The sequence below is a fragment of the Clostridium sp. CM042 genome, assembly GCF_055080995.1.
Genome location: NZ_CM143646.1, coordinates 3,420,585 through 3,478,255 on the forward strand (window position 1 = coordinate 3,420,585; position 57,671 = coordinate 3,478,255).

Below are 57,671 nucleotides of genomic sequence, written 5' to 3' on the forward strand. Positions count from 1 at the left end.
GCGAATTAATGGAGAAATATAAAGACAATAAAAATTACACTGCCCCTGATAAGTGGATATTATCAAGAATGAACACTGTAGTACAAGAAGTTACAGAAAATATTGAGAAATATGAAATAGGGATAGCGCTTCAAAAGACTCACGACTTTATGTGGACAGAATTCTGTGATTGGTATATTGAACTTGTTAAACCAGTATTATATGCAGAAGATGGTGAGGCCAAAGGCATCGCATTAAATGTATTAAACAATGTATTAAAAACTGGGCTTAAATTACTTCATCCTGTTATGCCATTTATAACAGAAGAAATTTATACTCACTTAGATAATGAGTATGAATCTATAACGATTTCTAAGTGGCCAGAGTATGACGATGCCCTTAAAGATGAAAAAGCTGAAGAAAATATGAATTATATTATAGAAGCGATAAAAGACGTAAGAAATGCTAGATCAGATATGAATGTAGCACCTTCAAGAAAAGCTAAAGTATTTATATATGCAACCCAGGCGAAAGAAGCATTTGAGGAAGGTATGGTTTATTTTCAAAAACTTGCATCAGCTAGTGAGGTAAAGTTTCTAGCTACAAAAGCCGAAGCACCAGAAAATGTAGTTACAGTAGTAACTAAGGGCGCGCAGGTATATATGCCACTACTTGAGCTTGTAGACTTAGAAAAAGAATTAGAAAGATTAAATAAAGAAAAAGAAAAACTAAAAAAAGAAATAGATAGAGTCGAGAAAAAGCTTTGTAATGAAAAATTCACAGCTAAAGCTCCAACTGAAGTGGTTGATGAGGAAAAAGCTAAGGGCGAAAAATATAAAGAAATGTATGATTTAGTAATTAAAAGTATAGAAAACTTGAAATGATTTAATTGAAGCTTATGTAACTGCTGCTAAATAATATAGCTTAGCAAAACAAACGCAACATTGAATTATAAAAATCCCCTATAGAGTAGATAAAAGTCTATCCTATAGGGGATTTTTATGAAAACTAAAGGGGAAGGTTAACAGAGCTAATGGGGGACTAGATGTTAACCGTCTCCAATATTTTCTCACGTATTAGTGGCGGTATCTATACATAAAATAATCCCTAAAAAGAATTACTTAGAATATTTTATTTGAGTAATGATTAAAGTGTTACAAAGTTTTTTGAATTTTTATAATAAAAGGTTGTTAACTGTCCCTAAGTTGGTATAAAATTTAACTGTACCTAGTTATTTATTTTGAAAGGAAGGATAAGCATGAATTATGATGAAGCTATAGCTTATATAAAAAATACAGCAAAGTTTGGTAGCAAACTTGGGCTTGAGAGAACTGAAAAAATATTAGAGCTTTTAGGAAACCCACATAAAAAAATAAAGTGTATACATATTGCAGGAACTAATGGGAAAGGTTCAACTACTGCTATGGTGACTACGATTTTGGTCGAAGCTGGATATAAGGTAGGCTCATATATTTCGCCATTTATTGAAGAGTTTGAAGAACGAATGCAAATAAGTAATAAAAATATCTCTAAAGGAGATTTAAGTGATGTTGTAACAGAGGTTTCTAAAGCGGTAGAAAAGGTAGTGGAACTAGGGTATAGCAATCCAACAGAGTTTGAAATCATTACCTGCGCGGGTTTTTTATATTTTTATAAAAATAATGTAGATTTTGCAGTGGTTGAAGTAGGGATGGGTGGAAGGCTTGACTCGACAAATGTAATTACACCTATTTTAAGTATTATTGCGTCTATTAGTTTGGATCATACGCTAATACTCGGAGATACCATCGCTAAAATTGCTTGTGAAAAAGCAGGTATTATTAAAGAGGGGATTCCCGTAGTTATATTTCCACAACAAAAACAAAGCGAGGAAGTAATAGAAAGAATATGTAGAGAAAAAAAATGCAAATTAACAAAGGTATCACAGGATTCAGCTGTATATTTAGGCAAGGAAAATTTACAATATACCGCAATTACTTCAATGAAAGAAGCAATGTGTACTAGCAATAATGCTATAACTCAAAAAATGAAAGTGCAAACTTCAAACAATGATTATATTATTGATTTATCACTTTTAGGAAAACATCAATTACTAAACTGTTCTGTAGCGGTTCATGCTATAGAGGAGATTATAGAGCAAGGCGCAATGATTAATAGAGATGATATAATAACAGGGCTTGGGAATGTAGTGTGGCCAGCGAGGCTTGAGGTGATGCATAAAAAGCCTTTAGTAGTTATAGATGGTGCACATAATATAGACGGTATAGAAAAACTTACGCAGAGTATTGATATGTATTTTAGCTACAAAAAAATCATATTAATTTTAGGAATCCTTGCGGATAAGCAAGTGGAAGAGATGATAAAAACTATAGTTCCAAAGGTAAGTAGGGTTATTACTGTTACGCCTCATAGCGATAGGGCAGAACTCTGCGAAGAATTAAAAATCCAAGTAGAAAAATATACTATGAGTTGCGAGGCGATTGAAGAATATGAGGAGGCATATAAAAAAGCTTTGAGCTACTGCGATGAAGATGATTTACTGTTAGTGTCAGGTTCTTTATACATGGTGGGAGATATGAGAAAAATAATACGAAATGTTCACGGCTATTAATAGCATTAAAAAGAGAAAAAGTATATATTACGTATAATGCATTAATAGTAATATATACTTTTTTCTTTTTTATTTGGTTAAGCATTCACAACTAATTCTTCCAGCGCCAAAGCTAATTGGTCCGGGCAAGAAGTGCTTTTACCACCACAGCCAATACCTTTAAGTTTTTTTATAACTTCGGAAACTTCCATCCCTTTTACTAAGGTTGAAATTCCACTTAAATTGCCAGAGCATCCTCCTGTAAAAACAATCTCCGTTATTTTATCGTCAACAACTTCAAAAGTTATTTTTTTTGAACAAACGCCTTTTGGTTCATAACTATACATAATTTACCCCTCCGTGTTCTGTAATTTTAATAATCACATTAATTATTATATACTATTAAGTATCCTCATTTCAAGAATTTAATTTTAATGAAAACATTGTTAGCATATTAGCGCTATTTTCATATTATGGTTATGGGGAGGTGAGGGATTTGAGAAAGTTATATGCGTGTAGTACTTCAGCAGATTGCATATCAAAAGTTAACTTGGAGTTGTTTATAGAAGAAAAAAAAATATATTTGGATAAAAAAAATCTCAAAAGAATTGGTCCTCATGGTATATATGTCTATAAAAATAAAATCTTAACAGCTAATAGTTATGATAATAGTATTTCTGTGGTCGATATTGATAATTATGAAACGGAAAGTTATTTTATAGGTATGCATTGTAATGATTTGTCAGTTTATGATAATAGGGCTTATGTTATTTGTGGAGATTCTGATGATATAATAGTTTTTGATTTAGATAAAAAAAACATTGTAGAAGTAATTCCCTGTGGTAATTCACCACATAGTATTTATATTTGTAAAAGAAAGAACCTTATTATAGTAGCAAATATGAATAGTGACAGCATAACAATAATAGATTGTGCTCAGAGTGCAAATATTAAAAACATTAGGGTGGGGGCATATCCTACTAAAGCTCTAATTACCCCGGATGGAAATTATATTTTAGTTTGCGAGAGCAATATAGGTATGGACAATAAGGGAAGTATAAGCATTATTTCATTAAAAAACTATAACGTATTATACAAGATACCTGTTGGTAATTCGCCTGTGGACATGTATTGTAATGAAAGATACTGTTATGTATCAAATTTTGGAGATGGCACGGTGAGCATATTAGACATAAATAATTACAAAGAGATAAAAAAAATTAAAATTGGAGGTATGCCTAGGGGAATACTAGAAGATGAAAAATATTTGTATGTAGGTGATAATTATAACAATTTGCTTTTTAGAATTGATAAAATTACTGAAAATAAAAAAGCCATCTCTATTGGCGGGGAGCCTACAGGAATGGCGCTTTTATAAAAATCAGCTTCTATAAGAAGATTAGTAGCTTCTATAAGAAGATTAGTCATCTATGAGGAGATTAATTATTTTAGCATAAAGTTCAGAAGGCTTTTTTCTCCAGTTGCTGCATAAATTTCGTGCTTGCTTGTTTGACGCAACACTAAGTTTAATATCTATAAGCGTAAAATTATCTTCTGAAGCGGTTAGGTTAACTAAATAATTATTATTGTCTTCTATTGTGTAATCAGCACTAACCGTTAGTTCTTTTTTGATATTTTCAATATGAACTTTCAAATAGCTATCAATAAGTTGTATCTTGCTTTCAGAAATTCTTCCTTTGAATAAGGATAGAACATTGTCACCCTTTTGTGAAATGACTAATCTATCTTTACCTTTCTGATCAGTATGCTTAAGTAGGTTAGATGCAATAAGTTCCGTAATATATTGTTGCAAAGTAAAATAATTTATAAAATTATTCTCTAAAATAATTTGTGTTATTTGAATGTTAGAAATAGGGAGCTTTATTTTATAAAATATATAAAGCAAAAGAAGCTTATTTTCAGCTAAGTCTAAAGCATCTTCAAACATATCTGTTCCTCCTTGTAGTCTGCTTAATCCAAAACAATAATGAACTGTCTTGTTTCATGTAAAATTAACTATAAACATTATAACATAAAAAGCACCGAAATGATTCGGTGCTTTTAATTTTTAGTACTATATAATGGTTTATCTGAATTTTCAAAAGAAATAAACTTTATAAATTAAATTATACACATATATATTAACTTTTAGAATATAAATTTAAAGTATAAGTGCGCGAGGAGACAACAGGTGATATCTATTACTTTGGTACAAAGTGATTATAAGGAGGGTATAAGAGAACATGAATTACATAAAAAAAAATCTAATAATATTTTGTGCGATTTTCATTGGAGTTTTATCAACTATATGCGTTTATAACTTAAAAACTAAGGGGGTGTTTTTGGGTGAAGAACGTAAATTACCAATTTACTCCGTAGATACTAAAGAGAAAAAGATTGCAATCTCTTTTGATGCAAACTGGGGTGATGATAGAACAGATGATATATTAAAAATATTAGATAAGTACAATGCTAAAGCAACATTTTTTATAGTGGGAGCGTGGATAGATCAGTATCCGGATAAGGTAAAGACGATGCATCAAAAAGGCCATGAAATAGGAAATCATTCTAATAATCATCCTATAATGACTACAATATCTAAAGAGAGAATGAACAAAGAAATAACCACCACAGATGCTAAGATAATGGCTGTAACAGGGAAAGAAACAACTCTTTTTAGATGCCCATCTGGAGAATATAATAATTTAGTAATTGAAACCGTAGAATCAACAAATCATTATTGCATTCAATGGGATGCAGATAGTATTGATTGGAAAGAGCAGGGGGCAGAAATTGAGTATAATAGAATAATTAAAAAGACTAAGCCGGGCTCCATACTTTTATTTCACAATAATGCAAAATATACCCCTGAAAATTTGGATAAAATTTTAAAACATTTTAAGGCTCAAGGCTATGAATTTGTAAAAATATCAGACCTTATATACAAAAAAAATTATTATATAAATGAATCAGGAAAACAAATACAAAAATAAAAATTAAATGTATTGAAATTTAGAGTGTATTTGTATTATAATGGAAATGACAATTAGTTATAATTTTGGGAAAATAGATATAAACAAAATTCTCTTAATATTAGGTATATTACATTGAAAAACTGAATATTTATATTCTAAAGAAAGTTTATTAAAAAAACTAAGGGAAAGAGGGATTATGATGGATAATGTTATGTTAAATAACAAGATTTATTTAGAAGGAAAGGTAGTATCTGAATTAAAATTCAGTCATGAAATGTATGGAGAAGGCTTTTATGTATTTGATTTTGAGGTTTGGAGACTTAGCGAAACAACAGATATTTTAACTATAACAATTTCTGAAAGATTAATTGCAGGTATGAATATTACAATAGGAAATGAGTTTATAGTTGAAGGCCAACTTAGATCTTACAATAAATTTGTAGACGGATCTAACCGATTGATATTAACAGTATTTGCTAGAGATATTAAAATTTGTGAAGAACACAGTAAGAACCCAAATCAAATATTTTTAGATGGATATATTTGTAAGAATCCGGTGTACAGGACAACTCCATTTGGGAGAGAGATTGCAGACATGCTTTTAGCAGTTAACAGATTGTATAATAAATCTGATTATATACCTACAATTGCTTGGGGACGAAATTCTAGATTTTGTAAAAGTCTTGAAGTAGGAGATAATATAAGAATTTGGGGAAGACTTCAGAGTAGAGAATATCAAAAGAAATTGTCAGATGACGAGGTTATAAAGAAAGTGGCATATGAAGTCTCTATATCAAAAATGGAAAAGGTTGCTAAAGATGGTAAGGAAACAGTGGAAGCGGATATAATTGCTGAAGAGCAGGACTTTGAAGCTCTAGACGTTATATAGTTATATATAGCATAATTTTCTTCTTTTAATGGGGTTGAAAAGAGCATATATTACGTAAAATACATTCGAACAAGCTTTAGTAATTCAAACTAATTTTAATGATTGATACGTTAAGAACAGTATATGTTTGAGCTTTCGCGAGTTTGTACTGTTTAGTATCTTTCAATAAAATTAATTTAGAATTACTTAGCGAAGTAAGATGAATTTGTAGTAATATATGCTCTTTAAATTTTTCTTATTTTCTTAAATCATCAAGTAGTTTAGTTTTTTCTTTAGTGCCACTATCCACATTTTTTATTATTTTTGCTGGTGATCCAGCAACTACAACATTTTCAGGAACATCATTTACAACTACAGAGCCTGCTGCCACTATAGAGTTATTTCCAATTTTCACTCCTTCTAAAATTACAGCATTGGCTCCAATTAGTACATTGTCTCCAATTTCACAAGGACTTTTGCTTGGCGGTTCTAACACGCCTGCTATTACTGCACCTGCACCTAAATGAACTCTTTTACCAAGTTTACCTCTTGCGCCTACCACAGCATTCATATCTACCATAGTTTCATCGCCAATTTCAGCACCTATGTTAATTACGGCACCCATCATTATAACGGCATTTTTACCTATGGTGACCTTATCGCGTATAATTGCACCTGGTTCAATTCTTGCATCAATATTTTTTAAATCTATCAAAGGAATAGCAGAGTTTCGTCTGTCTTGTTCAAGTTTGGATTTTTTGATTTTGTCTTTATACTTTATTAGAAAATCTGATACCTCATTACTTTCTCCAAAAAGGATATAAAAGTTCCCGCTACCGAAATTCTCTATATTTCCAAATTCGCATTGTGATAAATCTCCATCAATATAGAGTTTAAGTGGAGTTGCCTTTTTAGCTTCTTTTATGTACCTTGCAATTTCATAAGGGTCGGTTAAATCATAGTTCATAGTTAATCTCCTTTCGTATTATAAGTATTAAGCCAAAATTTCATTTTTATGCATTTAATTTCGATTACACTATAAATATCATTAGAATATGAATGAAATTAAAAATGTAATTTTAACATAAAACTATATATTATAAATAATATAACAAAATCTACAGTAATTAAACAAAATATTACTATTATTCTAGAACAATTTAAAAAATACTGATTTTTATTCTATTATATAGTAAAATACTTATAATGCAAATGATTGAAAAGTACAAACACATGAAAACTAAGACACTTGAAAAGGATGATGTTATGAATAATTTATTTTCAAATAATGTAAGTAATGTAGAGATTTCTGGAATTAGAAAATTTTTTAATAAGGTTTCACAAGTTGAAGGGGCGATTTCACTGACTCTTGGTCAACCTGATTTTCCAGTGCCTAAAAATATTAAGAAGGCCATGATTCAAGCTATTAATGAAAATAAAACTGAATATACAACTAATGCAGGTATCGCGGAGCTTAGAAATGAGATTTCTAATTTTTTATACGGCACAGGCATCAACTATTCAGCTGATGAAATAACTGTGACTGTTGGTGGAAGTGAGGCACTGCTATGCACATTTGCAGCATTTTTAAATGTTGGAGACAAAGTGCTTATACCAACACCAGCTTATCCAGCTTATGAGAGCTGTGTAAAGATTTTTGGAGCAGAAGTAGTTAATTATGAGCTTAACAGTGATTTTACTATTAATTTTGAAACATTAAATAAACTTATTAATGAAGAAAACCCTAAGATTTTAGTGATGTCACATCCGTCTAACCCTACTGGAGCAGCATTATCATTAGTCGAGCGAGATAAACTTTTTCAAATTCTAAAAGAAAAAAATATTTACATAATAAGTGATGAAATTTATAGCTCATTATGTTATGAAAAATACTATTCATTAGCTCAAATTGATGAATTAAGGAATAAAGTAATTTTGGTGGGTGGGTTTTCTAAAATATTTTCAATGACAGGCCTTAGAGTTGGATATGTTTGTGCTAGTAAATATATCATGGATAATATAATGAAAGTACATCAGTATAATGTTTCTTGTGCAGCATCAATATCCCAATGGGGTGCATACGAGGGATTGCTTTCCAGCATGAATGATGTAAATAATATGAAAATGGAGTTTGAGAGGAGAAAAGATTATGTATATAAAAGGTTGAAGCAAATGGGAATGGATACAACTCTTCCTAAAGGTGCCTTTTATATATTCCCCTCTATAACAAAATTTTCTATGAGCAGCGAAGAGTTTTGCAACAGACTGTTGAATGAAGGTAAGGTCGCTGTTGTGCCTGGTTCGGCTTTTGGCACCGGAGGAGAAGGTTTCATAAGGATATCATATTCTTATAGTATGGAAGTGTTAAAAGAGGGTTTAGATAGAATGGAAAAGTGGATTAAATCATTACCATAGTGATTTTTCGCCAGAGTGATTTGAAATAAGAGTTTGAAACGCACCTAGGTGCAAACTCACTTCATACTATATATCATATCTATATTCAAATGAGGAAATATTGCGCGATCGTGAAACGAAATGGTCGCGCATGTAAACTCACAACTGTAAAAAAATTATTTTGGGCTTATCTTAGATCGGACTTAAGAATGTTCCGAAGCAACATCCTTAATCAATGCCTAAAATTAATACGGAAGTCAACCTTTATTAAAAACCAAGCAATGATTGATATCAAGCAACAACCAAGCAAGACAATCGATGACCTACCTATGTTTCGTATATAACTTGGGGGAACGTCTTCATTACTCAAACCTATCATTACATTTTTGCTACCTTTCTCTGTGGTAATCTGCATGCCCACAGTGCTACCTTTATCTTCTCCAAATTGAAAATCACTTGGGTATATATATTCTATATTTTCCATCTGACCATAACTATTAAGTGAACGAGACATTCCTACATATCTAATTTTCCCTTTAGATTTATTAAATACTGTATTAATATCTTTATTTATAGAATCTATGTTAACTTTACTATATGAACTCATTATATTATAAATTTCATTATTTCTTGTCTCAATCTGTTTCCAATAAATGTCATTGCTGAATTTAGAAACAGAACAAGATATTATGGTTATTAAGAGAAAGGCTACTGATATTATTAATGCTTTCTTTGCTTTATTGTTCACAAAATTAAATACACCAATTAATTCATTTTCAATTTGATTTTCTTCACCAAATCTATTAATTGCAATGGAAATACTTTCTTCTTCAGATTTTCCTTCAGATTTTAACTCTTCTATCAATTGCAATAAATGATTTTTCATCTCATATTTTAATGCTTCAATTTCTTCTTTATTGCCACCGACATGTTTGTAAACTGAATTAACATACTTATCAATCTGTTTCATAAATTATGCCCCCTTGTAAAATGTATCAATAATATTTTTAAAAAATATCCATTCAGTTTTCTTACTGTTTAAATAATTAATGCCTTCATATGTAATCTTGTAATATCTACGCCTTCCTCCACCACTTTTTGTATCATCCCAATATGGGGAAATTAACTCATTTTGTTCAAGCCTTTTTAATACTACATATAAAGTGCCTTCTTTAACCTCAAATGTTTCTTGACTTGTATTTCTTATCTTTTTTGCAATGTCATATCCATATAAATCTTCATCTACTAATAGGCTTAATATTATACTTTCAATGTATCCTTTTATCATCTCTTTATTTATTTCCAAATATTATCACCTCCATAAATATAGTAGCATAGATTACTATATAGTGTAAAGTAGTTTATGATATCATCTACCAAATAATCGAGTAACTGAAAGTAGGAAATAAAAAAGATTATGGTAGAGTTGCTTGGCTACTTAGTTTGTGGTGCTTTTACAAAAAATAAAAAGAGCATTTCTGCTCTTTATGTTTCACACTATCTAACGATAGTACATCAATAGTCATTTTTAACCCTCTCATTTGTATTATGCTACTTTTCTGACTATCCCATTATTACAATACATTTCTTCATAGAATCACTCCTTAAATATTCTGTATTTTTAAATAACAGTAACATACCTTACCTTAATAATATAGTGTATATGTTATTCACCATACATCTTAGGTACAGCTTAATGAAATGCGCAACAGCATGAACTTTCTACGGAAGTGTCCTTCTTATTTTAAGTCACGCAGGAGAAAGTTCATATGGATGCACTTATATTCTTTATTAAAGGCTAAATTGACATATTAACTACATCATCCATACTATATAGACCTTTCTCTTTTCCGTATATATATTCGCAGGCTTTAAGTGCACCTATTGCAAAAACATCTCTTGATATTGCGGTATGCTTAATTTCAATACATTCTCCTTTTCCTGCAAATATGACTTCATGATCACCTATAATATTTCCACCTCGAACAGCGTGAATCCCTATTTCATTAGGTTGTCTTTTACTTAAACCGTCACGTCCTTTGACAAAAGTGGTTTCTTCATTAATGGAATTCTTAATTGTATTTGCAAGAAGTAGAGCGGTGCCACTAGGGGCATCGACTTTTTGATTATGATGCTTTTCAATTATCTCAATGTCAAAATCCTTGTAAAGCATATTGCTTATATTTTTTAGCATATTATTAACAACATTTATACCTATAGACATATTTGCAGAGTGAAATACTGGGATTTCGGTGCTAAGGGAATTAATTTTAGATAATTGCTCAGGAGTGTAACCAGTAGTGCAGAACACAATAGGGATATTTTTCTCACTAGAATACTTACATAAAGAATCTAGTGCATTTGGCCTTGAAAAATCTAAAATTACATCTATATCATTTTCACATTCAAGTATACTGTCATAGCATGGATAGCTTAAATTAGAAGAATTTTTATCAATACCTGCAACAATTGAAATCGTTGTAGATGCTTTAGCCATTTCAGAAATAACTTTGCCCATCTTTCCATTGCAACCATTTAGAAGCATTCTAATCATTTGATTTCCTCCTTTAAAGGGATATTATACGCTTTTAATTCTTTTTTTAGAATCTGTAAATTATTTTCATCCATTTCACATAGTGGTAGTCTTAAAGGACCAACATCCATTCCCATAAGATTCATAGCTGTTTTTACAGGGATAGGATTAGTTTCTAAGAATACAGAGTTGTTAAGAGGAAGATACCCCAATTGAATTTTTAGAGCCTTTGCATGCTCACCCTTTAAATATAATTCGCACATGTTATGAATGTCTTTAGGAATTATATTTGCAAGAACAGATATAACTCCGATACCTCCTAAGGAAAGTATAGGTATAACTTGGTCGTCATTACCTGAATAGACATCTAATCTATCTCCGCAGAGTGATTTAATCTGTGCTATCTGACTTATATCGCCACTTGCTTCTTTAATTGCTACAATGTTTTGTACTTCGCATAAATTTAGAAGTGTGCGTGGAGTAATATTAAGACCTGTTCTCGAAGGAACGTTGTATATTATTATTGGTGAAGTTACACTATTTGCAATTGCCTTGAAATGCTCAACTAAGCCTTTCTGAGTAGTTTTATTATAGTAAGGCGTAATTACAAGTAATCCGTCTACTCCAATTTTTTCTGCCCATTTACTCATGCTTATTGCAGCGGCAGTGTTGTTACTTCCAGTGCCCGCGATTACTGGAATTCTCTTATTAACTAGACCAACTACAAATTTTATAGTCTCTTTTCTTTCTTGCTCTGTCATAGTGGAACCTTCACCCGTAGTACCACATACTACAATGGCATCTGTCTTACTTTTAATATGCCATTCTATTAATTCTTCGAGTTTTTTTAAATCTACGCCTCTTTCATTAAATGGAGTAACTATTGCAACACCAGAACCTTTAAAAATACTCATAAGATTACCTCCTAGTAGTTTATACTATATAGTTATTAATTTAGATTGCTTTTAGTGAAGCATTTCGTAATATTAGTGATAATAAATTGGAAAACACATAAATTATCACTAAAATATTTTTCTTCATTAGATTATATTATATAGCCCATATATGAAAATATATATACTTTTTTAAAAAAAACTGAAAATCAGCAAGGCATAATTTCTAGGTAAATATTTACAAAGTCGTAATTTAAATCATATCATAATTAAATCATCTCCTGCGGAGCTGCAATATTAATGACTTCAAAAGGAGATTTACCCCTTTGTAGACCTCTGGAGTAGATAACAATTCTCAATTGTTATCCCCCCGCTGAAGTTTTCTATTTGTTAGGGTATGTAACTCCCACTTATAGAAGTGGGATACTTTCCTTCTGAAATGTCATTAAATAACGGGTAATGTTTATTTTTTTATTATGAATAAAAAACCTCGAATTGTAAAAAATATAAGATATTACAATTATAATCGGGAGGTATATGATGGGTAAAACACCTTTGAAAAAAGTTATAAAAGCTAAATTAAGAACAAATAAAGAGTTAACTAAAAACGAAATGCTAAGAGAATCGTTAAAATATGAAATAGCAGAAGAATTAGGATTAACAGAAAAGATAGATGCTGATGGTTGGAGTGGACTAACAGCAGAAGAAACAGGAAGAATTGGAGGCTTAATGACAAAAAGAAAGAAAGCCATAAATCTTCCTAAAAACAAAGATTTTTAAAGATATTAAGCAAATTACTTTGGACAATATTTGGTGTATAGGTTAGAATATTATATACCATTCTTTGAAAAAGGAGAAATGTAATATGAACTGTTACAAAGAGTTTGCTTGTATATATGATGAATTAATCAATTCTGATATTGATTATAAAACATGGGCTTCCAAAATATTATGTATTTGCAAAGAGTATCACTTAGATATGGAGAGTTATTTAGATTTAGCCTGTGGTACGGGAAATCTTACTATAGAAATTGCAAAGGAGTTTAAGCATACGTGGGCAGTTGATTTATCTTGTGATATGTTAAGTCAAGCAGAGAAAAAGGTGAGGGAGGCTCGCGTAGGAGCAAAATTTGTATGTCAAGATATTTGTGAATTGAATCTAGACAATACTTTTAACCTTATAACTTGTTGCTTAGATTCTAGCAACTATATATTAAAAAAAGAAAATTTTAAAAAATATTTATTAGGTGCTTACGATTTATTAAAAGATGATGGTTTATTCATCTTTGATATTAACTCTTATTATAAACTTACCAATGTACTTGGTAATAATATTTATAATTACGATAGTGATGATGTAGTGTACATTTGGGAAAATTATTTAGAAAATGATATAGTGGAAATGAATTTAACTTTTTTTGTGAAAGAAGGACAAGTATATAGACGTTTTGATGAGCAACACTCTGAAAGGGCTTATAAAGAAGAATATGTGGAAAGTCTTATAAAAGAAATTGGGTTCAAAATAATTAAAAAGATGGATAACTATGAAGATAAAGTAGTAAGCAAAATCACAGAGCGAATATGTTATGTGCTTAAGAAGTAAAAAACAAGAATAGTTTACAGGAGGCTAGTATATGGATAAATTGGTTAGAGCTACTGCAAAGAAAGGCCAGGTTAGAATAGTTGCAGCAATAACTACGGATTTAGTAAATGATGGAGTTTCTATGCATTTATGTGCACCCACGGCAGCAGCTGCTTTTGGTAGGATGCTAACGGCTGGTACTCTTATGGGAAGCATGTTAAAGTCACATCAAGATAGTTTAACACTGCAAATTGATGGCGGAGGAGAAGCAAGAGGAGTGGTAGTAACTGCTCATGCTGATGTAAGTGTAAAAGGGTACATAGGAAATCCTAATGTAGATTTGCCTGCAAACAAACAGGGGAAACTTGATGTAAGTGGTGCCATTGGTACGGATGGTTATTTAAGAGTTTTAAGAGATTTGGGACTAAAGGAACCGTATTTAGGTCAAGTACCAATCTCCACAGGTGAAATTGGGGACGATTTAGCTTATTACTTTACTGTTTCAGAGCAAACGCCGTCTGCTGTTGGACTCGGAGTTTTAGTTGACACAGACATGAGTATTAAAGCTTCAGGAGGGTTTATAATCCAGATGATGCCTGGTGCAGATGAATTTTTAGCTGATATAATAACGTATAGACTTGAAGAAATTCCATCTATAACTGAATTAATAGCAAAAGGGATGAACATCGAAGAAATTTTAGAATTTATTTTTGAAGATATGGAACTTAAAATACATGAAGAGGTTAAGCCGACTTATAAATGTGATTGTTGCAGGGAAAGAGTTGAGAGGGCCTTAATAAGTATAGGCAAAAAGGATTTACAAGAATTATATAATGATGGTAAAACAGAAGAGCTTAAATGCCATTTTTGTAATGAAAATTATGAATTTAATCATGAAGAAATTGGGCAATTACTTAAAGAAGCTAATTCGTAGATAAAAATGCAGCTTTGGATAAAGAGAATATAGTATATGTGGTATTGCTTTTTATAGTGAGCAAGACACAAACTATATTCTATAGTAATATATGTTTCAAATTGTAGTAAAGTGGAGTAAATTCGATAAATAGGGAGCATAATTTAAATATACATGAATAATAACTATATTCATGGTTGACAGCCGTAAGAAAATCTTATAATATATTAAAGTACTCACAAAGTACACATGGACGAGGAAGTTAACAATAAAGTAAAAAAACAGTTAACACATAAAGTTGTTGACAAGTTTTATGAAATGATGTAAACTGTACTAGTCTGATAAAGACATGTGGGAGCATAGCTCAGCTGGGAGAGCATCTGCCTTACAAGCAGAGGGTCACAGGTTCGAACCCTGTTGTTCCCACCACATATGGCTCAATAGCTCAGTTGGTTAGAGTGCCGCCCTGTCACGGCGGAGGTCGAGGGTCCGAGTCCCTTTTGAGTCGCCATTTGAATTTAGTAAATTTGAAGAATTATTAAGGCTGGATAGCTCAGTCGGTAGAGCAGAGGACTGAAAATCCTCGTGTCCCTGGTTCGATTCCTGGTCTAGCCACCAATGGTGCGGAAGTGGCTCAGTGGTAGAGCGTCACCTTGCCAAGGTGAACGTCGCGAGTTCGAATCTCGTCTTCCGCTCCAACTATAATTATGAATAATGGCGCTATAGCCAAGCGGTAAGGTCAAGGTCTGCAAAACCTTTATTCCCCGGTTCAAATCCGGGTGGCGCCTCCAAAACAATAAAAAGTAGTCTAAATGCTGATATTCCAGCAGTTAGGCTACTTTTTTATTTCTGTATATTTTGGATTTTTTAGACCCTAAAAATACTACCTCTATCGATTAGTTTTCCATTTCTCAAAAATACGGGTTCTACCTTATGCTTATTTAAAAATTTTAATACTTCTTTCCCATACAAATAATGATCTAAGTGACCATAAAAAGCTAAGACATTGTCTTCGATAAGGCCTGTTGCACCACCTATAAAACCGTAGTTAAGCCCAGGAAGGATAATATCACCAGGTGGGATTAATAAAATATCTATTTTTTCAAGGCTTAAAGCCTTAGCAATAGAAACATCACTAGTTATGATTGCGTGATCATTTACTATGCAAGTAGAACATTTTGTATAACCTTGCTTAACATTTATTAATTTTCTGTTTTTTAATAGTGACAAAAGATTAGTGTCAGTAAAATTAACTGAGTGCACAAAAAGATTGCCTAGGCTTAATGAATTGAGACATATATTATAAGGGTATTTATCATTTAAAGGTGAATTTGATTTATAAACTTTATAATTTAGCAAAACTAAGCTCTGTATAAATTCATTATCCATATCTTTATGAACTATAATATCATTGCCTAAAATATGTATAAGCATATCAGGGTGACCACATACAGCCTCGTATAAAAGGTTACTAGGAGGGCAAATAAGCAAGTTATATCCTCTAGAAACTAAATATTCCTTTTCTTCATTATGAATTCTAAAATCAACAATAATATTTTTCATTACAATACTCCTATTTAATATTTATTTTCTTATGTTTATTTTATAACACAAAGCTATCACAAATTGCAATATGTCGATAATTGTTTAATCTATTTTGCATATACATTAATATTACACACATACTATCTTAGTGAGAAAGGAGTGTGCGAAATGCTTTTATTAACTATTGTATATAATAGGAGTATGGAATGCATTATTGATGAAATTAAAGATATTAAGAAGCGTTTTGAAGATAAAAAAGTAATTTCAGGCATAGCGGAAAATATAATAGAGGATACTCACATAGTAAAGTTTTTTTGCAGTGATGACAACTTAAGCGATAGTAGCATCAAAACATTTAATTTGCAGGTTGCAAACATGTTATATAAAATAGTTGTAATGGAATTTTGTAAAAAAGGACTCAAAAATTTTTTAGATGAATCTTATTTTTTTCTGCAATATGATGAAATAGAACAAGTTAAACCTAGGATACAAGAATACTTGATTAGTGAAGGGACTATATCTGGGCCTAATGGGGTATATTGTATGAATAGGAAAAATGGTATTCTTGATAAGATAACTAAATGTATAGAAGATAATAATCAAATTAATATAAGTGGATTTTTAACCTTCAGGACAAAAGAACTAAAGGGAGATTTAGAGTGCATAGTAGATAAAGTTGTGGAAGAGTATATGGTAGAGAAAGAATATAATGAGTTTATAAAATTGCTTAAATACTTTGTTGATGTTCAGGATAGTAAGGTAGATGAAATTAACATTCTAATTGAAAAAAACGGAAATTATCGTTTAACGGATGAAGGAGGTAATGATTTACTAGGAAATATGATGATGGAGTTACCGGATGTTAAATTTGATTCAAAAGAAAACCGAGAAGAACTTATAATTAGCACTATGATAACTAATGCTCCTAAAAAAGTAATTATACACTGTGTAGAACATTGTAAAAATAAAGAACTAATACAAACAATAAGTAAGGTTTTTGCAGATAGAGTTCATTATTGTGATAAATGTGTTAAATGTGAAGAGATAAAAAAAGAAACTCTTGTATGGTAGTAAGGCATATTGATTTGTTGTCTATTTGAAGAAGCTTATATATTTATATGTGAATAAAACAAATAAAAAAGTATTGACAAACAAATACTTAGATAGTATACTTTAAATTGTTGTGAATGAAAATATAAAAAATATTTTAATATAATAGAATTATCTTTTACAAGAAGAAACAGCCGTTTCTCACCTAACAGTAATGCTAGTTAGGTTAATTAGTAATTTAAATTTGTTACTATTAGGGACGGCATTTTGCCGTCCTTTTAATTGTTTAAATATCGTAAAATCATCTAAATGCACTTAGGAGGTGAAAATTATTAGTAAAAGCAAAGATTTCATGATGAATGAAGAAATAAGAGTTAGAGAAATAAGAGTTATTGGAGCTGATGGTTCTGCATTAGGTATTTTGAATACTAAAGATGCGTTGAATCTTGCGGAAGAGAAAGATTTAGATTTAGTTATGATGTCTCCTACTGCAAAACCACCAGTATGTAGAATAATGGATTTTGGTAAGTTTATCTATGAACAACAGAAAAAAGAAAAAGAAGCTAAAAAGAAACAAAAAGTTGTTAATCTTAAGGAAATACGATTAAGTGCAACAATAGAAGATCATGACATTGCAATTAAGGCTAGTAATGCTAAAAAGTTCTTGTTAGATGAAGATAAGGTAAAGATAACCGTAAGATTTAGAGGTAGAGAAATTGAAAACTCAAAAGTAGGACATAAGATATTAAAATCTTTTGTAGAAAAAATCGGTGATGTTTATATTGTTGAAAAACCAGCGAGACAAGAGGGAAGAAATATGATAATGATTTTAGCTCCCAAAAAAGCATAACCGAGAGGAGGAATTTTATTATGCCTAAAATGAAAACACATAGAGGCGCAGCAAAAAGATTTAAGAAAACAGGAACAGGTAAGTTAAAAAGAGCTAAAGCTTTTACAAGCCACATATTAACAAAGAAAAGTCCAAAAAGAAAAAGAAACCTTAGAAAAACAGCATACGTTTCAACAACTCAAATAAAAGCGATGAAGAAATTGTTACCATACTTATAATTGAATGGTGATTAGGAGGTATATTAAATGGCAAGAATTAAGAGGGCAGTTAACTCTCGTAAAAACCATAAAAAAGTATTAAAGCTTGCAAAAGGCTACTATGGTGGTAGAAGTAAGTTATTTAAAACAGCTAATGAAGCAGTAATGAGAGCACTTAGAAATGGTTATATTGGAAGAAAATTAAAGAAAAGAGATTTCAGAAAACTTTGGATAGCTAGAATCAATGCTGCTACAAGGTTAAATGACCTTTCATATTCAAGATTCATGAATGGAATGAAACTTTCAGGCATAGATATTAACAGAAAGATGCTTTCCGAAATTGCTATAAATGATCCAAAAGCTTTTGCTGAATTAGTAGAAGTTGCAAAAAAACAATTACAAGCATAAAAATTATTTATTCAAAAATGTAGCCATACGGCTGCATTTTTTATTGCATTTTTGACAAAGATATGTAAAGTGATATAATTAGTAAAACATCATAGTTGAAAATTTAGAGGTGAATAATTTGAAATTAGATATTGAAAATCTTAAAAAGAAAAGCATATATACTCCTGTTCGGATACTTGCATTAGGGTTTGCTATAGTCATAGTCATAGGGGCTATACTACTAAGTCTACCTATAGCTTCTCAAAGTGGTGAAATTACGCCTTTTATAGATTGTATATTTACCTCTACATCTGCTGTGTGTGTTACGGGACTTGTAGTACTAGACACGGGAACATATTGGACATATTTTGGGAAAACAGTGATAATGTTACTTATAGAAACAGGTGGACTTGGATTTATGTCTGTAGCTACTTTAGTTTTTTTAGTTTTAGGTAAAAGAATAACATTAAAGGAAAGACTAGTGATGCAGGAAGCTATGAATGTAAACTCATTACAAGGGTTAGTGAAAATGGTCAGATATGTATTGATATTTACAATTTATGTTCAGACAGCAGGTGCGGTGTTATTCTCAACGCAATTTATTCCTAAATTTGGAATCGCCAAAGGAATTTATTATAGTGTGTTTCATTCGGTGTCTGCGTTCTGCAATGCTGGGTTTGATTTGATGGGAAACTTTAATAGTGTTACTGCTTATGCTAATAATTCTGTAGTAATATTAACAATTGCAGCATTAATAATAATAGGTGGGTTAGGATTTTATGTTTGGGTAGAAATTTATAATTGCAAGGGAATAAAAAGATTGTCACTCCATTCTAGAATAGTTATTTATTCGACGATAGCCTTGGTTGTTTTAGGGGCAATATTTATGTATATTTTTGAGATGAATAATGCTGACACTATGCAAGGAATGTCTATTAAGGGTAAGTTTTTATCTTCAGTTTTTGCATCAGTTTCTCCAAGAACAGCTGGGTTTAATTCTATACCACTCGATAAAATGACCACAGCGGGAAAGTTTTTGACAATAATTTTAATGTTTATTGGAGGATCGCCTGGATCAACGGCTGGCGGAATAAAAACGGCTACTGCCATTGTGATTTTTATGACTATAGTGTCTGTGGTTTGTGGACGAGAAGACACTGAAATATTTCAAAAGCGCATAAGCAAAGAAGTTGTGTATAAAGCGTTTGCAGTATCTCTTATTTCACTAACCATTGTTATAGCAGTTACTATGATATTATCTATTACAGAGCATCCGAATATTCCTTTTGAGTACTTTTTGTATGAGGCTACTTCAGCATTTGCTACAGTTGGCTTAACATTAGGGTTAACTACAAAATTAACATTTGTAGGAAAGATAATAATATTACTTACCATGTATGCTGGGAGAGTTGGACCACTTACTATAATACTAGCATTAGCTAAAAATAAAAAAGGTAAATCGGGAAATATAAAATACCCAGAAGGCAAAATTTTAATTGGATAGGGGTGGGGTTAATGAGTAAAAAACAGTTTATTGTTATAGGTCTCGGAAGATTTGGAGAGTCCGTTGCTGAAACATTATATTCTTTGGGAAATGATGTATTAGCAGTTGATTTTGATGAAGATGTAGTTCAAAATATTTCGGATAATGTAACTCATGCAGTTCAAGCTGATGCGAATGATGAAAATAGCTTAAGGGCTCTTGGAATTCGTAATTTTGATTGTGCAGTTATTAGTATCGGTTCTAATATCCAATCTAGCATTTTGGCAACACTCTTAGTCAAAGAATTAGGAGTAAAATATGTGATAACAAAAGCGACTAATGCCCTGCATGCTAAAGTATTATATAAAATAGGTGCAGACAGAGTAGTTTTTCCAGAAAGAGATATGGGTGTACGCGTTGCTCATAATTTAGTATCATCAAATATATTAGATTATATTGAATTATCTCCTGATTATAGTATAGCTGAAGTTATTAGCCCCGAAGAATGGCATAATAAAACCTTGGGAGAATTAAATATAAGAGCTCAATATGGTATAAATGTAATGGCTATAAAAAGAAACAATGATATTGATGTTGCTCCGGCAGCTGATAATATTGTTGAACCAGGTGATATTATTGTTGCCATAGGTAATATTGAAGAATTAAATAAGTTGGAAAATCTAGTTAAATAAGGGGCATTCAGTTTGGAACATATTCAAGGCAAGGATAATTTATTGATTAAAGATACCAAAAAGTTAAAAGAAAAGAAATATAGAAAAGACAGTAATATGTTTTTAGTTGAAGGTTTCAGATTTGTAGAAGAAGCTTTGGATTCTGGTTTTGAAGTGGTGCATATTTTTATAAGTGCTAGAGGAGAGTTAAAATATGAAAACTCTTGTATGAAGAACAAGCTACAGAAGAATACTAAAGTTTATAGTGTTAGTGACAGTTTATTTAAAAGTATTTGCGATACGGATAATCCGCAAGGTATTATTGCTACAGTTAGAAATAAACCGGTAGAGATTAAATATGATCATGGCTTCTATATGTTAGCTGATAAAATTCAAGACCCAGGCAATATGGGAACTATAATTAGAACTGCTCATGCGGCGGGAGCACTAGGAGTTATAATTACAAAAGGAACTGTAGATATTTATAATGAAAAAACTTTAAGATCCACAATGGGTTCTATTTTTAAAATACCCGTTATTTACGATAGTGATTTATCAGTGGTGCAAAAGCTTAGAAGTGCTGGATTTAAGCTAGTTACTAGTTCATTGGATACTGATAAAAACTTCTATAATGTAGATCTTAGAGAAAAAGTTATTATATCAGTTGGAAATGAAGGGAATGGAATAAGTGCCGAAGTTTATGAGATATGTGATTTGAAAATTAAAATTCCTATGCCTGGTGGTGCAGAATCTTTAAATGCAGCTGTAGCTGCATCAATTATGATGTATGAAGTCGTAAGACAGAAAAATAATTTATGATTTTAAAATTCATAGTTGAATTTTTTTGTAGTTGTGGTTATAATATTTTATATACTTCCATAAATTAATAATAAACTGTGACGGAGAAAGTAAATATAAAAATACTTACAGGGATAAGAAGCCTTAGACTGAGAGCTTCATTAAGAAATTTTTATATCCAAGTTCACTCCGGAGTTCTAATGGTGAAAAAAAGTAGCTGTTGGCGGGTAGAATCGATAAATTTATCTAAGAGGACTATTTTTAGTCAATTAGGGTGGTAACGCGGATTTTCCGTCCCTTCATTAGGGACGGTTTTTTTTGTTTTATAAAGAATTATCAAAATATGAAAGGAGCATTCATTATGAAAGAAAAGTTAGAAACGATAAAAGCTGCAGTTTTAGAAGAATTAAAAGGAGCTGATATTAAAACAGAATTAGAAAATATCAGAGTTAAATATTTGGGAAAAAAAGGTGAATTGACACAAATATTAAGAGGCATGGGACAGTTATCAAATGAAGAAAGACCAATTGTTGGTAAATTAGCAAATAAAGTTAGAGAGGACATAGAGACGCTTATAGATAAAGCCTCAGATACATTAAAAAACAATGAAAAAGAAATGAAGCTGAAAAGTGAAGTTATAGATATATCTATGCCAGGGAAAAAACAAACAGTAGGTAAAAGACATCCGTTGGAGTTAACACTTGAAAAAGTTAATGAAATATTTTTATCTATGGGATTTGTTATTGAAGAGGGCCCTGAGGTAGAAAGGGATTATTATAACTTTGAGGCATTAAACATACCTGAAAATCATCCGGCAAGAGGTGAACAAGATACTTTTTACATAAATGATAGTATAGTTTTAAGAACCCAAACTTCACCAATACAAATAAGAACTATGGAACTTCAAAAACCGCCTATAAAAATGATAGCGCCAGGTAAAGTTTATAGATCGGATGCAGCAGATGCTACTCATTCACCAATATTTTATCAAATTGAGGGGCTTATAGTAGATAAGGGAATTACTTTTGCTGATTTAAAAGGGACGCTAGAATTGTTTACGCAAAAAATGTTCGGAGACGAAATGGAAACAAAGTTTAGACCACATCATTTTCCGTTTACAGAACCATCAGCTGAGATGGATGCCACTTGTTTTGTGTGCAATGGTAAAGGTTGCAAGGTTTGCGGCGGTAGCGGCTGGATAGAACTTTTAGGTTGTGGCATGGTTCATCCGGACGTTTTAAGAAATTGTGGGATTGATCCAGAAGTTTATAGCGGATTTGCTTTCGGATTTGGCCTTGATAGAATTACAATGTTAAAATACGGAATAGATGATATTAGGGCACTTTATGAAAGTGATATGAGATTTTTAAAACAATTCTAAAATACAAATAATAATGCAGCTTCGCAGAAGATGATTTAATACTATACAAATTCTAGGAGGATATAAAATGAAAGTTCCAGTTAAATGGCTTAAAGATTATGTAGATATAGATATTTCACCAAAGGTGCTTGGAGATAAGTTAACCATGTCTGGTTCAAAAGTAGAAGAGGTTATTATATCAGGTGCTGAAATTGAGAAGGTTGTTACAGGGAAAATAATAAAAATAGAAAAACATCCGGATGCTGAGAAATTAGTTATATGTCAAGTGAATATAGGATTAGACGAACCAATACAAATCGTTACAGCAGCTACTAATATGAAAGAACAGGATATAGTACCAGTAGCACTTCACGGATCAACGCTACATGGAGGATTAAAAATAAAAAAAGGTAAACTCCGTGGAATAGTTTCAAATGGTATGTTCTGCTCTGCGGAAGAACTTGGAATTGCAGTTGATGAACCAGTTGATGGACTAATGATACTTCCAAGCGATACGATCGTTGGAAAAGACATAAAAGAAGTATTAAATCTTCAAAGTGTACTAATAGATTTTGAAATAACTTCAAACAGAGCAGATTGCTTAAGCATTCTAGGAATAGCTAGAGAAACGGCTGCAACTTTAGGCACGCAGTATAGAAAACCAGCGCTGGATTATAAAGCTACCTGCAAGGATAATGTGGAAGACATTTATAAGGTTCATATTAATGATGAGCTTTGCAGAAGATATATGTTAAAGGGTATAAAAAATGTAAAAATTGAGCCTTCTCCACAATGGATGCAGGAAAGACTTATAGAAGCAGAAATTAGACCTATAAATAATATAGTGGATATCACAAACTTTGTTATGGTAGAGCTTGGTCAACCTATGCATGCATTTGATGCTAGGCAAATTACGACTAATGATATAGTGATAGAAAGAGCAAGTAACGGAGAAAAATTTATTACTTTGGATGAGATAGAAAGAGATCTAGATGAAAGCATTTTAACTATTAAAGATGGAGATAGAACTATAGCCATTGCAGGCATTATGGGAGGCTTAAATTCAGAAATTAAAGATGACAGCACAAGCATAATAATTGAGAGTGCAAACTTTAATGGCGTTAATATAAGACTCGCTTCTAAGAAATTATCTTTAAGAACTGATGCATCTTCTAAATTTGAAAAAGATTTAGATCCTAATATGGCTGAAATGGCAATGGATAGAGCTTGTCATTTAATAGAAGAATTAGGTGCGGGTGAAATAATGGACGGATGCACTGAGGTATATCCGAGTAAAATTAAATCTCATACTTTAGAAGTAGATGCAAATTGGATTAATAAATTTTTAGGAACTAATATATCTATGATAGATATGAAAATATACCTTGATAGATTAGAACTTGCTACAGAAATAATAGGTGATTTTTTAATTATAAAGGTACCTACGTTTAGGTCTGATATTAACATTAGAGAAGATGTCGCAGAGGAAATAGCTAGAATGTATGGGTATGATAATATACCATCAACTATGCCTAAGTGTGAAACCTCAAGGAGTGGAAAAAGTGAAAAGCAAAAATTAGAAGATAAAGTAGTGCTTTCTTTAATTGGCAGTGCACTTAATCAATCTATAAGTTATTCTTTTGTAAGTCCTAAAATATTCAATAAAATTTTAGTTCCTGGCGATAGTGAATTAAGAAAAGTAGTTACTATAAAAAATCCTTTAGGAGAAGATTATAGTATAATGAGAACTACAACTATAGCATCTATGATGGAATGTTTATCAAGGAATTATTCAAGGAATAATGAAGAAGCTAGGTTATTCGAAATAGGTAAGGTGTATATACCAAATGAAGATGTAGATAAGCTTCCAGAGGAAAGAAATATATTAACTATAGGAATGTACGGAAATGCTGATTATTTAGATTTAAAAGGTGTAGTAGAAAATGTGTTAGATATTTTGGGAATGAAAAATACATCATTTAAAAGAGAAAGTGAAAATCCAACTTATCACCCAGGAAAAACATCAAACCTATATGTAAAGAGAGAATTTATAGGTGTGGTTGGAGAAATTCATCCGAGTGTTTCGGAGAACTATGAAGTGCAGCCAAGATGTTATATAGCAGAATTAAACTTAGATATGTTATATAAATATGCTGACTTAAATAAGAAATATAAAGCACTTCCCAAATTTCCAGCTGTAACAAGGGATATTGCACTTATAGTTGATGAGAGGGTTTTAGTTCAAGACATTGATGATATAATTGTAAAGCAAGGTGGAAATATTCTAGAAAGTGTTAAATTATTTGACGTGTATAAGGGTAAACAAATAGCAGAAGGAAAGAAAAGTATAGCCTATGCTATAGTATATAGACGCTCGGACAAGACATTAACAGATGAAGAAGTAAACAAGGTGCATGAAAAAATATTAAGATCTTTAGAGCATAAATTAGGTGCTGAACTTAGATAATGTAAATAAATTGAAACTCCCTTAGAAATAAGGGGGTTTTATCATTTCATGCAATCTCAAGAAATAAGTGGACATTATATTAATTGTTTTATTTGTATGCATAATTTGAAAAAATTGGTTTTATTAACAGTTATATTGTGGTACAATAAGCTTAACTAATCTGTCTAAGAGGGTGTTTTAGATGAACGTTGTGACAATAAAGATAAATGGTGTTGAATATAATTTAAAAGGTGATGAAAGAGAAGAATATTTACATATGGTAGCTAGCTATGTTGATAAAAAGATAAAAAATATAATGGGTAATAATGAAAAGCTTAGCACTTCCTCAGCAGCGATTTTAACTGCTTTAAATTTAGGTGATGATATGTTTAAAAGTAAGTTACTTTGCAAGGAACTTTCGAGTAAGGGTGAATCTTTAGAAAAACATGATAAGGAAATGAATGATCAATTAGAAGGTTTAAAAAAACAGTTAAATCATATGGAAGACTATAACCAGGAATTACTTAATAGATGTAAAAATACGGAAAAAACTGAATATGTAAAAACCTTAGAGCAAGAAAATATAGAGATGCAACAACAATTAGATGTGATGCAAGAGACTAGTAAAAGTTATAGTGAAGAAAATAGAAGAACAAAAACAGAAAATAAAGAAATGAGATTTAAGCTTCAATCTTATAAGTACAAAATAATTGATTCACAAAATAAGTTGATAGAATACCAAATTAGTTTAGCTAAACAAAAGAAAATAAACAATCCACTTTTAACTTCACGTAAAAAATAAAAAATATTTAATAAATATGTTTAGATTGTCACCGAAAGGCGATTTTTTTAATGCCGAAGGATATATTGGATATATTCATGAAAGCCTCACAATTTTTAAAAAAAATTGTGAGGCTTTTTTTATATTAAATCATTACCTGCGGTACTGCAATATTAACGAATTCAGAAGGAGATTTATATTCCCACTGAAGTTTCCTCTTTGCTATAGTATGGAACTTCTACTTATATAAGTGGGAGACTTTCCTTCTGAAATGTTGTTAAAGATATCATAATAACTTTAATTTGATAAAGTGTAATATTAAAATACTTATAAATCATATAATTATATTGATAGCGAAATTAAAGCCTAATAGCTTAACAACATTTATTAGGTCGCTAAGATTATAGCACCAAGGGTAATAATTTAATGATATTCATTAAATTATATCAAAATCTTAAAGGTATTTATAAAATAAAAAAGGGGGGAAAGCAATGAAAAGAAGAATTGCTGGATGTTTAAGTTTAGCAATGTCAATGACTCTAGTATTATCGGGTTGTGGTAAAAGTGATGTTGGGGGAGCGGCGAAGGATTTAAAAGGATCAGAAGTTATAGCGGCTTCAAATCCAGAAAAAGTGACACAAACAGCAAAAAACAGAAAAGATACTTTAATTGTTGGATTTACAGCACCAGAAGGAAAATTTAATCCCATATATGAAAGTTCAGTAGATGATGGTTATGTTGCTCAATTAGTTTTTGAAGGGTTATTGACAAATGATGCGAAAGGAAATCCTGTAGAAAAAGTAGCTAAGAAATGGGAGATTTCAAAGGATAGCAAAACCTATACCTTCCATTTAAACAAAGGCATTAAATTTAGCAATGGAGAAGAATTAACTGCAAAGGACGTGGAATTTACTTATACAGCTATTTGTGACCCAAAGTATGACGGACCGAGAACAGACGCTGTAGATAAATTGGTTGGGTATAAGGAATACAATAAAGGTGATGCTAAAACTGTTAAAGGCATAAAGGTTATAGATGACAATACAATTTCATTTACATTAACAGATGTTAAAGCACCAGCGCTAAGTTCTGATTTTATTTATGGAATTATGTGTAAGAACTATTATACATTTGAAAAGGGTAATGTAGAGAAATTAAAAAAAACATTCTTAAAACCAATGGGTAGTGGTCCATATATTTTAAAATCATATAAAGCAGGTCAAGAAGCTGATTTTGAGAAAAACCCTGATTATTGGAAGGGTGAGGCTAAGATTAATAAGTTAATATTAAAAGTTACCAATGCTCAAACCAATATTCAATCACTATCCGCTGGCGAAGTAGATATTGATAGAATTGCAACTGCACCAGAAAATATCCAAATGCTTAAGAGTGCAGGATTCTTAGATATGCAACTTTTTCCGGATAATGGATATGGATTTATAGGTTTAAACCTTAAAAATGAAAAATTAAAAGATAAGAGAGTACGTCAAGCACTTACCTATGGGTTAGATAGAAAAGGATTTATAGATGCTAGATATAAAGGTTATGCTGATGTTTGTAATGCACCAGTATCGCAAGTCTCTTGGGCATATACTGATGATATAAAGAAGTATGAATATAATCCTGAAAAAGCAAATAAATTATTAGAAGAATCTGGTTGGATTAAAAAGGAAGATGGCTTTAGATATAAGGATGGTAAAAAGTTTCAAATCCATTGGATGACTTATCAAGGAAGTAAATACGTTGAAATGTTAATTCCAATAGTAAAAGAGAATTGGAAGGCTATAGGAATAGATGTTATTCCTGAATTAATGGAATTTAACACTTTGTGTACAAAGGTTTTTGATGAACAAAAATTTGAAATGTATAATATGTCTTGGACTTTAAGTATTGATCCAGATCCATCAGGATTATTCTCAGAAAAGCAAGCAGAGCTCGGTGGATACAATCCAGGAAATTGGGTAAATAAAGAAAGTGAAAAATTAATGGCAGATGCTCGTAATACTACGGATATAAAAGAAAGAAAGGTATTATATCAAAAGTGGTTAAAACTTTTCACGGAGGAAGCTCCATATGTTTTGTTAGATCAATGTAAAATGATGTGGGCTGTAAGTTCAAGAGTTAAAGGCATAAGTATCTCTCCATATATTAATTTTACTTATCAAATTGCAGATGCAGAATTAATTGAACCTAAAGCTAAATAGGTAAATGATGCTTTAATTATATTTTACTATGCTTGGGTATGCCAAGCATAGTTTATAAAGGAGGATTGTCATGAGGCAGTATATAACTAGAAGATTACTGCAAATGATACCAGTTTTAATAGGGGTATCTATAGTAATATTTTTAATATTACAGTTGGCACCAGGTGATGCATTAACAGGTAAAATGGATCCACATTTAACACCAGAAAGAAAACAAGAATTAAGACAGCAAATGGGACTAGATCTACCAGCATATAAGCAATATCTTAGGTGGGCTGGAGGAGTACTTCATAGGGATTTTGGCGAATCTACTAACTTTAAACAGCCAGTAGGAAAGGTTATGAACACATATATTTGGAATACATTTTACCTAGCTATACTCTCATTAATACTAAGTGTATTAATTTCAATTCCAATCGGAGTAGTTTCTGCAACTAAGCAGTACTCAAAATTTGATGGATTTTTCACCGTGTTTGCCCTGATAGGTATTTCTATGCCCTCCTTCTTTTTTGGTATGCTTCTTATAAAAGTTTTCGCTGTAGACCTTAAAATACTTCCGGTTTCTGGAATGAGCACGGCTGGAAGTACAGTAGCAGGTATTTCCTATGGGTTGGATGTAGCTCGTCATATGATACTACCGCTAATTGTACTTACTTTAAGTAGTGTAGCAGGTCTTATGAGATATACAAGATCAAGTATGCTAGAGGTAATAAGGCAAGATTATATAAGAACTGCTAGAGCTAAAGGACTTAAAGAAAAAGTGGTTATATATAAACATGCCCTTAGAAATGGAATGATTCCTGTTATTACTTTACTTGGATTTTGGCTTCCTGCATTATTTTCTGGAGCATTTATTACAGAAAGCATTTTTGGCTGGCCTGGCATCGGACCTATAGAAATTGCTGCAGTAAGTGGACGTGATTATCCATTGCTCATGGGAATAAATATCTTATTTGCAGTGTTAACTTTGTTTGGAAATTTAATTGCAGATGTTACTTATGCCGTAGTTGATCCGAGAATAAGGCTTAAATAGGAGGTGCTAAAATGCAAGCAGAAGTAAACCCAAAAATTAATGAAATCAAAAAAGAAGAAATTTTAAGCCCTTGGAAGATAATAAGAAAACGATTAAAAAAGAATAAACTAGCTATATTTGGAATGTATATACTCTTGTTTATGGTGCTTATGGCGTTAATTGGTCCATTAATATCACCTTATAAAATGGAAACTATAGATTTATACAATGTATCAGCTTCACCATCTTTTAAACATCTTTTGGGTACCGATGATGTGGGAAGGGATGTTTTAGTAAGAGTGATGTATGGAGGTAGAATATCTCTTTCAGTAGGAGTACTCGCTGTATTTGTTGAAGTACTAATTGGGAGTATGTTAGGAGGAATAGCAGGCTTTTATGGTGGAATAGTGGATAGTATAATAATGAGAATAGTTGATATATTCTTATGCTTTCCAGGTTTGCCACTACTTATAATGCTGGCAGCTGTAATGTCAGATTTAAAAGTTGCCCCACAGTATAGGATGTACGTAGTTATGTTTATTATAGGATTACTTGGATGGCCAGGTCTTTGTCGTATTGTTCGTGGTCAAATACTATCCCTTAGGGAACAGGAATTTATGCAGGCAGCAGAAGCTTTAGGACTTAAGGATAGGAGAAAAATATTTAGTCATCTACTACCCAATACTTATGCGTCTATTATAGTTTCAGCTACTTTAGGTATAGGTGGTGCAATTCTAACGGAATCAGCATTAAGTTTTTTAGGACTTGGAGTTACTCCTCCAACGCCGTCTTGGGGTCAAATGGTTCAGGCAGTTAACAATGCATATATATTACAATTCGAACCTTGGATTTGGGCGCCTCCTGGTATATGCATCTTCTTAACGGTAATGGGTATAAATTTATTTGGAGATGGACTTCGCGACGCTATCGATCCAAAACTAAAGGTTTAGGAGGTGTATTATGAGTAAGAATTTAGTAGAGATAAAAAATTTGAAAACGTATTTTTACACCGAAGATGGAATTGTGAAAGCTGTTGATGATGTTAGTTTTAATATTAGAGAAGGTGAAATAATAGGTGTAGTTGGAGAATCAGGTTGTGGTAAAAGCGTTACGGCAATGTCAATAATGAGATTAATTCCGTCACCACCCGGAAAAATAGTTGGTGGTGAAATTCTGTTTGAAGATAAAAATATTTTAGAACTTAAAGGCGATGAAATAAGAAAAATAAGGGGGAATGACATAGCAGTAATATTTCAAGAGCCTATGACTTCATTAAATCCTATATTCACTATAGGGTATCAAATAGAAGAAGTAATAATGCTCCACCAAAAGTTAAATAAAGCTAAGGCTAGGGAAAAAGCAGTAGAAATGTTAAAGCTAGTTGGAGTGCCAAGAGCAGAGGACATAGTGGAGTGCTATCCTCATGAGCTTAGTGGAGGTATGCGCCAAAGGGCAATGATTGCAATGGCCGTGTCTTGTAATCCAAAGCTCTTAATAGCAGATGAGCCAACTACTGCATTAGATGTAACAATTCAAGCGCAAATACTGGATATTATGAAAGATTTAAAGAAAAAACTTAATACTTCAATAATGTTAATCACCCATGATCTTGGAGTAATTGCTGAAATGGCAGAATATGTAGTAGTAATGTATGCTGGTAAGGTTATTGAAGAAGCACCCGTAATTGAGTTATTTAAAAATCCAATGCATCCATATACTGATGGATTAATGAAATCTAAACCTTCACTGGATAAAGATGTAGATAGATTATACTCAATACCCGGACAAGTTCCAAACCCAATTAATATGCCAGAAGAATGTTATTTTTGTGCAAGATGCCCGAAAGCTATGGATATTTGTAGAAAGAAGCAACCACCTACTTACGAGATAAGGCAAGGACATAAGGTAGCCTGCTTTTTATATGATGAGCAAAACAACTAATAACTGTTTTGTACTACGGATAATACAAGTAGTGCAAGGAATGTAAGGGGGGGAAGTAAGTGTGTGATGAAATAGTTAGAGTAGAGAATTTAAAAACATATTTTCCTATTAGGGGGGGAATACTTCAAAAGACTGTAGGTTATGTTAAAGCTGTAGATGGGGTGTCACTATATATAAATAAAGGAGAAACCTTGGGTTTGGTTGGGGAATCAGGATGTGGTAAAACTACAGTAGGTAGAACTATGTTAAGGCTTATAAACAAAACAGATGGCGATGTATATTTTCAAAATCAAGATATATTTGATTTATCAAAAAAAGACTTAAGAAAGATAAGACCTAAGATGCAAATAATCTTCCAAGACCCATATAGTTCTCTTAATCCAAGACTTACAGTAGGACAAATAGTTGGAGAAGCACTATTAGACCATGGTTTATTGCCTAAAAGTGAAATTGCTGGTAGAGTTCAAGAGGTGCTTGAGATTTGTGGGCTTGCACCTTATCACATAAGAAGATACCCACATGAATTTTCAGGTGGTCAAAGGCAGAGAATAGGAATAGCAAGAGCTCTTATATTAAATCCTGAATTTATAGTTGCGGATGAACCTGTATCAGCACTAGATGTGTCCATTCAATCTCAAATAGTTAATTTAATGTGTGATCTTCAAGAAAAAATGGGATTTTCATATTTATTTATTTCGCATGATTTAAGTGTAGTAAAACATATTAGTCATAGAATAGGGGTTATGTACCTAGGATCTTTGGTGGAATTAGCATCAAAAAATGAATTGTATAATAATCCTCTTCATCCATATACAAAGGCATTGTTATCCGCAGTGCCTCTACCAGATCCAACATTAAAGAGAGAAAGAATTATTCTTAAGGGAGACATACCAAGTCCGGCAAACCCACCCTCTGGCTGTAAATTTCATACCCGATGTCAATATGCTATGGAAAGGTGCAAAAATGAATGTCCACAGTATAAAGATGTAGGCGGAAAACATTTTGTAGCTTGTCATCTACTGTAAGGTAATGATTGGGAGCATATAAGGCTAGTATATTGAATTACCAAAGTAAGGGAGAGGGATATATGAGACAGGAAAGAATAAGGGATAGTGATATGCATTGTGATGAAGGCGTGGGCTGGAAGGATATTGTAGCCATTGTTATAGCACAATTTCAGATATTGATGCCAATAGTGATGGGAGCTGCATTAGTCATGAGTTTGTTGTTATTTATTGTAATGAAAGTATGGATTAGAAGTTAATAATAGTTAATTAATATATATAAAAAACTGTATAATTTCAGGGAATACACCCTAGAGATAATGAAAAATTTGTCGAAGATGAATTTACACTATCACTTGGGTGCTTATTTGGGTATAATTAAAGTATAATGTTAGAACATGAAAAGGATGGTATGTATATGAATTTATTAACAATAGAAGAGATGAGTAAAAGTTATAGTGAAAAAATACTCATTAATAAAGTGTCATTAGGTATAAGTGATGGCGATAAAATTGGATTAATAGGAGTAAATGGGACAGGGAAATCAACTTTTTTAAAAATAATAGCTGGCTTTGAAGTTCCTGATGAGGGAAGAATTTTAAAGGGAAACAAAGTGAATATAGAATATTTATCTCAAAATCCTAAATTTGACCCAGAAGCTACAGTGCTTGAGCAAATTTTTAAAAGTGACACGGATGTTATGCACGTTATAAGAGAATATGAAGTAGCTATGGAGAAAATGGAGGAAAATCCAGAAGATGAGTCCGTTCAAAATACTTTAATGAACCTTAACACTAAGATGGACGCATGTAACGGATGGGAAGTTCAAAATGAAGCTAAAATAATACTTACAAAGCTTGGAATAACAAATTTTAAGCAGCGAATAGGAAACCTTTCAGGTGGTCAAAGAAAAAGAGTGGCTTTGTGTAGTGCTCTAATTACGCCCTCAGATTTATTAATTTTGGATGAGCCTACAAATCATATGGACAATAAAATAATAGATTGGCTTGAGAAATTTTTAAATAGTAGAAAAGGTGCACTACTTATGATTACTCATGATAGGTATTTTTTAGATAGAATAACAAATAAAATTATTGAACTGGATAAGGGTAATCTATATAGTTATCAGGGGAATTATAGTGTGTTTTTGGAAAAGAAAGTTGAAAGAATGGCTTTAATGGAAACGATAGAGAAAAAAAGAGAGAGTTTATTTAAAAAGGAACTAGCTTGGATAAGACGTGGGGCTAAAGCTAGAAGTACTAAGCAAAAGGCAAGAATTGACCGTTTTGGTGAGCTTCGCGATGGAAAAGTTGATGTAACAAACGAAAAGTTAGAATTATCCTCAGCATCGACTAGACTTGGTAAAAAGATTATGAATATAGAACATATTTATAAAGCATATGGTGAAAAGAAATTAATTAGTGATTTTAGTCATACTTTTACTAGGAGAGATAAAGTAGGTATTATAGGGCCGAATGGTATGGGGAAATCTACGCTTATGAATATTTTAAGTGGAGTATTAAGCCCGGATTCAGGGGTAATAGATTGGGGAGAAACATTGAAAATTGGTTTTTTCCATCAAGAAAATGGTGAGATGAACGAAAAGCTACGTGCTATAGAGTACATTCGCGAAGGTGCAGAGTATATAACTACAGGCGATGGAGAACAGATTACAGCTTCTCAAATGCTTGAGAGATTCTTATTTGATGGAACTACAAAGCATTCCTTTATTTCTAGTTTATCCGGTGGAGAAAAACGAAGACTATATTTATTAAGAATTCTTATGGAAGCTCCAAATGTGCTATTCTTAGATGAGCCAACTAATGACTTCGATATTCAAACTCTAGCAGTTCTCGAAGATTATTTAGATGGGTTTAATGGTGTGGTTATTACTGTATCTCATGATAGATACTTTTTAGATAGAGTCTCTGACAAAATATTCAGTTTTGAAGGAAATGAAAAGATAATTCAATTTGTAGGTAATTATTCTGAGTATAAAGAATATATAGAAAAAAATCCAAATTTACTAGATGAAGATAAAGATGTGATTAAGGAAGATAAAAAAGGTGGAAATGAAGAGGTTGCAAGCAGTAAAGATGAGGCAATTAAAGAAGAGAAGCTTTTGAAAATCACATTTAAAGAGCAGAAAGAATTTGATGAAATTGACAGCAAAATTGAGCAAAAAGAAACAGAACTTGTGAATGTTAATAAAAAAATCAATGCTGGAAGTAGTGACTTTGAATATTTGCAGGAACTAGTGAAGCAGCAAAAGAATATTGGAGTTGAAGCTGAACAGCTAATGGTGCGATGGACATATTTAAATGAATTAGTTGAGAAAATAGAGCAGCAGAAAAACAACTAAATCATCACCCGCTTATACAAGTGGGTGATTTTATTTCTGAAATGTAATTGAGAATTTATGGGTGATAAGTTTATTTAATAAAGAAGGTATAGTCTGTGGATAAAAATAGAGATATAAAAATATCTGTGCGTAACTTAGTGGAGTTTGTACTAAGGTCTGGCGATTTAGATATGAGGTTTATGGGGAGTAGCAGAGCTGTAGAGGGAACCAAAGCACATCAAAAAATTCAAAGTGAGAATAAAGAAAAGTATTCTGTATTACTTGGAGAAGAATATTTGGCGGAGGTAAGTTTAAAACACAGCATACTATATAATGGAGCCTCAATTGTAATTGAAGGGCGTGCTGATGGTATTCTAATCAAAAATAATAAGGTTACCATAGATGAAATCAAAACAGTTGCTAAGGATATAGAACTTATTAAGGAGGATTATAATAGTCTTCACTGGGCTCAAGCCAAATGTTATGCATATATATATGCGATTCAAAATAATCTTGGGCTTATTAATGTTCAATTAACCTATTATGAAATAGATACGCAGAAAACTAAGCAATTTGTCAAGGCTTTTTCAATTGAAAAATTAAAAGAATTTTTTGATGAAATTATTTCTAGCTATTTTGTATGGGCAAATATTGCTAGTGAGTGGAATAAGGAAAGAGATAGTACTATAAAAGAGTTGTTGTTTCCGTTTGAAAATTATAGGGACGGTCAAAGGGAACTAGCTGTCTGTGTATATAAAACAGTAGTAGAGAAAAAGAAAATGTTTGTGCAAGCCCCCACAGGAATAGGTAAAACTATATCTACTTTGTTTCCAGTGGTTAAAGCTATGGGAGAAGGGCATACCACAAAGATTTTTTACCTAACAGCCAAAACTATAACAAGACGGGTTGCAGAGGATGCCTTTGATAAAATGAAAGCAAATGGACTTAAATTTAAGACGATTACTCTAACAGCAAAGGATAAAGTATGTCTTAGTAAAGGTAGTGCATGTAATCCGCAACAATGTAAATTTGCAAAAGGACATTTTGATAGAGTTAATGAAGCGCTACTTGATATTCTGAAAAATGAAAATACATTTAGCAGAGAAATAATTGAGATATACTCAAATAAATATAACGTATGTCCTTTTGAGTTTTCATTGGATTTAACTGTGTGGGCTGACAGCGTTATATGCGATTATAACTATGTGTTTGATCCTAGGGTTTACTTAAAAAGATTCTTTACTGATAACGCTTGCGAATATACTTTTTTGGTTGATGAGGCTCATAACTTAGTGGATAGAGCTAGAGAAATGTTTTCGGCGCAAATTAGTAAAAAATTGATTATGCAATTGAAAAAAGATATAAAAGGTATTGACGATCCAATGTACAAAGTTTTGAATAAGTTAAATGCTCTTATGAACAGAATGAAGAAAATGTGTAATGAAGAGGGATATTACAAACAAAATTCTGAACCAGTGGATATATATAACCTTCTTATGAGGCTTACTAAAATATTAGAAAAATGGCTTACGAAAAATGAAAAATCTGAAACATATGATAGTTTTTTAGAACTGTATTTTAACTCTTTGAGTTTTATTCGGGTAGCTGAACTTTATGATGATAAATATATAACCTATGTAGAAAGTGGGTTAGATGACGTAGTATTAAAAATGTTTTGCTTGGATCCATCTAAGCTTTTAAGAGAAGCGTCAAAAAGAGGGCAATCAGTGATATACTTCTCTGCAACCCTACTACCATTAGTATACTTTAAAGAGATTTTGGGTGGAGAAAGCAAGGATTACCATTTAACGCTGAATTCTCCTTTTGACAAAAGTAAGCTTAAAGTAATGGTAGCTAAGGACATTTCTACTAAATATAAATATAGAGAAAATAGTTACCTAAAGATAGTAGAGTACATATATTCTGTAATAAGTGCTAAAAATGGAAATTATATGGTGTTTTTTCCTTCATATAAGTATATGGAGGAAGTGTGTAATAGTTTTACGCAAAAGTATCCACATATTAAAGTAAGTATCCAAACCAATTCTATGACGGAAGATGCCAGGGAAGAATTTTTGCAAAACTTTAGTATTTCGAGTGGTGATAATATTTTAGGCTTTGGAGTTTTAGGTGGTATATTTTCTGAAGGTATTGATTTAAAAGGTGACTCCTTAATTGGTGTTATAATCATCGGTGTAGGGCATCCTATGATTTGCTTTGAACGGGAAATTATTAAAGAATACTTTAATAATAAAAGCAATTGTGGTTATGAATATTCTTATATGTACCCAGGTATGAATAAAGTACTACAGGCAGCGGGAAGGGTAATTAGAACAGAAGAAGATAGAGGAACTGTGCTTTTAATAGATGATAGATTCCTTCATCAAAGGTATAGACGACTTTTTCCAAAGGAATGGGATAATTATCATATAATAAATAATAACACTCATGCTAAAAAAGAGGTTTGTGAATTTTGGGAATAAAGAATTGTAAGAATAACATTATCTAAGAAAGAAAAAAACTTGAGCATTTGCTCAATTTTTTTTTATATATAAATAATTAAAATCTATTTATAAGATACTTTGGGGTATTTTAATTTTAAAGGGATTATATCAAAATAGGCTTTCTGTATTGTAAACAGTGAAATTCGACTTATTTCTTACTTTGAGATTAACATGTATAACACGTATAGTCAAAGGGATTTTTAAAAGTTTAATATGAGCAAATTTACATCTTTCATTTAGTGATTTATCAATGATATTGTAACATTTTTGTAAAATCTTAACTCTAACTAATTTTATATTTTTGTTATATCGTATTATCTCTATCGGTTGAGTTAGCTCTATAAGTTGACGATTTCCTATTCTATTAATTAAATCAGTAATAGTAGCAGGAGCTTAAAACGGTTTTTTCGGTTATTTTTTACAGAAAATTAATAATAATTTAGCATTTATAGTGCTAAAATATAATATAAGAACAACAATGGGGAAAGTGGTAAATTAAAATAATGATATTTAGTTTACTGCTTACACATGTTGAAGTAGATAACAATTACTAATTGTTATCTACTTCAGAAAATGATAGGGGGAATAGTATAAATGTTTGTTAAATCTTCTAGAGAAGTTTATGGCTGGGATAGATTTTCAACAGCGACCTTATTGGTAGGAATATTTTTGTTATTAGCTAGGTATTCATGGATTTTAGGAACAGCACTTATTATATATTCAATTTGGAGAAGTAGGTCAACTAATGTACATGGGAGAAATAATGAAAAATTTGTTTTTGAAAATATAGAAAGACATTTTTATCGCAAAATCAATAATTTAAAACAAAATATTAAATTAATTAATATTAAAATTAAAAATTATAAACCTTTAGAGAGATTAAAGGAAAAAAAGAAGTATATAATAACTAGCTGTCCTAAATGTGAACAAAAATTAAGATTACCAAGGGGAAAGGGTAAAATTATTATAACTTGCTCAAAGTGCTGTAGCGAGTTTAGGTTGAAAACATAAAAAAAGATATCCTTTAAAGGATATCTTTTTTTATGTTTAGGCTTGCATGCCCTACTTTATTTAATAAAAAATTATCTTATATTATTTGCCTGAACCTAACTCAGAAAGACAGTCTTTACAAATGTTTTTACCTTTGTAGTTTACAACGTCTCTTGCATTTTGACAGAAAATACAAGCTGGCTCATATTTTTTAAGAATAATTTGATCACCATCTACATAGATTTCTAATGCGTCTTTGATATCTATATCCAAAGTTCTTCTCAATTCTATAGGAATAACAATTCTTCCAAGTTCGTCCACTTTTCTTACAATACCTGTTGATTTCATATAATTTCCTCCTCAAACATCTTTCGACTTATTTATAATTAAATTGTAGCAAATATAACATAAAACGTCAATAGGTTTATGAAAATATTTAAGAATAATAATAAAAATTAACAAACTTTTACGTATTATGCAAAAAAAATATAATGGCCTGTCATTTTAAACAATATTATAATATCTTATACAATATACATAAAATTTTAATTATTATAATATTCATAATAGATTGTAATTGGTGTAAATTATGATAGAAAATAAAAAAAGGTTAGTACAGTAGTACTAACCTTTAAAAATGTAACACTATCTATAATTAGTGAATTGTAGGGGGATATCAAAATCTTTTGATTTTATTAAAGCCATTACTTGCTGTAAATCGTCAAGGTCCTTACCGGTAACCCTTAGCTGATTATCCATAATTTGAGCTTGAACTTTAATTTTGCTGGATTTAATTTCTGCAATTATTTTTTTCGATTTTTCAGTAGAAATACCTTTTACAATTTTGGCTGTTTGCCTTGCAGAACCTAATGTAGCTGGTTCTTGTGTACCTAGATCTAATGCTTTCCCAGATATACCTCTTTTAATTAACTTACTTACAAGAACGTCTATAACTGATTTTAATTTAAAATCATCATCAGATATTATTTTAATATCTTCTTTTCCTAGGTTAATTTCAGTAATAGTATTTTTAAAGTCATATCTTTGTTTAATTTCTTTCAATGCTTGGTTTATTGCATTGTCTACTTCTTGCATATCGACATCTGATACTATGTCAAACGAATGTGCTGTTGCCATAATTAAAAACCTCCTCTATATTTTCATGTTAATTAATAGAATCTTATTAATTAATAGTAGATTAATAATTTGAAAATGTCCAGTAGTTAATGAGTAATAATTATAAAAACTATAAACTACTTAAAGTTTTGATAGCGATTTGTTTATTTATTTATGAAATGTCATTAAATCATGAAAATCAAATGTTTGATATGTTTTAAATATCATAAACTTGACGAAAATAGATAAGAATAGATTTTTTGATTAGAACAAATACAAAGTTCGTCACCATAAAGGTACAAATTTTTTAAAATAATGTTATACTATTGTAAGAAATTATTACGTATGAGAGGAAGAAATATATGTTGCGTGAAGCACAAGAAAAATTAAAAAAGTATTATGGATATGATAATTTTAGAAAAGGACAAGAAAATGTAATAGAGAGTATAATAAGCGGAAAAGATACCTTTGCTGTAATGCCTACTGGTGCAGGAAAGTCGGTGTGTTACCAGATACCTGCTCTAATGCTAAAAGGAGTAACGCTCGTAATATCACCACTTATATCACTTATGAAGGATCAAGTAGATACCTTGAATAGTATAGGGATAGCTGCAACATATATAAATAGCTCATTAAGTATTAATGAAGTTAATGAAAGAATTGATAAGGTAGCGCTTGGGGAGTTTAAGCTTCTTTATGTTGCCCCAGAAAGGCTAGAATCAGACTTCTTCTGCAATATGTTAAATAGATTAACAATATCGCTTTTAGCAGTGGATGAAGCTCATTGTGTATCTCAATGGGGACATGATTTTAGACCCAGTTATGCAGCAATTTCTAGTTTAATAGAAAAATTGCAAGAAAGACCAATTATAGCAGCATTTACGGCGACTGCAACGAAGGAAGTAAGAAATGACGTTATAAAGTTATTAAAATTAAGAGAGCCAGATGTTTATGTAACTGGTTTTAATAGAGAAAATTTGAGCTTTACTGTTATTCGTGGAGAAAACAAAAGAGATTTTGTATTAAAATACATTCAAGATAATAAAGATCAAGTAGGGATAATATACACTTCTACAAGGAAGGAAACGAATAATCTCTATGAACTTTTGAATAAAAAAGGATATAGTGTTGGAAGATACCATGCTGGGCTAGGAGATGAGGAGCGAAAACAAAACCAAGAAAAGTTTTTGTATGACGATATCAACATTATTATAGCTACAAATGCTTTTGGAATGGGAATAGATAAATCAAACGTTCGATATGTAATTCATTATAATTTGCCGAAGAGTATGGAAGCTTATTATCAAGAAGCGGGACGTGGAGGCAGAGATGGAGATCCTAGCGAATGTATACTGTTATTTTCTGCTGCGGATGTGTTACTTCAAAAATTTTTTATAGAACAAAGTGTCGTATCACCTCAAAGGAAGGTAAATGAATATAAGAAACTTCAAGCTATGGTGGATTATTCACATACTTCAAGATGTTTACGACAGTTTATTTTGGAATATTTTGGTGAGGGAAATGTTCAAGACAAATGTGACAATTGCAGTACATGCAATGATGAAAGTGAACTGGTAGATATAACTATAGAGGCACAAAAAATATTTTCTTGCATCTTTCGGATGAAGGAGAGGTATGGTACTTCATTAATTGCAGAAGTACTTCGTGGCTCAAAGAATAAAAAAGTTTTAGACCTTGGATTTGATAAGTTATCTACCTATGGAATAATAAAGCAATATACTGTTAAAGAGATAAGAGACCTTATAAATGTGCTTACGGCAGAAGAATATCTTTCGCTTGCAGATGGTCAATTTCCAGTGGTTCATTTGAAAGATAAAGCAGTGGCAGTACTTAAAAATGAAGAAAAAGTGTATCAAAAGGTTGAAAAAAAGAAAGCTAAGGTAGCTCGCGATACTGGCTTGTTTGAAATATTGCGAAGTCTTCGAAAAGAGATTTCAGAACGGGAAAAAGTCCCACCATATATTGTTTTTGCAGATAGTGCGTTAAGAGAGATGAGCGAATATTTCCCAGTAAATAAAAAAGAAATGCTAAACATTAAAGGGGTAGGGGAATCTAAGCTTAAGAAGTATGGTGAGGAATTCATTCAGGTTATAAAAAAATATATGCAGGAAAACAATATAGAACTAAAGGCAGAAATACTATATAATGAAAATGATGAGAATGTTCAAACGGAATGTGCGGTAGAAAAGGCTTGCGAAAATGAAGGCAAGATCCCTAGCTATGTTATTACTTATAATATGTATAAAGAGGGTAAAAGCATAGAGGATATAATTTGCGAGAGAAAATTAAAAAGCCTCACAGTACAAGAACATATATTTAAATGTGCTTATGAGGGTTTTGATGTTAATTTAGATGATTTTATTCCAAAACATCATGAAGCACTTATTATTGAGGTTATAGAAAAAATTGGAGCTTCAAAGCTCAGACCTATTAAAGAAGCATTACCAGAAGAAATAGATTATTTAGCTATAAAAGCAACAATATTTAAATATGCTAACAATAAAATTTCTTAGAAAAAAGGAGAAAATATGGATAAATTATTTAATGAACTAGGATTACAAGAAAACCTTATAGAGGGGCTTGCTAAGCAAGGGATTGAAAGCCCTACAGAAATTCAAGTAAAGGCTATACCAATTGGACTTGAGGGCAAAGATATTATAGGAGAATCAGAAACAGGTACAGGTAAAACACTGGCTTACTTATTACCTATATTTCAAAAAATAGACATAACATCAAAGGATATTCAAGCGATTGTACTTGCACCTACTCATGAACTTGCAATGCAAATACATAAGCAAATAGAATTGTTATCAGAGAACTCAAATAGCAACGTAAAATCAACTACCATAATAGGTAATGTTAACATTAAAAGACAGCTAGAAGCTCTTAAGGAAAAACCACATATAATAGTTGGCTCTGCAGGAAGAATTTTAGAACTTATAACTATGAAGAAACTAAAATCACACTTCGTTAAGACTATAGTAATAGATGAAGGCGATAGAATGATAGATGAAGATAACATAGATGGGGTAAAGGCCATAATAAAAACTACGCTTAGGGATAGACAAATTATGATATTTTCAGCTACGATTTCACTTAAAGTTGTAGAGAGTGCTAAAACTTTGATGAAGGACCCAGAAGTAATTAAAGTGGGTGATAAAAGTCAGGTAAATCCTAATATAGAGCACATGTATTTTGTAGTGGAAAAGAGAGAGAAACTGATTCTACTCAGAAAACTCATAAGTGCTACTAAACCTGAAAAAGCAATAATATTTATAAACAAAAGTGACGAGGTAGAAATTACAACTTCAAAGCTTAGCTATCATGGATTAAAGGTAGAAGGTATTCATGGAACCTCTGATAAAACTAATAGAAAGAAGGCTATTGAGGATTTTAATTCAGGGAAAATCCAACTTTTAGTGGCTTCTGATCTAGCAGCTAGAGGGCTTGATATAGGAGGAGTAACACATATATTTAACCTTGATATACCAGAGAATTCTAAGGATTATTTACATAGAGTAGGTAGAACAGCAAGAATGGGCGAGCATGGGTTTGCATTATCCATAACAGAAGAGAGAGAGCTTAATCTAATTAAAAACTATGAAAAAGATTTTAATATAGAAATTCTGCCTAAAGATATCCGCATGGGAACAATTATTGATTTGAAAAATGCACCTAAAGCAAAATTTATAGAACATAAATTTAAATCTGATAGCAAAACATCAAACACTGATAAAACTAGATAAGAAAGAAATAAATTACATTGGTCTAGTTTCTTTCCGTATGGTATAATGAGTCAATGGTTTCGACTAGAATGAAATTACTTAATGTATGGAGGTATTTATAAATATATGATTAGTACAAATAACGTAAGTTTAAGATATGGTGCACGTAAATTATTTGATAATGTTAATATAAAATTTACTCCGGGTAATTGTTATGGTTTAATTGGTGCTAATGGTGCTGGTAAATCAACGTTTCTTAACATATTATCAGGTCAAATTGAACCTAATACAGGAGAAGTTAATATCACAACAGGAGAAAGATTAGCTTTTTTAAAGCAGGACCATTTTGAATTTGATGAATATGAAGTTGTCAAAACTGTAATGATGGGACATGTAAGACTGTTTGAAATAATGAATGAAAAAGATGAATTATATGCAAAACCAGATTTTACTGATGAAGACGGAATTAGAGCGTCAGTACTAGAAGGCGAATTTGCAGAACTTAATGGATGGGAAGCTGAATCAGAAGCTTCAACTCTATTAATGGGACTTGGAATAACTGAAGAACTTCAAAGCAAAAAAATGAAGGAATTAACAGGAGCTGAAAAGGTTAAGGTACTTCTTGCTCAAACACTATTTGGAAAACCAGACATTCTATTACTAGATGAGCCTACAAACAATTTAGATGTAAAATCTAAAAATTGGCTTGAAAGTTTCTTGCTGAATTTTGATAGTACGGTTATAGTTGTTTCACATGATAGACATTTTTTAAATAAAATATGTACTCATGTTGCAGATATAGACTTTGGTAAAATTCAATTATTCGTTGGAAATTATGATTTTTGGTATGAGTCTAGTCAGTTGGCCCTTCAAATGGCTAAAGATCAAAATAAGAAAAAAGAAGAAAAAATTGTTGAATTACAAAATTTTATTGCTAGATTTAGCTCTAATGCTTCTAAAGCAAAACAGGCTACGTCACGTAAAAAGCAATTAGATAAATTGACTTTAGATGATATAAAACCATCTTCTCGTAAATATCCTTTTGTTGGATTTAAGCCAGAAAGAGAAGCTGGAAATGATTTATTGACAGTTGAAAATCTAAGTAAAACTGTGGATGGAGAAATACTTCTTGATAATGTATCTTTTATAGTTAGCAAGGGAGATAAGATTGCTTTTACAGGTGCAGATGAAATAGCTAAAACTACATTATTTAAGATAGTAATGGGCGAAATGGAGCCAGATAGTGGTGAGGTTAAGTGGGGGATTACTACGTCTCAAGCTTATTTACCAAAGGATAACACAGAATATTTTAATGGTGTAGATTGTACCTTAGTTGATTGGCTTCGCCAATACTCAGATGAAAAGGCTGAAAGCTTTATTAGAGGCTTTTTAGGCAGAATGCTTTTCTCTGGAGAAGAAGCTCTTAAAAAAGCGAGCGTATTGTCCGGTGGAGAAAAGGTTAGATGTATGCTTTCTAAAATGATGCTTAGTAATGCTAATGTATTAATTTTTGATGAGCCTACTAATCATTTAGACTTAGAGTCTATTACTGCTTTAAACAATGGGTTAACTAGCTATACTGGAACAATGTTACTTACATCACATGACTCTCAGCTAGTAGCAACAGTTGCAAACAGAATAATAGAAATTACTCCTAAAGGAATAATGGATAAACAAATGACTTATGATGAATTCATAGAAAATGATGAACTTCAAAAAGAACTAGAACTTATGTATAAATAAAAAAGAAGCACCTCTAATAATAATATTATTAGAAGTGCTTCTTTTAATTAACTAACAGCCAAAGCCACCAAAGCCACCGAAGCCGCCGAAGCCACCACGGCCACCAATACCACCACAGCCTAATAGTAAAAGAATTATCAAGATACTGCCATTTCCGCAGCCAAAGCCACTTCCAAAGCCACTTCCCCAGTTATTTTCACAGCAGCAAGTAGGTTGACAACAACTAACAGGCTTACAACAACTAACAGGCTTACAACAACTAACAGGTTCACAGCAACAACAATTTTTATGTCTATGACTCATATAAATAACCTCCTTATTTTTAATAAGTAAAAGTTTAAAAATCAACGTAAGTGACTAAATTAGCAACTTAAGAAGGAATTTTACACTTAAACTTAAGTAATGGAGTTGCTTTGGTATTAATGCCACCATAAATAGGTGATGGACTTATTTTTGTAAGAGTGTTAAATGAATGAAGTTGTAGCTGTACTTTAATATATTCCGCATTTTATTAAGTGTGAATATAAAATTGCAGTAAAGCTTTAAAAAAAATTAATTAGTTCTTTGATATCTTCATAAAATCTTCATAAGAGTTATTGACCATACATAATATAAACCAAAGGTTACAGATATAGTTGTTACAAATAATATAAGGTAAAAAGAGCAGTGTCATTTTAATAAAGAAAGCATAATTATGTATTTAATAACAAAAATAGTATTTGATTGCAATTTATGATATGATAGAGTACATAATTAAAAAACAAAACTAATATTAAGTTTCAATTATCAAATATGGCTTACTGTAAGTCACCTAAAAAAAGGTTTTTTTCTAAAAATATCGAATATAAGTAATAAGGATGAAAATTGGTTAAAAATGGGGGGTACATGATATGATAAAAGATAATACGTTAACTTCGGCTAAGGAAGCTGGCGGATCAACAGAAGAGGCAATAACAATAGTTTCTGATGTTACAAAAGAAAATGTTGATAAGACTATTAATGCGGTGAAGGATATTGCTAAAAATGTTAAATCAAAAGCTAGCAGGGCAACTACTGCTACAAAAAGAACAGCTAAGAAAACAATAGCTAAGAAAATTAATGTTGGATTCTATGTTCAATATAAGGGAAAAGAGGTTTCCAAAAAAACAATACTAGAAAAAGTTTATGAAGAATGGATAAAATCTCATAAAATTACAGAACTTAAAACCTTAGATGTATATATAAAGGTTGAAGAAGATATAGCCTATTGTTTGGTAAATGGAGAAATTAAAATAAACTTGAAATTATCCTAACATAATTCAATAAAGAATAAAGAGGCTTACTGGCTTTTTTTATTTTTTTTTAAAATTAAGGTTCTAGCAGAAAAAAGTTAAATAGTTAGTTTGCATTTAAAGCATTAAAAAATTATAATGAATACAAAGAAGCTAAGTTTAATTAAAAGCTAAGTCAATAATATTTTAGGAGGGGATTTTAATGTTGCAAGAAAGACTTAATAAGGTTCGAAAGGTCATGGCTCTAAAGAAAACACCTCAAATGATAGTTTCTGACCCAGCGGCTATATTCTATCTTACAGGGAAGTGGATTTTATCTGGAGAAAGAATGATTGTACTCTATATTAACTTAGATGGACATAACAAATTATTTATAAATGAGTTATTCCCTATAAATGAAGATTTAGGGGTAGAAAAGATATGGTTTAACGATACTCAGAGTCCAGTGGAGATTCTTGCAAGAAACATTGATAAAGATAAGCCAATGGGTATAGATAAAAATTGGCCAGCTCATTTCTTAATAAAATTAATGAAGCTTAAAGGTGGCAGTACATTTGTTAATGGATCTGAAATTCTTGACAGAGTAAGGATGTGTAAGGATGAAGGTGAAAAAGATCTAATGAGAGCGGCTTCAAAATTAAATGATACCGCTGTGGATAAAATGATAAAGCTTATCCCTAAAAAATATTCAGAAAAGAAAATGGGAAAGTTACTTGGTGATATATGGGAAGGAATGGACACCCAAGGACATTCATTTGATCCAATTATAGGTTATGGGGCAAATGCTGCTGACCCTCATCATGAACTGGATGGATCAATAGTTAAAGAAGGCGACAGCGTAGTTATTGATATCGGATGTAAGATGAATTCATACTGCTCAGACATGACTAGAACTGTTTTCTATAAAAGTGTATCAGATCATAGTAGAGAAGTTTATAATATTGTTAAAGAAGCAAATAAAAGGGGAATTGAAAAAGTTAAAGCAGGCGTTAGATTTTGTGATATTGATGCTGCAGCTAGAGACTATATCTCGGAAAAAGGATATGGAAAATATTTTACTCATAGATTAGGGCATTCAATAGGAATAGAAGTTCATGATTTCGGTGATGTTTCGTCTGCTAATACTGATAAAGTTCAGCCAGGACAAATTTTCTCCATTGAGCCAGGCATTTATCTCCCAGGTGACGTGGGCGTTCGTATAGAAGATTTAGTAATAGTTACGCAAGATGGTTGTGAGGTATTAAATCATTATACAAAAGACTTAATTATTGTAGAATAGCATAAAAATACCCTATAAAAAAAGAGCTTTGATAAATAAAATTATCGAAGCTCTTTTATATTATGGTGAGGGTATAAATAATTTTCATTAATATATATAATGTATAAGATGAGGATATAATAAGAATATAATTTTTTATTGGAGGGATAATCATGTTAAATATAGGTTGTCATTTATCAGTATCAAAAGGTTATAAAGCTATGGGACAAGACGCTCTTAGCATAGGAGCAAATACATTTCAGTTTTTTACTCGTAATCCTAGAGGTAGTAAAGCAAAAGAAATTGACCCCAGTGATGTAGAGGCTTTATTAGAAATATTAAAAGAAAATAAATTTGCGACAATCTTAGCGCACGCGCCATACACACTTAATGCTTGTTCTGCTGATGAAAAAACAAGAGAATTTGCAATGATGATTATGGAAGATGATTTATCTAGAATGGAATACTTCCCAAATAGTTTTTATAACTTCCATCCGGGTAGCCATATAAAACAGGGTGTTGAGAAGGGCATAGAATATATTACAAATATGCTTAACTCTATATTGAAACCAGAACAAACAACCACTGTACTTCTTGAAACAATGGCTGGTAAAGGAACAGAAGTAGGCCGAACATTTGAAGAATTAAAACAAATTCTTGATGGTGTTACTCTTTCAGGCAAAATGGGTGTATGTCTTGATACTTGTCATATATACGATGCTGGTTATGACATCGTTAATAATTTGGATGGCGTAATAGATGAATTTGATAGAATTATTGGTCTTGATAAGCTTTATGCAATTCACTTAAATGATAGTAAAAATCCATTTGAAAGTCATAAAGACAGACATGAAAGAATTGGGGAAGGTTCAATTGGAATAGAAGCGATTAGTAGAATTATTAATCACCCCAAGTTACGTCACTTACCATTCTATTTAGAAACACCAAATGATTTAGCTGGTCATGCTGAGGAAATTAAGATATTAAGAGAAGCATATAAAAACTAATAAAATACTATTGATAAGTTAGGTTTTCTTTGTTAAAATAGAATCGAAGACATATTTCAATTATTGACCCAGTGGGACATTTTAATGCCCACTGATTATAAAGCGTATTAAATTACCATATACATATGGAAGGAGATAATATTATGATTTATTCAACAGAAGTTTCAGAAATGATGTGTGTTGCAAAAGGACCTAATCATGGATCGGCACCAATTCCTGAAGAAGGAAAATGGGTACAAAGTAAAGAAATTAAAGATATCTCAGGTTTAACACACGGAATTGGCTGGTGTGCTCCTCAACAGGGTGCATGTAAGCTTACTTTAAATGTAAAAGAGGGTATAATACAAGAAGCATTAGTTGAGGTAATAGGATGCTCTGGTAGTACTCACTCAGCTGCAATGGCATCAGAAATACTTCCAGGAAAAACTATTTTAGAAGCGTTAAACACAGATTTAGTGTGTGATGCAATAAATACAGCTATGAGAGAGTTATTCCTTCAAATTGTTTACGGAAGAACTCAAACAGCATTTTCAGAAGGTGGACTACCTATAGGAGCTGGACTTGAAGACTTAGGTAAAGGTCTTAGAAGTCAAGTTGGTACAATGTATGGAACACTTGCTAAGGGCCCAAGATATTTAGAAATGGCTGAAGGTTATGTTACTAATATTGCATTAGATAAAAATAACGAGATAATAGGTTATAAATTTGTTCAACTTGGAAAAATGATGGAAATGATCAAAAAAGGTATGGATGCTAATGAAGCTATGGAAAAAGCTACTGGAAGTTATGGTAGATTTGCAGAAGCAACAACAGTAATCGACCCAAGAAACAAATAATATAAGAAGGAGGAATAATTAAATGGCTTTATTTGAAAGTTATGAAAGAAGAATAGATCAAATATTACCTGTGTTAAGTAAGCACGGTATAAACTCACTAGAAGAAGCAAGAACAATTTGCGAAGAAAAAGGTATCGATGTTTTTGGTATAGTTAAAGGAATCCAACCTATAGCATTTGAAAATGCTTGCTGGGCATATGCAGTAGGTGCTGCTATAGCAATTAAAAATGGTTGTACTAAGGCAGCTGATGCAGCAGTATATATTGGAGAAGGTCTTCAATCATTTTGTATACCTGGTTCTGTTGCTGATGACAGAAAAGTTGGAATTGGACATGGTAACTTAGCAGCTATGCTTCTACGCGAAGAAACTAAATGCTTTGCATTTTTAGCTGGACATGAATCATTTGCTGCTGCTGAGGGCGCAATTGGCCTTGCAAGAGCTGCAAACAAAGTAAGAACAGAACCTTTAAAAGTAATACTTAATGGTCTTGGAAAAGATGCTGCTTATATAATTTCAAGAATTAATGGATTTACTTATGTTCAAACTAAATTTGATTACTATACTAGTAAATTAACAGTAGTTAAAGAAACAGCTTATTCTGATGGAGAAAAAGCTAAAGTAAGATGTTACGGAGCAGATGATGTACGCGAAGGCGTTTCAATAATGCATTCTGAGGGAGTAGACGTTTCAATTACAGGAAACTCTACAAATCCAACAAGATTCCAACATCCAGTTGCTGGTACTTATAAAAAAGAATGCTATGAACAAGGTAAGAAATACTTCTCAGTTGCATCAGGTGGTGGTACTGGAAGAACTCTTCACCCAGATAATATGGGAGCAGGTCCTGCTTCATACGGAATGACTGATACTATGGGAAGAATGCATTCAGATGCACAATTCGCAGGTTCTTCATCAGTTCCAGCTCACGTTGAAATGATGGGACTTATCGGAATGGGTAACAACCCTATGGTTGGAGCTTCAGTTGCAGTTGCGGTTGCAGTGGAAGAAACAATGAGTAAATAAAATTTAAAAAAATCAGATAGGTACAAGCTTCGCATTTAGTCATAATCGGCTAAATGTGGGGCTTTTATTTTCGCCCACTAATATCAAACCATTGGTGTTAGTATAGTATTGTAGACGTGAAAACTCGAATGATATAAAATAAGAGTGGAGTAGATAAAAAATAGGCATGAGAGGAATATCATGTCTATTTTGTGTTAATGAAAACTAGTAGTCCTTGCTACCAGATGATTTACCTACATAAAGGTTATATCCTATGAAAACCGAGACAATGCTTATTATAACTGCAGCAATAGCTACACAAATCAGAATTGTATTTTCTTGAGGCATGATAGAAAAACTTTCAAGAAATTCTACTTCGCCAGTGTATGATGATATTGGCATGTTAAGTTTTAGAAAAGCTAAAAGTCCATAACCGATAGTAGCAAACCCAGCAAAGCTTAATAGTCTAAGTTTTTTACTTTTTATAAGAGTAATTGCAACTCCCACAAAAACAATTATTACTAATATGCATAACATTAATAGATCTCCTTTTGTTGTGTCTATTACTTGATTCATAGCAGAGGCTGGAGGAGCGTTACTAAAGCCTTGGGAATCCGTAAGGTATAAAAATCCCAATATACTGCCCAGTAACACAGTGCCAGAAATATAGACCATGATGTACATTATAAATATCATTACTATTGGAAGTAAGAATATATTTAACGCTGTATATTTTCGGCTTACAGGAACAGTTTCAAAAAGCTTGTGATCACCATGAAGTATCCCATTAATCATCCATACAGCTATTATAGGTAAATTAAAAGATAAAAAAGAATTTAAACTCATTGTATTTCCGAAAAATATAGATATATTTATAAAAGCCATCACAGCAAAAGCAAAAACATAAAGTAATATCTTTAAAGGATTTGGTGAGTTAATATCAATTGGAGGATATGAATTTAGCATTAGCTTTTGATAAGCAATAAATTTTTTTAACATAATGAGCACCTCTTTCCTTTTTTTGAACCCATGTAAACCATAATATCTTCAATTGTAGGTCTGGCAGTTTTAACCCCTTCTAAATTTTGAAGTTTTAGATTTTTGCTGCATAATCCCTCATATCCGAAAGTTGTTTCCTTTATTCCTATAAGTCCAGATTTAATTTCATCCGTTATAGATTCTCTTTCAATATGTGCAAGGAGATAGGTATCAAGCATTTCGTCCTTACCCTTAGAAAAAACAATTTTACCGTTATCAATCATTGTTATATAATCAGCAATTTTTTCAAGATCACTTGTAATGTGTGTTGAAAACAGTATGGACCTTTGCTCATTTTGCATAAGTTCTAAGAGTAAATCAATTACGTCAGCTCTTGCGATTGGGTCGAGTCCCGCTGTGGGTTCGTCAAGTATAATTAATTCTGGATTATGACATAGTGCCATTACAACTCCAAATTTCATCTGCATACCTTTTGAATAGGCTGACAGCTTTTTACTTGGATTAAGTTCAAAGCGTTTCATGAGTTCGTCAAATTTTTTATCATCAAAGGTTTTATAAAAGGGTGATATCATTTTTTTTATTTTAATAGGTTTGAGGTTAAGGGGATAGATTAGACTGTCAAACACAACTCCTATTTTTGCTTTAACAGTTTCTTCGTTTCCGAACATAGGAGTACCATCGAAGAATACTTGTCCCGTTGTTTTTGGAATCATACTAAGTATTGTTTTAATAAGGGTGGTTTTACCTGAACCGTTCTTCCCTATAAACCCCATAATAGTTCCTTTTTCAATTGAAAAATTTATATCATCCAAAGAGAAATCTCCTATACTTCCATTCAAGTTTCTGATTTCCAAAGCCTTATTAGTCATTTTTACTACCTCCGTATATTTCATTTATAACTTTAAGCATTTCCTCAGGGGATATGCCACAAGCGTCTGTAAATTCTTTAATTTCAAGAAGTCGTTCATGAAGCATGTCAATGTGTATTGCCTTAACTTTTTTTCGGTCAATCTCTGCCACAAAGCATCCTCGTCCTTGTAAATTGATGACAATACCCTCTTTTCCAAGTTCTTCATAAGCACGTTTTACTGTTATGATTCCAACCTTCAAATCTTTTGCCATAAGCCTTATTGACGGCAATTGCTCCTTGGATTTTAGCTTTCCGCTGAGTACCATTTCTTTTATTTGATTTTGTATTTGCTCATATATGGGCGTTTGCGAAAGGGATGATATAAGAATATTCAAGCACACTACCTCCTTGTCTACTGTTATTATATGATAGATACAGATAATTGTCAATAATTTCTTTTAATTACAATTTATCGATTAGAAGCTTTCCTTGACATGTTTTTTAAAAAGAATTAACATTATAGTAATTAAATCATCTCCTGCGGAGCTGAAATATTAACGACTTCAGAATGAGATTTATACTCCCACTGAAGTTTTATTTTTGCTAGGGTAGTTAACCCCCACTTGTAGAAGTGGGAGACTTTCCTTCTGAACTGTCGTTAAAACTTAAGAGGGTGAGTCCTATAAAAAAAAGAATAGCTGTTGTAGCACTAGATTATAAGGCTGCAAAATTTTACGAAAATCAGATTAAAGAGCTTTTTGGTGAGCTAGTAACCACAAGTGCTTATAATGTATTAAATGGATCAGTTAAAGAAATAAAGGAAGCTGATTTATTTGTAGTTTCGACCGATGCTTTCGAAAACATTACGGATTTTCAGGAGTGCATCCCCATTGATGTTCCTAAAGTAGAAATTGCAGTAGCTTTTACTAATAAATCTCTTGATACTTTAAGGGGTATTCCAAATGGAAGCAAAGCTTTGTTTGTAAATCTCAGTGAAAAAATGGTGCGTGAGGCTATAACTAGACTCAGTCAACTTGGCATTAATCACATAGATTTTACTCCCTATTATCCCGGAGCTAAGCCAGTTAGCGGCTTCGAGTTGTCAGTAACACCTGGTGAATTTCGTTATGTACCAAAAGATGTAAAGACAATTATTGATCTTGGGCAACGTGTGCTAGATTCCACCACAATGGTGGAAATAGCACTGAGGCTAAAATTTGATTACCTATTAGAGAGGGAAAAATTCAAGGAATATTTTCGTTCTTTAGCTGTCAATAATTATAGCTTTAATCAACTGTTTGGAAGGTCTCTTCAAATGGAAAGTCAATTTGAAATTTTGATGGAAATCATGGATGAAGGGATTATTGGTGTGAATGAGAATGATGTTGTTTTTGCTTGTAATTCAAGAGCAGTAGAAATTACAGGTGTTACGAAAGAACAATCCATCGATCATCCTGCTGCGTTAATTTTCTCGTTTTTACCTTTTGAGGAGTGTAGGAGTACGCGAAAAAAGATAAATAATCGGTTGATTAGAGTAAGTGGTGTGGATATTACTGTAACTGTTACTCCTGTAATACGTGGAGATGAATATCTCGGTTCCTTTGCTACTATACAAAAATTTACCGAAGAAGAGTATAAACAACATAACTTACGTATTCAATTGCTTAATAAAGGACACAAAGCTAAATATACCTTTGATGATATCATCGGGGAGAGCGATGTAATCAAAAAAGCCTGTACCATTGCTAAAAAAATGGCGAAAACCAATTCTACTGTATTAATTACAGGTGAGAGCGGAACGGGAAAGGAACTTTTTGCACATGCTATACATAACGAATCAGAGCGTCATAACTATCCTTTTATTGCCATAAATTGCGCAGCTATACCAGATAATCTGCTAGAAAGTGAACTATTTGGTTACGATGAAGGAGCTTTTACTGGTGCTAAAAGGGGAGGAAAATTGGGACTTTTTGAATATGCTCATAGGGGAACAATATTTTTAGATGAAGTAGAGGGAATGAGCCCGGCCCTCCAAATAAAACTGCTTCGTGTTATTCAGGAAAGAGAGATTATGCGGATCGGCGGCAATAAAATTATTAGTATTGATGTACGAATAATAGCTGCAGCCAATGAAAATCTTGAAGAGCTGGTGTCTAACGGGAGTTTTCGGAATGACCTCTACTTCCGTCTAAACACCTTGCCAATTCAGCTTCCTCCATTGCGAGAGCGCGGTGAAGACATTATGCTGTTGTTTGACTACTTTAAACATAAATTAGGAGGAAAATTCATCCTATCTATACAAGTAATTAATGCATTGCTCTCTCATAATTGGAATGGAAATATTCGTGAACTACACAACTATGTAGAATATCTCACCTATATAGATAAAGATATGGTGTATTACGACGATTTACCACCTGGGTTCTACAATAATGCTATGTCAACATTAAAATGCAAGTCTGACACTAGCACTAATCTAGATGCTAAACTTTTGGAGCAATTAGCAGGTAATCGAGTAGATGATTATTTTTTTGTACTAGACAGATTGCATGTGGGATTTGTTCAACAAATTTCCATGGGTAGGTTATCAATTTCTGAGCAAGCAGAAAAAACGGGACGCTACCTAACTCAACAAGAAGTTCGCGGTATTTTAAACGATTTAAATAATTTAGGTTTAATTAAAATGTCGCGAGGTAGAGGTGGTAGTAAAATAAATGACCGAGGCATAAAGGTTTTCAACAAACTGCAATCTCAACTTAAATAGACATTATTTTTCATTAAATTGGCACCATATTTGTTGTATTTATGTTATAGCAAATATTTCTTGCATAAATAAATATAAGAAGGGTGTAAATATGAAGTAATAGAATCTTGTTCTAATAATTGAAAATCAATTGTTAGAACAAGATGGAGTCTATTCAATAGATTTTAAGGACTTTGAAAAAAATTAAAACAGAAAACAACTAATTAAAAGGCAATGTAAAATTATTCTTCAATGAGATTAAAAGACCAAGTGATATCTGATTTATAAGTATTTGCAACACCACTTTCAACTTCAAAGGCAGTTTTAAGCACATATTCTATCATTTCAGGGGTCATACCTTTTCCTTTTATATTATATGAAAGATCGATTTTTTCGATAGGTTTTGGAGCCACTGCTCCTCTTTCTCCATTCACAATCACTTCGTATTCTGAAATTTGAGCCCCTCTAGCCTTAAGCATTGTAACTATATCTACACTTGTGCATGCTGCAACCGCATGAAGAAGTATTTCAATTGGCTTTGGACCTAAAACTTTTCCGTTATTCATTTCTGCTGGACCAGCCAGCACGAATTTTGCTCCCTCTGGAGTTGTACATTCAAATGCCGCTCCGTCTCCAAGCCAGTTTACTACTGCGTTCATCATAATAATTAATTCCTCCTATATTCATAATATGGTATGTGTTTAAGTTAATAATAACTCATAGACTTCAAAAAGAAAAATTGATATAATAAATCATAATCATATAAAAAATTTATGGATGAAGAAAGGATAATAACATGGAATTTCGCCAAATTAATACATTCATTACTGTAGCGGATCTTAATAGTTTTACTCGAGCGGCATATACGCTTGGATACACTCAGCCTACTGTCACATCTCAGATACAGTTGCTAGAGAGTGACCTAGGAGTTCGTCTATTTGAACGTATTAGGAAGAATATTTCACTTACTCATGAGGGGGAAAAATTTCTTGTTTATGCAAGACAAATTGTTGATCTGTGTGAAGAGGCAAAAAATGCAGTAAAAGATCATCCTGTTCCAAAAGGAGTTCTGACGATAGGAGCATGGGAGTCATTATGTACAACACGGATAGATAACCTTCTCAAAAAGTTCCATTATAAGTTTCCTGACATTGAAATCATATTAAAAACTATCAAATCTACGGAGTATCAAGAACTTTTACTGGATAACCAGATTGATGTGGCCTTTTGTTTGGAGCGTATGATAACAAATTCGGATTTCATTGTTGAATTGGCAATACCCGAGCCTTTAGTATTACTTGCAGTACCTAACCATCCTCTTGCAAAGTCCCTTGGTGTATATCCTGAAAACATCGTTGACTATACCCTTATTTTAGCAGAGGAAGGCTGCAGTTATCGGAGAACGCTGATGACAATATTTAGCGATTGTGGTTTGACGCCCAAATCAATTATGGAAATCGGTAGTATCCAATCTATGAAACAGCTTGCAATCAGCGGTTTAGGAATTATAGTTCTGCCTAAAATTACAGTTGAAGAAGAACTTGCAAAAGGGCAGCTTGTTGAATTGAAATGGTGTGGTCCTTATTTTGAATTCTTGACTCAAGTAATTTATCACAAAGACAAGTGGATGTCGCCTGCTTTACAGACTCTGCTGAATATGACGAAGATAATCCTTCCAATGCAGTATTGTCAGAAGTGATATTAAACTGCTGGCCAGATCTCATAGGAGGTAAAATAGTGATTTTATCAAAAAAAGGTATAGCAAAATTTTGCTATACCTTTTTTTTGAACTTTTTATATAAGTTTATTATTTTTTAAAACTCAAATAGGTCTTTTTGTGGGAATAATCCAAATGCTCCGCCGGTATGAATAAATAGAATATTTTCGCAGTTTTTAAAGGTTCCATTTTTAATTTCTTGTACTAATCCATACATTGCTTTACCAGTATACACAGGATCTAAAATAATTCCCTCTAGTTTTGCAAAGTCGTGAATAAAGTGAAGCTCCTCTGGTCTGCTTAGTGCATATCCTCTTCCTACATATCCATCTATAATATGAATTTCATCTTTTGAAATATGTAAATTCACATCGATGTATTGCATACTTTCATGAGCTATTTTGTAAATCTCATTTTTGAAGTGTTCAGCATCATCACAAACGTTGACACCATAGATTCCACCAGTATACTCTAGTGTTTTGCTTGCTAGAAATAGTCCGGAATGAGTTCCACCAGATCCTACTGCTAGTACAATTCTATCAAAATGCACACCTAGCTCTTTTTCCTGGCAAATAATTTCCTTCATGGCATTATAGTATCCAAATCCACCAATTCCATTAGATGCACCTTCTGGTATAATATAAGGGTTACAACCCTTTTCCTCTAATTCTGCCTTGATTTGTTCCATAATTTCAGCTTTATTATTTTTATATTCTTCTGGAGTAACAAAACGAATATCCGCTCCTAAAAGCTTATCTATAAACAAATTACCATCTGATTCTGTTTCTGAGTCCCCTCTTAAAACAAGGACTGATTTCATTCCAAGTCTTGCAGCGACTGCTGCCGTAGATCTACAATGATTAGATTGGATTCCTCCGCAGGTAATAAGTACATCACATTTTTGATCAAGAGCTTCCTTTACAGAAAATTCAAGTTTCCTTATTTTATTACCAGAGACTTCGGTTCCTGTTTGGTCATCTCTTTTTATATAGATATTAGGTCCGCCCAGTTTTTGAGAAAGTCTTTCTAGTTTTTCTATCCGTGTTGGTAAGTTTGCAAACATTATTTTTTCAGGAATTTTAACCATTGAT

At 31.9% G+C, this 57,671-nt stretch carries 54 protein-coding genes, 5 tRNA genes and 2 other annotated features (1 of these 61 only partly in view); of the genes, 43 read left to right on the forward strand and 16 right to left on the reverse strand.

Annotated elements, in window-relative coordinates; translation table 11 throughout:
• Both ACWJJ7_RS16305 and ACWJJ7_RS16310 read left to right on the forward strand, forming a co-directional pair.
• Nucleotides 1-863 carry the 3' portion of a valine--tRNA ligase gene (locus ACWJJ7_RS16305; RefSeq protein WP_462963014.1) on the forward strand. It extends 1,780 nt beyond the left edge of the window, so the window shows 863 of its 2,643 coding nt (coding positions 1,781-2,643); its start codon lies beyond the left edge, outside the window; it ends in the stop codon at nucleotides 861-863.
• A 374-nt stretch (nucleotides 864-1,237) separates the two neighbouring features.
• Nucleotides 1,238-2,590 carry a bifunctional folylpolyglutamate synthase/dihydrofolate synthase gene (locus ACWJJ7_RS16310; RefSeq protein ID WP_462963015.1) on the forward strand — a complete coding sequence of 451 codons (1,353 nt, stop codon included), beginning with the start codon at nucleotides 1,238-1,240 and terminating at the stop codon, nucleotides 2,588-2,590.
• A gap of 77 nt (nucleotides 2,591-2,667) precedes the next feature.
• Here the strand turns inward: ACWJJ7_RS16310 and ACWJJ7_RS16315 are convergent, their stop codons facing one another.
• A complete protein-coding gene (locus tag ACWJJ7_RS16315; RefSeq protein ID WP_462963016.1) occupies nucleotides 2,668-2,916 on the reverse strand; it encodes a TIGR03905 family TSCPD domain-containing protein in 249 nt (82 codons plus the stop codon).
• Between the two features lie 149 nt (nucleotides 2,917-3,065).
• Here ACWJJ7_RS16315 and ACWJJ7_RS16320 point away from each other — a divergent pair, with 149 nt between their 5' ends.
• Nucleotides 3,066-3,947 carry a YncE family protein gene (locus ACWJJ7_RS16320; protein WP_462963017.1) on the forward strand — a complete coding sequence of 294 codons (882 nt, stop codon included), beginning with the start codon at nucleotides 3,066-3,068 and terminating at the stop codon, nucleotides 3,945-3,947.
• A 42-nt stretch (nucleotides 3,948-3,989) separates the two neighbouring features.
• On the opposite strand, the gene ACWJJ7_RS16325 is transcribed toward ACWJJ7_RS16320, so the two are convergent.
• Nucleotides 3,990-4,517, reverse strand: coding sequence for a DUF4364 family protein (locus ACWJJ7_RS16325; protein WP_462963018.1), 528 nt, complete (start codon nucleotides 4,515-4,517; stop codon nucleotides 3,990-3,992).
• Nucleotides 4,518-4,812: 295 nt separating this feature from the next.
• On the opposite strand from ACWJJ7_RS16325, the gene pdaB reads away from it, so the two are divergent.
• Nucleotides 4,813-5,562 (forward strand): polysaccharide deacetylase family sporulation protein PdaB, encoded by a 750-nt coding sequence (gene pdaB / locus ACWJJ7_RS16330; protein WP_462963019.1) that lies wholly within the window; start codon nucleotides 4,813-4,815, stop codon nucleotides 5,560-5,562.
• Between the two features lie 181 nt (nucleotides 5,563-5,743).
• Nucleotides 5,744-6,433, forward strand: coding sequence for a single-stranded DNA-binding protein (locus ACWJJ7_RS16335; RefSeq protein ID WP_462963020.1), 690 nt, complete (start codon nucleotides 5,744-5,746; stop codon nucleotides 6,431-6,433).
• 235 nt (nucleotides 6,434-6,668) lie between these two features.
• On the opposite strand, the gene dapD is transcribed toward ACWJJ7_RS16335, so the two are convergent.
• Nucleotides 6,669-7,379, reverse strand: a complete 711-nt coding sequence (gene dapD / locus ACWJJ7_RS16340) for a 2,3,4,5-tetrahydropyridine-2,6-dicarboxylate N-acetyltransferase (RefSeq protein WP_462963021.1) — start codon at nucleotides 7,377-7,379, stop codon at nucleotides 6,669-6,671.
• A gap of 299 nt (nucleotides 7,380-7,678) precedes the next feature.
• Between dapD and ACWJJ7_RS16345 the strand changes: the two genes are divergently transcribed.
• A complete protein-coding gene (locus ACWJJ7_RS16345; RefSeq protein ID WP_462965027.1) occupies nucleotides 7,679-8,827 on the forward strand; it encodes an aminotransferase class I/II-fold pyridoxal phosphate-dependent enzyme in 1,149 nt (382 codons plus the stop codon).
• A gap of 211 nt (nucleotides 8,828-9,038) precedes the next feature.
• Here the strand turns inward: ACWJJ7_RS16345 and ACWJJ7_RS16350 are convergent, their stop codons facing one another.
• The 4 genes from ACWJJ7_RS16350 to dapA form a co-directional block, all read right to left on the reverse strand.
• Complete coding sequence (locus ACWJJ7_RS16350) at nucleotides 9,039-9,776, reverse strand: permease prefix domain 1-containing protein (RefSeq protein WP_462963022.1); 738 nt, start codon at nucleotides 9,774-9,776, stop codon at nucleotides 9,039-9,041.
• Nucleotides 9,777-9,779: 3 nt separating this feature from the next.
• Entirely contained in the window at nucleotides 9,780-10,112 is a 333-nt protein-coding gene (locus ACWJJ7_RS16355; RefSeq protein ID WP_462963023.1) for a PadR family transcriptional regulator, read from the reverse strand.
• 492 nt (nucleotides 10,113-10,604) lie between these two features.
• On the reverse strand, nucleotides 10,605-11,360 hold the full coding sequence (gene dapB / locus ACWJJ7_RS16360) for a 4-hydroxy-tetrahydrodipicolinate reductase (protein ID WP_462963024.1): 756 nt from the start codon (nucleotides 11,358-11,360) through the stop codon (nucleotides 10,605-10,607).
• A complete protein-coding gene (dapA, locus tag ACWJJ7_RS16365) occupies nucleotides 11,357-12,253 on the reverse strand; it encodes a 4-hydroxy-tetrahydrodipicolinate synthase (RefSeq protein WP_462963025.1) in 897 nt (298 codons plus the stop codon). Before dapA ends, dapB begins: the two co-directional genes overlap by 4 nt.
• A 519-nt stretch (nucleotides 12,254-12,772) precedes the next feature.
• Here dapA and ACWJJ7_RS16370 point away from each other — a divergent pair.
• The 8 genes from ACWJJ7_RS16370 to ACWJJ7_RS16405 all read left to right on the forward strand — a co-directional run bounded on the left by ACWJJ7_RS16370 (nucleotide 12,773) and on the right by ACWJJ7_RS16405 (nucleotide 15,518).
• A complete protein-coding gene (locus tag ACWJJ7_RS16370; RefSeq protein WP_462963026.1) occupies nucleotides 12,773-13,012 on the forward strand; it encodes a small, acid-soluble spore protein, alpha/beta type in 240 nt (79 codons plus the stop codon).
• Nucleotides 13,013-13,097: 85 nt separating this feature from the next.
• Nucleotides 13,098-13,835, forward strand: coding sequence for a class I SAM-dependent DNA methyltransferase (locus tag ACWJJ7_RS16375; RefSeq protein ID WP_462963027.1), 738 nt, complete (start codon nucleotides 13,098-13,100; stop codon nucleotides 13,833-13,835).
• 31 nt (nucleotides 13,836-13,866) lie between these two features.
• Nucleotides 13,867-14,748: an Hsp33 family molecular chaperone HslO gene (gene hslO, locus ACWJJ7_RS16380; protein ID WP_462963028.1), complete on the forward strand. Its 882-nt coding sequence runs from the start codon at nucleotides 13,867-13,869 to the stop codon at nucleotides 14,746-14,748.
• 332 nt (nucleotides 14,749-15,080) lie between these two features.
• Nucleotides 15,081-15,156 (forward strand) — tRNA-Val (locus ACWJJ7_RS16385).
• Between the two features lie 5 nt (nucleotides 15,157-15,161).
• A tRNA-Asp gene (locus tag ACWJJ7_RS16390) sits at nucleotides 15,162-15,238 on the forward strand.
• Between the two features lie 31 nt (nucleotides 15,239-15,269).
• Nucleotides 15,270-15,345, forward strand: a tRNA-Phe gene (locus ACWJJ7_RS16395).
• Nucleotides 15,346-15,350: 5 nt separating this feature from the next.
• Nucleotides 15,351-15,425 (forward strand) — tRNA-Gly (locus tag ACWJJ7_RS16400).
• Nucleotides 15,426-15,443: 18 nt separating this feature from the next.
• Nucleotides 15,444-15,518: transfer RNA gene (locus tag ACWJJ7_RS16405), tRNA-Cys, on the forward strand.
• 76 nt (nucleotides 15,519-15,594) lie between these two features.
• Here ACWJJ7_RS16405 and ACWJJ7_RS16410 read toward each other — a convergent pair.
• Nucleotides 15,595-16,290: a DUF6873 family GME fold protein gene (locus ACWJJ7_RS16410; RefSeq protein ID WP_462963029.1), complete on the reverse strand. Its 696-nt coding sequence runs from the start codon at nucleotides 16,288-16,290 to the stop codon at nucleotides 15,595-15,597.
• A 150-nt stretch (nucleotides 16,291-16,440) separates the two neighbouring features.
• On the opposite strand from ACWJJ7_RS16410, the gene ytxC reads away from it, so the two are divergent.
• The 19 genes from ytxC to ACWJJ7_RS16505 all read left to right on the forward strand — a co-directional run bounded on the left by ytxC (nucleotide 16,441) and on the right by ACWJJ7_RS16505 (nucleotide 38,312).
• Nucleotides 16,441-17,343, forward strand: a complete 903-nt coding sequence (ytxC, locus tag ACWJJ7_RS16415) for a putative sporulation protein YtxC (protein ID WP_462963030.1) — start codon at nucleotides 16,441-16,443, stop codon at nucleotides 17,341-17,343.
• A 155-nt stretch (nucleotides 17,344-17,498) separates the two neighbouring features.
• Nucleotides 17,499-17,610: a sequence feature (ribosomal protein L20 leader region), on the forward strand.
• 34 nt (nucleotides 17,611-17,644) lie between these two features.
• Nucleotides 17,645-18,172, forward strand: coding sequence for a translation initiation factor IF-3 (infC, locus tag ACWJJ7_RS16420; RefSeq protein ID WP_462963031.1), 528 nt, complete (start codon nucleotides 17,645-17,647; stop codon nucleotides 18,170-18,172).
• A 20-nt stretch (nucleotides 18,173-18,192) separates the two neighbouring features.
• Complete coding sequence (gene rpmI, locus ACWJJ7_RS16425; RefSeq protein ID WP_331947824.1) at nucleotides 18,193-18,390, forward strand: 50S ribosomal protein L35; 198 nt, start codon at nucleotides 18,193-18,195, stop codon at nucleotides 18,388-18,390.
• A gap of 27 nt (nucleotides 18,391-18,417) precedes the next feature.
• Nucleotides 18,418-18,777, forward strand: coding sequence for a 50S ribosomal protein L20 (gene rplT / locus ACWJJ7_RS16430; RefSeq protein WP_165414229.1), 360 nt, complete (start codon nucleotides 18,418-18,420; stop codon nucleotides 18,775-18,777).
• 118 nt (nucleotides 18,778-18,895) lie between these two features.
• Nucleotides 18,896-20,260 carry a TrkH family potassium uptake protein gene (locus ACWJJ7_RS16435; RefSeq protein ID WP_462963032.1) on the forward strand — a complete coding sequence of 455 codons (1,365 nt, stop codon included), beginning with the start codon at nucleotides 18,896-18,898 and terminating at the stop codon, nucleotides 20,258-20,260.
• Nucleotides 20,261-20,271: 11 nt separating this feature from the next.
• On the forward strand, nucleotides 20,272-20,931 hold the full coding sequence (locus tag ACWJJ7_RS16440; protein WP_165414231.1) for a potassium channel family protein: 660 nt from the start codon (nucleotides 20,272-20,274) through the stop codon (nucleotides 20,929-20,931).
• Between the two features lie 12 nt (nucleotides 20,932-20,943).
• Nucleotides 20,944-21,729 (forward strand): TrmH family RNA methyltransferase, encoded by a 786-nt coding sequence (locus tag ACWJJ7_RS16445; RefSeq protein WP_462963033.1) that lies wholly within the window; start codon nucleotides 20,944-20,946, stop codon nucleotides 21,727-21,729.
• A 68-nt stretch (nucleotides 21,730-21,797) separates the two neighbouring features.
• Nucleotides 21,798-22,010: a binding site (T-box leader), on the forward strand.
• 59 nt (nucleotides 22,011-22,069) lie between these two features.
• Entirely contained in the window at nucleotides 22,070-23,089 is a 1,020-nt protein-coding gene (gene pheS, locus ACWJJ7_RS16450; RefSeq protein ID WP_462963034.1) for a phenylalanine--tRNA ligase subunit alpha, read from the forward strand.
• Between the two features lie 67 nt (nucleotides 23,090-23,156).
• Complete coding sequence (pheT, locus tag ACWJJ7_RS16455; RefSeq protein WP_462963035.1) at nucleotides 23,157-25,535, forward strand: phenylalanine--tRNA ligase subunit beta; 2,379 nt, start codon at nucleotides 23,157-23,159, stop codon at nucleotides 25,533-25,535.
• Between the two features lie 181 nt (nucleotides 25,536-25,716).
• Nucleotides 25,717-26,316: a cell division protein ZapA gene (locus tag ACWJJ7_RS16460; protein ID WP_462963036.1), complete on the forward strand. Its 600-nt coding sequence runs from the start codon at nucleotides 25,717-25,719 to the stop codon at nucleotides 26,314-26,316.
• Nucleotides 26,317-26,786: 470 nt separating this feature from the next.
• Nucleotides 26,787-28,499: an ABC transporter substrate-binding protein gene (locus ACWJJ7_RS16465; RefSeq protein WP_462963037.1), complete on the forward strand. Its 1,713-nt coding sequence runs from the start codon at nucleotides 26,787-26,789 to the stop codon at nucleotides 28,497-28,499.
• 70 nt (nucleotides 28,500-28,569) lie between these two features.
• The gene (locus tag ACWJJ7_RS16470) at nucleotides 28,570-29,532 is read left to right on the forward strand and encodes an ABC transporter permease (protein ID WP_462963038.1); all 963 of its coding nucleotides are present in this window, start codon (nucleotides 28,570-28,572) and stop codon (nucleotides 29,530-29,532) included.
• Nucleotides 29,533-29,543: 11 nt separating this feature from the next.
• Nucleotides 29,544-30,461, forward strand: a complete 918-nt coding sequence (opp4C, locus tag ACWJJ7_RS16475; RefSeq protein WP_462963039.1) for an oligopeptide ABC transporter permease — start codon at nucleotides 29,544-29,546, stop codon at nucleotides 30,459-30,461.
• Nucleotides 30,462-30,471: 10 nt separating this feature from the next.
• Nucleotides 30,472-31,452, forward strand: a complete 981-nt coding sequence (locus ACWJJ7_RS16480; RefSeq protein WP_462963040.1) for an ABC transporter ATP-binding protein — start codon at nucleotides 30,472-30,474, stop codon at nucleotides 31,450-31,452.
• A 59-nt stretch (nucleotides 31,453-31,511) separates the two neighbouring features.
• Complete coding sequence (locus ACWJJ7_RS16485; RefSeq protein WP_462963041.1) at nucleotides 31,512-32,477, forward strand: ABC transporter ATP-binding protein; 966 nt, start codon at nucleotides 31,512-31,514, stop codon at nucleotides 32,475-32,477.
• Nucleotides 32,478-32,539: 62 nt separating this feature from the next.
• Nucleotides 32,540-32,716 carry a hypothetical protein gene (locus ACWJJ7_RS16490; protein WP_462963042.1) on the forward strand — a complete coding sequence of 59 codons (177 nt, stop codon included), beginning with the start codon at nucleotides 32,540-32,542 and terminating at the stop codon, nucleotides 32,714-32,716.
• Nucleotides 32,717-32,874: 158 nt separating this feature from the next.
• A complete protein-coding gene (locus tag ACWJJ7_RS16495) occupies nucleotides 32,875-34,818 on the forward strand; it encodes an ABC-F family ATP-binding cassette domain-containing protein (protein ID WP_462963043.1) in 1,944 nt (647 codons plus the stop codon).
• A gap of 95 nt (nucleotides 34,819-34,913) precedes the next feature.
• A complete protein-coding gene (locus ACWJJ7_RS16500; RefSeq protein WP_462963044.1) occupies nucleotides 34,914-37,280 on the forward strand; it encodes an ATP-dependent DNA helicase in 2,367 nt (788 codons plus the stop codon).
• A 615-nt stretch (nucleotides 37,281-37,895) separates the two neighbouring features.
• A complete protein-coding gene (locus ACWJJ7_RS16505) occupies nucleotides 37,896-38,312 on the forward strand; it encodes a hypothetical protein (RefSeq protein ID WP_462963045.1) in 417 nt (138 codons plus the stop codon).
• Nucleotides 38,313-38,393: 81 nt separating this feature from the next.
• Here ACWJJ7_RS16505 and ACWJJ7_RS16510 read toward each other — a convergent pair whose 3' ends face one another.
• Together ACWJJ7_RS16510 and ACWJJ7_RS16515 are read right to left on the reverse strand one after the other, a co-directional pair.
• Nucleotides 38,394-38,639: an AbrB/MazE/SpoVT family DNA-binding domain-containing protein gene (locus tag ACWJJ7_RS16510; protein ID WP_462963046.1), complete on the reverse strand. Its 246-nt coding sequence runs from the start codon at nucleotides 38,637-38,639 to the stop codon at nucleotides 38,394-38,396.
• 297 nt (nucleotides 38,640-38,936) lie between these two features.
• Nucleotides 38,937-39,428: a YajQ family cyclic di-GMP-binding protein gene (locus tag ACWJJ7_RS16515; RefSeq protein WP_462963047.1), complete on the reverse strand. Its 492-nt coding sequence runs from the start codon at nucleotides 39,426-39,428 to the stop codon at nucleotides 38,937-38,939.
• 341 nt (nucleotides 39,429-39,769) lie between these two features.
• On the opposite strand from ACWJJ7_RS16515, the gene recQ reads away from it, so the two are divergent.
• The 3 genes from recQ to ACWJJ7_RS16530 all read left to right on the forward strand — a co-directional run bounded on the left by recQ (nucleotide 39,770) and on the right by ACWJJ7_RS16530 (nucleotide 44,896).
• Nucleotides 39,770-41,941 (forward strand): DNA helicase RecQ, encoded by a 2,172-nt coding sequence (gene recQ, locus ACWJJ7_RS16520; protein ID WP_462963048.1) that lies wholly within the window; start codon nucleotides 39,770-39,772, stop codon nucleotides 41,939-41,941.
• Nucleotides 41,942-41,956: 15 nt separating this feature from the next.
• Nucleotides 41,957-43,174: a DEAD/DEAH box helicase gene (locus tag ACWJJ7_RS16525; RefSeq protein ID WP_462963049.1), complete on the forward strand. Its 1,218-nt coding sequence runs from the start codon at nucleotides 41,957-41,959 to the stop codon at nucleotides 43,172-43,174.
• A 105-nt stretch (nucleotides 43,175-43,279) separates the two neighbouring features.
• Nucleotides 43,280-44,896: an ABC-F family ATP-binding cassette domain-containing protein gene (locus ACWJJ7_RS16530; RefSeq protein ID WP_462963050.1), complete on the forward strand. Its 1,617-nt coding sequence runs from the start codon at nucleotides 43,280-43,282 to the stop codon at nucleotides 44,894-44,896.
• A 51-nt stretch (nucleotides 44,897-44,947) separates the two neighbouring features.
• Here ACWJJ7_RS16530 and ACWJJ7_RS16535 read toward each other — a convergent pair whose 3' ends face one another.
• Nucleotides 44,948-45,199 carry a ground-like protein gene (locus ACWJJ7_RS16535; RefSeq protein WP_462963051.1) on the reverse strand — a complete coding sequence of 84 codons (252 nt, stop codon included), beginning with the start codon at nucleotides 45,197-45,199 and terminating at the stop codon, nucleotides 44,948-44,950.
• Nucleotides 45,200-45,786: 587 nt separating this feature from the next.
• Here ACWJJ7_RS16535 and ACWJJ7_RS16540 point away from each other — a divergent pair.
• The 5 genes from ACWJJ7_RS16540 (at nucleotide 45,787) to ACWJJ7_RS16560 (ending at nucleotide 50,292) form a co-directional block, all read left to right on the forward strand.
• Complete coding sequence (locus ACWJJ7_RS16540) at nucleotides 45,787-46,188, forward strand: DUF6465 family protein (RefSeq protein WP_462963052.1); 402 nt, start codon at nucleotides 45,787-45,789, stop codon at nucleotides 46,186-46,188.
• A gap of 181 nt (nucleotides 46,189-46,369) precedes the next feature.
• Nucleotides 46,370-47,446, forward strand: coding sequence for a M24 family metallopeptidase (locus tag ACWJJ7_RS16545; protein WP_462963053.1), 1,077 nt, complete (start codon nucleotides 46,370-46,372; stop codon nucleotides 47,444-47,446).
• A 152-nt stretch (nucleotides 47,447-47,598) separates the two neighbouring features.
• Nucleotides 47,599-48,432, forward strand: a complete 834-nt coding sequence (locus tag ACWJJ7_RS16550) for a deoxyribonuclease IV (protein WP_462963054.1) — start codon at nucleotides 47,599-47,601, stop codon at nucleotides 48,430-48,432.
• A gap of 143 nt (nucleotides 48,433-48,575) precedes the next feature.
• Nucleotides 48,576-49,268, forward strand: coding sequence for an iron-sulfur cluster assembly scaffold protein (locus ACWJJ7_RS16555; RefSeq protein WP_462963055.1), 693 nt, complete (start codon nucleotides 48,576-48,578; stop codon nucleotides 49,266-49,268).
• A gap of 22 nt (nucleotides 49,269-49,290) precedes the next feature.
• Entirely contained in the window at nucleotides 49,291-50,292 is a 1,002-nt protein-coding gene (locus ACWJJ7_RS16560; RefSeq protein ID WP_462963056.1) for a GGGtGRT protein, read from the forward strand.
• Between the two features lie 204 nt (nucleotides 50,293-50,496).
• Here ACWJJ7_RS16560 and ACWJJ7_RS16565 read toward each other — a convergent pair whose 3' ends face one another.
• The 3 genes from ACWJJ7_RS16565 to ACWJJ7_RS16575 are packed head-to-tail and all read right to left on the reverse strand — an operon-like array spanning nucleotide 50,497 to nucleotide 52,515.
• Nucleotides 50,497-51,270 carry a hypothetical protein gene (locus ACWJJ7_RS16565; protein WP_462963057.1) on the reverse strand — a complete coding sequence of 258 codons (774 nt, stop codon included), beginning with the start codon at nucleotides 51,268-51,270 and terminating at the stop codon, nucleotides 50,497-50,499.
• Complete coding sequence (locus ACWJJ7_RS16570; protein WP_462963058.1) at nucleotides 51,264-52,139, reverse strand: ABC transporter ATP-binding protein; 876 nt, start codon at nucleotides 52,137-52,139, stop codon at nucleotides 51,264-51,266. Before ACWJJ7_RS16570 ends, ACWJJ7_RS16565 begins: the two co-directional genes overlap by 7 nt.
• Nucleotides 52,132-52,515: a GntR family transcriptional regulator gene (locus ACWJJ7_RS16575; RefSeq protein WP_462963059.1), complete on the reverse strand. Its 384-nt coding sequence runs from the start codon at nucleotides 52,513-52,515 to the stop codon at nucleotides 52,132-52,134. The genes ACWJJ7_RS16570 and ACWJJ7_RS16575 overlap by 8 nt, the downstream gene beginning before the upstream one ends.
• A 236-nt stretch (nucleotides 52,516-52,751) precedes the next feature.
• On the opposite strand from ACWJJ7_RS16575, the gene ACWJJ7_RS16580 reads away from it, so the two are divergent.
• The gene (locus ACWJJ7_RS16580) at nucleotides 52,752-54,884 is read left to right on the forward strand and encodes a sigma-54 interaction domain-containing protein (RefSeq protein WP_462963060.1); all 2,133 of its coding nucleotides are present in this window, start codon (nucleotides 52,752-52,754) and stop codon (nucleotides 54,882-54,884) included.
• Between the two features lie 221 nt (nucleotides 54,885-55,105).
• On the opposite strand, the gene ACWJJ7_RS16585 is transcribed toward ACWJJ7_RS16580, so the two are convergent.
• Nucleotides 55,106-55,525: an OsmC family protein gene (locus ACWJJ7_RS16585; protein WP_462963061.1), complete on the reverse strand. Its 420-nt coding sequence runs from the start codon at nucleotides 55,523-55,525 to the stop codon at nucleotides 55,106-55,108.
• Nucleotides 55,526-55,659: 134 nt separating this feature from the next.
• On the opposite strand from ACWJJ7_RS16585, the gene ACWJJ7_RS16590 reads away from it, so the two are divergent.
• Nucleotides 55,660-56,562, forward strand: a complete 903-nt coding sequence (locus tag ACWJJ7_RS16590) for a LysR family transcriptional regulator (protein ID WP_462963062.1) — start codon at nucleotides 55,660-55,662, stop codon at nucleotides 56,560-56,562.
• A 115-nt stretch (nucleotides 56,563-56,677) separates the two neighbouring features.
• Here ACWJJ7_RS16590 and ACWJJ7_RS16595 read toward each other — a convergent pair whose 3' ends face one another.
• On the reverse strand, nucleotides 56,678-57,667 hold the full coding sequence (locus ACWJJ7_RS16595; protein WP_462963063.1) for a D-cysteine desulfhydrase family protein: 990 nt from the start codon (nucleotides 57,665-57,667) through the stop codon (nucleotides 56,678-56,680).
• Nucleotides 57,668-57,671: the final 4 nt, after the last annotated feature.

What these genes read in the sequence shown, in the direction of transcription:
- ytxC (WP_462963030.1), top strand. Translation starts at nt 16,441, where the DNA reads ATGCTTTTATTAACTATTGTATATAATAGGAGTATGGAATGCATTATT.
- ACWJJ7_RS16570 (WP_462963058.1), bottom strand. Translation starts at nt 52,139, where the DNA reads ATGACTAATAAGGCTTTGGAAATCAGAAACTTGAATGGAAGTATAGGA.
- ACWJJ7_RS16510 (WP_462963046.1), bottom strand. Translation starts at nt 38,639, where the DNA reads ATGAAATCAACAGGTATTGTAAGAAAAGTGGACGAACTTGGAAGAATT.
- ACWJJ7_RS16345 (WP_462965027.1), top strand. Translation starts at nt 7,679, where the DNA reads ATGAATAATTTATTTTCAAATAATGTAAGTAATGTAGAGATTTCTGGA.
- ACWJJ7_RS16560 (WP_462963056.1), top strand. Translation starts at nt 49,291, where the DNA reads ATGGCTTTATTTGAAAGTTATGAAAGAAGAATAGATCAAATATTACCT.
- ACWJJ7_RS16315 (WP_462963016.1), bottom strand. Translation starts at nt 2,916, where the DNA reads ATGTATAGTTATGAACCAAAAGGCGTTTGTTCAAAAAAAATAACTTTT.
- rplT (WP_165414229.1), top strand. Translation starts at nt 18,418, where the DNA reads ATGGCAAGAATTAAGAGGGCAGTTAACTCTCGTAAAAACCATAAAAAA.
- ACWJJ7_RS16555 (WP_462963055.1), top strand. Translation starts at nt 48,576, where the DNA reads ATGATTTATTCAACAGAAGTTTCAGAAATGATGTGTGTTGCAAAAGGA.
- ACWJJ7_RS16335 (WP_462963020.1), top strand. Translation starts at nt 5,744, where the DNA reads ATGGATAATGTTATGTTAAATAACAAGATTTATTTAGAAGGAAAGGTA.
- ACWJJ7_RS16495 (WP_462963043.1), top strand. Translation starts at nt 32,875, where the DNA reads ATGAATTTATTAACAATAGAAGAGATGAGTAAAAGTTATAGTGAAAAA.
- ACWJJ7_RS16310 (WP_462963015.1), top strand. Translation starts at nt 1,238, where the DNA reads ATGAATTATGATGAAGCTATAGCTTATATAAAAAATACAGCAAAGTTT.
- ACWJJ7_RS16375 (WP_462963027.1), top strand. Translation starts at nt 13,098, where the DNA reads ATGAACTGTTACAAAGAGTTTGCTTGTATATATGATGAATTAATCAAT.
- ACWJJ7_RS16515 (WP_462963047.1), bottom strand. Translation starts at nt 39,428, where the DNA reads ATGGCAACAGCACATTCGTTTGACATAGTATCAGATGTCGATATGCAA.
- ACWJJ7_RS16595 (WP_462963063.1), bottom strand. Translation starts at nt 57,667, where the DNA reads ATGGTTAAAATTCCTGAAAAAATAATGTTTGCAAACTTACCAACACGG.
- ACWJJ7_RS16505 (WP_462963045.1), top strand. Translation starts at nt 37,896, where the DNA reads ATGTTTGTTAAATCTTCTAGAGAAGTTTATGGCTGGGATAGATTTTCA.
- ACWJJ7_RS16460 (WP_462963036.1), top strand. Translation starts at nt 25,717, where the DNA reads ATGAACGTTGTGACAATAAAGATAAATGGTGTTGAATATAATTTAAAA.
- ACWJJ7_RS16525 (WP_462963049.1), top strand. Translation starts at nt 41,957, where the DNA reads ATGGATAAATTATTTAATGAACTAGGATTACAAGAAAACCTTATAGAG.
- ACWJJ7_RS16470 (WP_462963038.1), top strand. Translation starts at nt 28,570, where the DNA reads ATGAGGCAGTATATAACTAGAAGATTACTGCAAATGATACCAGTTTTA.
- ACWJJ7_RS16585 (WP_462963061.1), bottom strand. Translation starts at nt 55,525, where the DNA reads ATGATGAACGCAGTAGTAAACTGGCTTGGAGACGGAGCGGCATTTGAA.
- opp4C (WP_462963039.1), top strand. Translation starts at nt 29,544, where the DNA reads ATGCAAGCAGAAGTAAACCCAAAAATTAATGAAATCAAAAAAGAAGAA.
- ACWJJ7_RS16410 (WP_462963029.1), bottom strand. Translation starts at nt 16,290, where the DNA reads ATGAAAAATATTATTGTTGATTTTAGAATTCATAATGAAGAAAAGGAA.
- ACWJJ7_RS16545 (WP_462963053.1), top strand. Translation starts at nt 46,370, where the DNA reads ATGTTGCAAGAAAGACTTAATAAGGTTCGAAAGGTCATGGCTCTAAAG.
- ACWJJ7_RS16370 (WP_462963026.1), top strand. Translation starts at nt 12,773, where the DNA reads ATGGGTAAAACACCTTTGAAAAAAGTTATAAAAGCTAAATTAAGAACA.
- rpmI (WP_331947824.1), top strand. Translation starts at nt 18,193, where the DNA reads ATGCCTAAAATGAAAACACATAGAGGCGCAGCAAAAAGATTTAAGAAA.
- ACWJJ7_RS16535 (WP_462963051.1), bottom strand. Translation starts at nt 45,199, where the DNA reads ATGAGTCATAGACATAAAAATTGTTGTTGCTGTGAACCTGTTAGTTGT.
- dapD (WP_462963021.1), bottom strand. Translation starts at nt 7,379, where the DNA reads ATGAACTATGATTTAACCGACCCTTATGAAATTGCAAGGTACATAAAA.
- pheT (WP_462963035.1), top strand. Translation starts at nt 23,157, where the DNA reads ATGAAAGTTCCAGTTAAATGGCTTAAAGATTATGTAGATATAGATATT.
- ACWJJ7_RS16550 (WP_462963054.1), top strand. Translation starts at nt 47,599, where the DNA reads ATGTTAAATATAGGTTGTCATTTATCAGTATCAAAAGGTTATAAAGCT.
- pdaB (WP_462963019.1), top strand. Translation starts at nt 4,813, where the DNA reads ATGAATTACATAAAAAAAAATCTAATAATATTTTGTGCGATTTTCATT.
- hslO (WP_462963028.1), top strand. Translation starts at nt 13,867, where the DNA reads ATGGATAAATTGGTTAGAGCTACTGCAAAGAAAGGCCAGGTTAGAATA.
- pheS (WP_462963034.1), top strand. Translation starts at nt 22,070, where the DNA reads ATGAAAGAAAAGTTAGAAACGATAAAAGCTGCAGTTTTAGAAGAATTA.
- ACWJJ7_RS16590 (WP_462963062.1), top strand. Translation starts at nt 55,660, where the DNA reads ATGGAATTTCGCCAAATTAATACATTCATTACTGTAGCGGATCTTAAT.
- ACWJJ7_RS16350 (WP_462963022.1), bottom strand. Translation starts at nt 9,776, where the DNA reads ATGAAACAGATTGATAAGTATGTTAATTCAGTTTACAAACATGTCGGT.
- recQ (WP_462963048.1), top strand. Translation starts at nt 39,770, where the DNA reads ATGTTGCGTGAAGCACAAGAAAAATTAAAAAAGTATTATGGATATGAT.
- ACWJJ7_RS16480 (WP_462963040.1), top strand. Translation starts at nt 30,472, where the DNA reads ATGAGTAAGAATTTAGTAGAGATAAAAAATTTGAAAACGTATTTTTAC.
- ACWJJ7_RS16540 (WP_462963052.1), top strand. Translation starts at nt 45,787, where the DNA reads ATGATAAAAGATAATACGTTAACTTCGGCTAAGGAAGCTGGCGGATCA.
- ACWJJ7_RS16465 (WP_462963037.1), top strand. Translation starts at nt 26,787, where the DNA reads ATGAAAAGAAGAATTGCTGGATGTTTAAGTTTAGCAATGTCAATGACT.
- ACWJJ7_RS16325 (WP_462963018.1), bottom strand. Translation starts at nt 4,517, where the DNA reads ATGTTTGAAGATGCTTTAGACTTAGCTGAAAATAAGCTTCTTTTGCTT.
- ACWJJ7_RS16490 (WP_462963042.1), top strand. Translation starts at nt 32,540, where the DNA reads ATGAGACAGGAAAGAATAAGGGATAGTGATATGCATTGTGATGAAGGC.
- ACWJJ7_RS16565 (WP_462963057.1), bottom strand. Translation starts at nt 51,270, where the DNA reads ATGTTAAAAAAATTTATTGCTTATCAAAAGCTAATGCTAAATTCATAT.
- ACWJJ7_RS16530 (WP_462963050.1), top strand. Translation starts at nt 43,280, where the DNA reads ATGATTAGTACAAATAACGTAAGTTTAAGATATGGTGCACGTAAATTA.
- dapA (WP_462963025.1), bottom strand. Translation starts at nt 12,253, where the DNA reads ATGAGTATTTTTAAAGGTTCTGGTGTTGCAATAGTTACTCCATTTAAT.
- dapB (WP_462963024.1), bottom strand. Translation starts at nt 11,360, where the DNA reads ATGATTAGAATGCTTCTAAATGGTTGCAATGGAAAGATGGGCAAAGTT.
- ACWJJ7_RS16440 (WP_165414231.1), top strand. Translation starts at nt 20,272, where the DNA reads ATGAGTAAAAAACAGTTTATTGTTATAGGTCTCGGAAGATTTGGAGAG.